Raw genomic sequence first — 57248 nt, 5'->3', positions numbered from 1 at the left:
CGCCGTCGCGCCGAGCGCGGCCTGGCCGAGGCCGCCATCGGCGTGGCGGTGGCCGACAACGCCACGGCGCTGCGCGAGGTGCGGATCGCGGCGGGCCTGGCCTGGATCGATCTCTATTATTCGGGTCGCAAGCTGGCCGCCGTGGACGAGGTCCTGGCGACGCTTCAACCGCTTTGGGACGCCGCGCCGTCCGGGGTGGCGTCGGGGGCGGATCGTCCGGCCATGGCCCTGGCGCCGATCCAGTTGAAGGCGGCGTTGGACGATCGGCGCAGCCGGCTGGTCGCCGAGAGGGAGGCCGCGCGCGCCGCATTGACCCGCTGGACCGGCGATCCGGCCCCCACAACGGACGGCGCGCCGCCGTCAGATGCGCCGGACCCGTCGGCCTTGCGCATGGGCCTCGAGGACCTGCCCATGCTGAAGGCTTACGAGGCCGAAGACCGGCGGGCTAAGGCCGAACTCGACCTGGCCCGGGCCGGACGGCGTCCGGACTGGTCGGTCGAGGCCAGCTATCAGCGCCGCGACCCCGCGTTCGGCGACATGGTCTCGGTGGGCGCCAGCGTGCGCCTGCCGCTGTTTCAGCGACAACGTCAGGAGCCTTTGATCGCAGCGCGGTCCGCCGACGCGCGGCGGGTCAGCGCCGAACGTGAGGGGACGCGCCGCCAACTGGAGGCGGACCTGCAGCGCGATCTGGCCCAACACGCCATGGACCACGATCAGTGGACCCGGGCGCGCGACATCGTCCTGCCGGCCGTCATGCAACAGTCCGACCTGGAGACCGCCGCCTATGCCGCGGGTCGGATCGGGATCTCCGAAATCGTCCAGGCCTTCACCGCCGTGGCCAACGCCCGGCTGGACGCGCTGGACAAGGAGGCGGCGGTGATGCGCCACGCCGCCGAAATCACCCTGACCTATGGGAGCGGCCGATGAGCGGGTTCAGCTATAATCGTCTCGGCGTCGCCCTGGGCGCTCTGGTGCTGGTGGGGATCGGCGTCGGGACCGGCGTGGTGATCGGTCAGCGATCCAGCGGCCCCGGCGGCGAGGGGGCTCCTGCCGCAGACGAGGCAGGAGGCCGCAAGGTCCTCTACTACTATGACCCGATGTATCCGGATCGAAAGTTCGACAAGCCGGGCCCGTCGCCCTTCATGGACATGCCCCTGGTCGCCAAGTACGCCGACGAGGGCGGGGCTGGCGCAGCGTCCAGCGGCGTGCGTATCGATCCGGCCTTGACCCAGAACCTGGGGGTTCGGTTCGCGACGGCGCGGATGGGAACCCTGGGCGGCGACCTGAACGCCACGGCCGTGATCGACTACAATCAGCGGGATGTGGCGATCGTGCAGTCGCGAGCCGACGGCTTCGTACAGCGGGTCTATGATCGCGCGCCCGGCGATGTGGTCGCTGCGGGCGCGCCCCTGGTCGATCTGCTGGTCCCCAGTTGGGGCGGGGCGCAGACGGAATATCTGGCGGTGCGGCGCACCGGCGACGCCGCCCTGATCCAGGCCGCGCGGCGCCGGCTGGTCCTGATGGGGATGTCCGACGGCCTGATCGCCTCGGTCGAACGCAGCGGGCGGCCGCGCGACACGATCACCATCGCCAGCCCCGTCGCAGGGGCGATCCGCACCCTGGCGGTCCGGCCCGGCATGAGCGTGACGCAAGGCGCCTCCCTGGCCGAGGTCAGCGGCCTGTCGACCGTCTGGCTCAACGCCGCCATCCCCGAAGCCCTCGCCGGACAGCTGCGGGTCGGACAGTCCGTGGAGGCGACCCTGTCGGCCTTCCCGTCCGAACGCTTCACCGGTCGCCTGACCGCCCTGCTGCCGGAGGTGTCGGGCGACAGCCGCACCCTTACGGGCCGTATCGAATTGGCGAACCGGGGCGGGCGTCTGCGGCCGGGCATGTTCGGCCGGGTGGTTTTCGGCGGGGCGACCACGCCTGCGCTTCTGGTGCCGACCGAGGCGGTCATTCGCACCGGTCAGCGCGACATTGTCATGCTGGCCTTGCCCGAGGGGCGCTATCAGCCGGCCCAGGTCCGGGTCGGGCGAGAGGGCGGCGGCCAGACGGAAATCCTGGCGGGTCTGAGCGTCGGAGAGCGGGTCATCGCCTCCGGCCAGTTCCTGATCGATTCCGAGGCCAGCCTGTCGGGCGTGGAGGCGCGGCCCATCGACGGCGCCGCGCTCCCGGCAAATGGGACGGCGAAGATGGAGCCGGGCCGATGATCGCGGGCGTCATCAGAGCCTCGGTCAAGGGGCGGGTCTTCGTCCTGATGGCGGCGCTGGCCCTGCTGGTCGCGGGGCTCTGGGCGGTCAGGAACACCTCGGTCGACGCCTTGCCGGACCTGTCGGACGTCCAGGTCATCATCCGCACCAGCTACCCCGGCCAGGCTCCGCAGATCGTCGAGAACCAGGTCACCTATCCCCTGGCGACCACCATGCTGTCGGTGCCGGGCGCCAGGACCGTGCGCGGCTATTCCTTCTTCGGCGACAGCTATGTCTATGTCCTGTTCGAGGACGGCACCGACCTTTACTGGGCCCGGTCGCGGGTGCTGGAATACCTCAGCCAGGTCCAGTCCAGACTTCCCGACAGCGCCCGCCCCGCGCTCGGCCCCGACGCCACGGGCGTGGGCTGGATCTATGAATACGCCCTGGTCGACCGGAGCGGGCGTCACGACCTGGCGCAGCTTCGCAGCCTGCAGGACTGGTTCCTGCGCTATGAGCTCAAGACCGTGCCGGGGGTGGCCGAGGTCGCGGCCATCGGCGGCATGGTGCGGCAGTATCAGGTCGTCCTGGACCCGATCAAACTGGCCGCTTACGGCGTCATGCACCAGCAGGCGGTCGAGGCCGTCCAGCGCGCCAATGGAGAGACGGGCGGCTCGGTGCTGGAGTTGGCCGAGGCCGAATATATGGTCCGGGCCAACGGCTATCTGACCAATCTGGACGACTTCCGCGCCATACCGATCCGCACCGCGGCCGGCGGCGCGCCCGTGACCTTGGGCGACGTGGCGACCATCCAGATCGGCCCGGAGATGCGGCGTAGCATCGCCGAACTGAACGGCGAGGGCGAGGTGGCCGGCGGGGTGGTGGTGCTGCGCTCGGGCGAGAACGCGCGGGCGACCATCAAGGCCGTGCGCGACAAGCTCCACACCCTGAAGGCCGGCCTGCCTCCGGGCGTGGAGGTCGTCACGACCTACGACCGGTCGCAACTGATCGACCGCGCCGTTTCCAACCTCAGCCACAAGCTGATCGAGGAGTTCATCATCGTCGCGCTCGTCTGCGGCCTGTTCCTGTGGCACGCGCGTTCAGCGCTCGTCGCCATCCTGACCCTGCCGCTGGGGGTGCTGGCGGCCTTTCTGCTGATGCATGCCCAGGGGGTGAACGCCAACATCATGTCGCTGGGCGGGATCGCCATCGCCATCGGGGCCATGGTCGATGGGGCGATCGTCATGATCGAGAACGCCCACAAACATATCGAACGATGGGAGCAGGATCATCCTGGCGAGAAGCTGGCCGGAGAGACGCGCTGGACCGTCATCACCGAGGCGGCGGCCGAGGTCGGCCCGGCGCTGTTCCTCAGCCTCGTGATCATCACCCTGTCCTTCGTGCCGGTCTTTACGCTGCAGGCGCAGGAGGGGCGGCTGTTCGCGCCGCTGGCCTTCACCAAGAGCTACGCCATGGCGGCGGCCGCCATTCTGTCGATCACCCTGGTTCCCGTGCTGATGGGCTATCTGATCCGGGGGCGAATACCCGCCGAGCAGAGCAATCCGATCAATCGCGGACTGACGCGCGCCTATCGTCATCCGCTGGACTGGGTTCTGAAGCGGCCGAGGACCACCCTGGCCATCGCGGCCCTGGCCTTCGCCACCACCGCCTGGCCCCTGAGCCAGCTGGGCGGGGAGTTCATGCCCCCCATGGACGAGGGCGACCTGCTGTATATGCCCTCGGCCCTGCCGGGCCTGTCGACCGCCAAGGCCGCCGAACTTTTGCAGCAGACGGACCGGATGATCCGTTCCGTGCCCGAGGTCGCGACCGTGTTCGGCAAGGCGGGGCGGGCCGAGACGGCGACTGATGCTGCGCCGCTGGAGATGTTCGAGACCACGATCCAGTTCAAGCCGCGCGATCAGTGGCGGCCGGGCATGACGCCGGAGAAACTGGTCGAGGAGCTGGACCGCGTCGTGCGGGCGCCGGGCCTGGCCAATCTCTGGGTGTCTCCGATCCGCAACCGCATCGACATGCTGGCGACCGGGATCAAGAGCCCGATCGGGGTCAAGGTCTCCGGGGCCGACCTTGCCGAGATCGACCGTATCGGCGGCGAGGTGGCGAAGGTCGCCCAGACCGTGCCGGGGGTGACTTCGGCCCTGGCCGAGCGTCTGACCGGCGGGCGCTATGTCGATGTCGACATCGATCGGCAGGCGGCGGGCCGATACGGGCTGAACATCGCCGACGTTCAGTCGATCGTGTCCGGCGCCATCGGCGGCGAGACGATCGGCCAGACGGTCGAAGGCCTGGCCCGCTATCCGATCAATGTGCGCTACCCGCGCGAACTGCGCGACGATCTCGAGCAACTGAGAGCGCTGCCGATCCTGACGCCGTCAGGCCAGCAGATCACCCTGGGCACAGTGGCGAAACTCGAGATCGCCGACGGACCGCCCATGCTGAAGTCCGAGAACGGCCGCCCCTCGACCTGGGTCTATGTCGATGTGCGGGGGCGCGACCTGGCCTCCGTCGTCGCCGATCTGAAAAGAGCTGTGGCCCGGGACGTGCGTCTGAACCCGGGTGTCACAATCGCCTATTCGGGACAGTACGAATATCTGGAGCGGGCGGCGAACCGCCTCAAGATCGTGGCCCCTGCCACGCTCGTGATCATCTTCATCCTGCTGTATCTGACCTTCGGTCGTTTCGACGAGGCGCTGCTGATCATGGCCTCCTTGCCCTTCGCCCTGACCGGCGGAATCTGGATGCTCTACCTGCTGGGCTATCACCAGTCGGTGGCGACCGGCGTCGGCTTCATCGCCCTGGCCGGCCTTTCTGCCGAGTTCGGCGTGGTCATGCTGATCTACCTCAAGCAGGCGCTGAGGGATCGGGGGCCGAGCCCCGATCGCAATCAGGTGGAGGCGGCGGTCCGGGAGGGAGCCTTGCTTCGGGTGAGACCCAAGGCCATGACGGTCGCCGTCATCATCGCCGGCCTGTTGCCGATCCTGATCGGTCACGGCGCCGGATCGGAAATCATGAGCCGCATCGCCGCGCCGGTCATCGGCGGCATGCTGACCGCGCCCCTGCTGTCCATGCTGGTGATCCCGGCCGGATACCTCCTGCTTCGCCGTCGAAAGCTTCCATCCCCCACGTTCAACCCTGGAGAACCCAAATGAAACACGCCCTCATTCTCTCGGCCGGCCTGGCCGTCAGCCTCGCAGCCTGCAACCAGAAAACGGAACCCGCGCCGGTCGAGGTGCCGGCCGCCGCTCCGGCGACCGCCGGCGACATGGCCGCCACGCCCATGGCGCCGGCCGAAACCGTCAAGTCGGGCGTCGGAACGGGCGTGATCACCAAGGTCGATGCGACGACGGGCTCGGTCACGATCGATCACGGTCCGATCCCGGGCGTCGACTGGCCCGCCATGACCATGAGCTTCAAGGCGGCCCCGGCCGTGATGGAGAAGGCCAAGGTCGGCGAGCGCGTCCAGTTCGACGTGACCGTGCGCGGTCGCGAATCCGAAGTGACCGCGATCCGGCCCGAATAGGCCGATCATCCCGACGAGGCGGGGATCGGCGCAGGCCGATGTCGAGGCCGTTCTGCGTCCCGACCAGGCATAAAGAGAGGCTCCGCCGCACAATCGGCGGGGCCTTTGCCTTGTTAGCGACGAACCGGGTTCGCGCCTTCGAAGGTCATGAAAGGGGCGGGGGCGCCGCTGCCGAAGCGCATGACGCCGTAGGTTCGGGGGCGTAGCCGGGCGCCTCCATGCCGCGCGAGGCGCCGAACAGGAGCCGAAAAGGCTGAAAACTCGCCGCGCGCCCTCTGGGGGCGCGCGGCCTTTTCGCGGAACCACATAGTTGCGAAAGGAGCTTGAGTTTCGGCGTCACGAAACGAGCCCATAGGCAGGGAGCAATGATGCTGGACCTACTCGTGACGACACGATCGCACGTCGTTTTCACCTTCCCCTACTGTATCGGACACTCGGCTTCGAAACACGCAGGTCGCTCGCGCCGAGATATTTGGCGCGGGACGGTTTCAGTTTTCGCCATCTTTGACTCGCGCTCGGCCCTTTTGAAGGCGCAGGGTCAACGGCCGCTTTCGTCACGACCCACTGCAGCCTCGAAGGTCAAAGACGCGTTGTTGGTGACGAAGCGTCCACCCCTCCCCGTCGGTGCATCCAGCGTCGCGGCGACCAACATGACAGGACCGGTTACGCCGTCCGGAATCCGTAGCCGGCCCTCTGCGTCGGTTTGAACCGCGCGCCTTTCGTCCTGTCCAAACCTGATCGTGACGGGTTGCGCCGGTATTGGATGCCCATTTCTGACCAGTTGGAAGGTCGCAGGACTATTCTGGCCAGCCACGAACTCGGGGAGAAACTCGACCTCTAGCCCCGTCGCTCCCCCCGCCGTCGGGGTGCAGGTCTGGAAGCAGACGAGCGTCTTGGCCAGCCGGCGCGATCTCACTTCAAGCGGCGCGCCTTCAGGCAGCAGTCGGCGCACTGTCGCTACATCCTCGGCCTTGAAGGGGTGCTCCTCCAGATAGGTGTCGACCTGGTCAGGCCGCCAGGTGGATTCGCCCCAGATCGTCAGAAGCGTCACGGTCGCCATCCCCTGGGCGTCACTGGACACCGCCAGGCGCAGGGACTTGGCTTGGGCCCCGACGGTTACGGCCGCCGGACGACCATCGACCACCGCCCGGACCTCGGCGACGCGGCTGCGGGGCGAACCCACGTTGAGGGCAGGGAAGTCCGACGACGAGGTTGCGTGGACAATGAGCGGGTGTCCCATCGGCCCGACGAAACGCTCCGGCGCCAGGAAGAAGTCGTGGGCGGCGGCCGCCCCGGCGAACAGGCTCAGGCCCGAGACCATAGCCACCATCAGATTCGTTCTCATGTCGTGTATTCTTCTCTTGATCTGTTGTTTCGCCGGTGTCTGCGCCGGCCGATATCGTTTGAGTGTCCTGGCGCCCCCTTAGCCTTGCAGCGGCGAGGGGGCGCCTTCAGCGGACCTAGAAGCGCGCGGTCAGTCCGAGGTAATATCGGCGACCGATCAGGTCGTAGCTCGAGGGATCGGTGTTGGCGGCGATCGCGGGTGCATAGACCGGTGGTTGTTCGTCTGTCAGATTGTTGACGCCAGCCCGCAGCGAGACGACCTCGTTCACTTTGAAACCGGCATTGAGGTCGATGTAGTGGATGGCGTCGACAACCTGGCTTCGGTTGTTGAAATTCTCGACTGATCCTTGGTAGCGCCACCGCAGGCCGACGTTCCACGGGTCCTGACTCCAGTTCAGCGTGGAAAGGACCTTCCACTCGGGTAGGGTCAGGCCGAAGCTGTTTGAGATCGTGCCTTTGCGATCCGTGAAGGCGCCGCCCGGAATGTCCTGCCGCTCCCATTTCAGGAGCTTCGTGCCGGTGACGTTCAGGGCCAGGCTTCCCCAATTCGGCGCGCCGAGATCGACCAGGTCGATTCGCCAATCGACTTGGAAGTCGATGCCCTTGGTCTCCAGCGTGCCGAGGTTGGCGTTGGTCTCGAAGGTATTGGTGATCTGTCCCGAGTTCGGATCTCGGCTGAACATGCGGCAGAAGATGTTGTTCGGATCGTAGGTCGGATTGGACGCGCCGTCCTGATTGTAGCAGCGACGCAGTTGTTCAGTCGTCGATACCGTGCCGACCACCTTCTCGATCGTGATATCGTAGTAGTCGATAGATCCGGACACCCGGCTGAGCCACGGGGCCGCAAACGGCGACTGCCAGGTGGCGCCCACGGTGAAGGAATCTGCGGTCTCCTCCTCCAGCATCGGGTTGCCCCCGGTGACCCCAGAGACCTGAGAGTTGGAGAAGGTGTAGGAATCGATCACCTGAGTCGGGACATTCTGCGCCAGGCACAGGGTTCGCACCGCATTGGCGTTTGCCGCGCCCGGCGTGCGATACGCGCCGCGAATATCGCAGGGATCCCCGGAGAACTGGCGCGCGCCGGTCGAGGAAACCGGCACCCCGATCGACGGGAAGCTCAGATTCTGCGCTGCGAACAGCTCGCCGATAGAGGGCGCGCGGACCGCGCGCTGAACGCCGCCGCGGAAGCGTAGCCCGTTGAGCGCTTCCCAGCTGAGATCGGCCTTGTAGGATCCGACCCTTCCGATCGTTTCGTAGTCCGAGACGCGGTAGCCGAGATTTGTCTCCAGACTGCGCACAAACGGCAGATTGCTAAGCAACGGGATCAGGACCTCGCCGTAGAGCTCCGACACTTGATCCGACCCCGATAGCGGCTGGCCGGAGTTGCCGGCCAGCTCAGGCCCGGTGACGCCGTTGAGGGTGAATGTGCTGAGCAGCAGGTTATCGGGCGAAAAGTTGTAGTTCTGCTCGCGGTAGGCTGCGCCGACGGCCGCGCGGACCTCGCCGGCGGGCAGGGTGAACAGGCCGCCTTGCAGGTTCAGTTCAGCGACGCTCTGGTCGTTCGTGGTCACATTTTTGGCCACCCGGCCGACATAGGCGATGCAGGCCGCGCTCATTGGGTTGACGCCGAAGGGATTGAAACCGCCGGCGCAGATCGACGCCCCGCCGTCGGGGGCGTCCAGGAGCCGCTGCAGCGCCGAGCGAGCGAGGTAGCCGGTGTAGACGGTGCCGTTGTTCACTCGGCCATAGGAAACATAGGCGTCGTAGGTCCAGTCGCGGAGGCCGACGAGGTCACCGCGTATGCCCGTGTTGATCTGATAGACGTTGTAGTCCTCGGACTGGCGTCGCGGGCCGAGTTCGTTGAAGCGCTTGTCGAGGCGGAAGCTTCCGGCCGGGTTCGGGCGGGAGTCCAGGACGCTGCGCAGCTCGGCGGGAATGAACGGGTTGGTCGATGGAATGCGGAACCCGGTGGTCGGTCCGGTGGCCGGGTTGGAGGCCAACTGATTGCCGGCTTCGTACTGGGAGAACAGGAAGTCGGCGTATAGCTCCACCGCAGAGTTGATCTCGTAGTCCGCCGCCGCATACACATTGTACCGCTTCTGCGGGATGATCATGTAATTGCGGTCGACGGTGCTGTAGGCGAAGTCCGTCTGCTGGAGCGGACCGGGCGTGCGGAAGCCTTCGTAATCGACGCCGCCTGGGCTGACGTAGTCGCGCGCGCCCCGATAGGTGAACAGGGTCCCATTGTTGTTGAAGCCGAAAGTGTCGCCCCGGGCGGCGCCGGGGACGGCGGCGTTGACAGCGGCGGCCGTCGGCAGGTTGGTGGCGTCGAACACGGTCGAGCCTAAGGGCGACGTGCCGGCAAAGCCCCCGATCAGCGAAAAGGCGCGACTGGCGTTGAGGACGGAGGCGCGGTTTGAATAGCTGGCCGACAACACCGCATGTCCGCGGCCATCGGCGATGTCGCCGCCCAGGGTCAGGCTGACCGCTTCGGTCGAGGCGTCGCCCCGGTCCGAGGATCCATACTGGGCGTCGAACTGCAGGCCTTCGAAGTTTCCATCGAGCAGGAAGTTGAGCACGCCGCCGACGGCGTCCGATCCATAGGTCGAAGAGGCGCCGCCAGTAATCGTCTCGATACTGGAGATGAGCGGCGTCGGCAGCAGATTGAGATCGACGACGGACGAAGCGTTGGACGGAACTATGCGGCGGCCATTCAGCAGCACCAAGGTGCGGGTCGAGCCCAGTCCGCGGAGCTGGACGTTCGCCTGGCCGGCCAGGTTCGGACTGTTCGACGCGGCGTTGCCCAGAGCGGTGAACTGCGGAAGATCGTTGATCAGACTTTCGATATTGACCGACCCCGTCGCCTTAAAGTCTTCCTGGGTCATGGTCACGATCGGGCTGTTGGCGCTGTAGTCTTGGCGCGCGATACGAGAGCCGGTGACGACGATTGTGTCTATTTCAACGGCAGCGTCTGACGATTGAGGAGCGGCCGGAGTTTGGATCTGGGCGGCGGCAGGCAAGGCCGGCAATGTGGCGGCGGCGATCACCAGGCCCGAAAGGACTGAAGACGTGACGAGCTGGCTTCTGAAAGAGATGTTGGCCAAAGGCTTTTTCCCGCTAATTTTTTGGCCGAAATGCGGCCCCCTATTTCGACTTACGCAGCGCGGCGAGCTCCCCCCTCGGCGCCGACACGATTTTTTTACAGGCCGCGCGAGATCTGCCCGTGCGAAAGCCGTGGTTCCCTCGAGTGCTGGAACGCAAGTGGCCGCGCCCTTTCGCGTGACGGTTTCCGGCCCGAATGCTTGCTGGAGGTGCTGGTCGAGGTGATCCGGGAGACGTTCGACGATGCGATTTCAACATGCCGCGCAGAGCCCTGGAGAAGGGTAGAATCCTCAAGGTCCTTCTTTACGGGTCATATGCGCGAAGCGACTGGGGCCACGACCTGGACGGCTGTTACTGCTCGGGCTTCGTCCTACTGGTCGTCGCCGACCACGAAGATCTACCTATGGCGCGTTCTGGCTACACGCGACCAACCGAAACGATGCCGGGCGAAGGCGAAATCCGCGAGGTCGGCGAGGGCATCCAGTTTGATGGGACTGTGCGCGGTCGCGAACCCGAAGTGACTGCGATCCGGCCTGAGTAGGCCGGACATTCCGGTTGAGCGGGCGATCAAGCGCGTCTTTCACCTGGTCGAGGTCGATGGCTCAATTGCATCTAACCCTAAAGGCTCCCCCTGGAGAGGGCGCCGCAGGCGATGGTCTGGTCCGCGATGGGAGATACGAAAAGGCCCCGCCGGCTAGCCGGCGGGGCCATCTGTCATAGCGGAGCAGGGGGGCTAGCGGACGGGCGTCGCGCCTTCGAAGGTCATGAAGCGGGCGGGCTGGCCCGCGTCGAAGCGCATGACGTCATAGCGTTCGGGGGCGTAGCCGGGGGCTTCCATGCCGGGCGAGCCGGTCGGCATGCCGCCGACGCCGATGCCGCGCGAGGCACCGGGCGATTTCAGGAAGGCGTTGACGGCGGCGGCGGGGACGTGGCCCTCGATCACCTTGCCGTCGACGACGGCCGTATGGCAGCTCCAGAGGGCTTCCGGCACGCCCAGGCGGGCTTTCACCGGCGCCAGGTCGTCAGTGGGGACGACGCGGATCGTATAGCCGGCCTTGCGCATATGCTCGACCCAGCCGCCGCAGCAGCCGCAGGAATCGCTCTTGTAGACGGTCATGTCCGAGGCATGGGCCACGGTCGGCAGGCCGTTCAGCAGGAAGCCCGCGCCGCCGAGGATGGCGACGCCGGCGGCGAGGGCGGAAAGCTTGAGCTTGTTCATGGTCAGGCGGCCTCGGCCGGATAGCCGGCGGCGTCCAGCGCGGTCAGCAGGGTTTGACGGTCGGCGGCAGTCGTCACCTCGACGCGGCGGGCCTCGATGTCGGCCTTGACGGCGGCGGAGGCGTCCACGGCGTGGATGGCCTTCTCGACGCCGGCGGCGCAGCCGCCGCAGCGCATCTTGGGAATGTGGAGCACCTGTAGATCGGAAGTCCCGGGAACATGGGCGGACATGGGCGAACCTTTCAAAAATGAACGCCTGCCGGTTCTAATCCTTACCCTTATGGGAAGGTCAACGGCTGGAACCATGATTTTTAGTATGGGTTAGCTGGGGGACCTGACGCGCTGCGTGTGCAGGGAAATCGAATCTGGACGTAGGAGACGCGACGTGAACAAGGGTCAATACCGGTCGTTCGGGATCGAGCTGGTTCTCGATTTCATCGTCATGTATCTCGTCATGTATACAATGATCGCCACGCTGGATCATTTCTACCTCAACCTCAACAACGTCTACATGACGCTCATGATGGTCACCCCCATGGCGATCCTCATGCTCTGGTTCATGCGGTCCATGTACCCCTCGCGAAAGCTGAATCTGGCGATCGTCGGCGGCGCCGCGGCGGCGTTCGTCCTCGCCTTTGTCGGCATGCGGACCCAGGCGGGGGTGGGCGACAAGGAGTTCCTCCGGTCCATGATCCCGCATCATTCCGGCGCGATTCTGATGTGCGAGCAGGCCTCGATCCGCGATCCGGAGATTATCGCCCTGTGCGATCGGATCATCCGGGCCCAGGACGATGAGATCGCTCAGATGCAGGCGATCCTGAAGCGCCTCTAGGCGGCTGCGTTCGTCGTCGAGAAGGGACAGCGACGCTCCTGACGCGGGCCGCCGCAAGGGTTTGGGGCCTGGGTGCTCCGGCGTCTCCACATATGACCCCCTTGAATTCTTCTGAAGCGAACTTCGCAAGCGCTTGTGTGGCGACCTGTCGCAAGGGATGGAGCGTGCGGGTGCGTAATACCCTGTGAAGCTCACGCCGAAGTCGTCGGTCGTGAAGTGCGTTCAAGGAAGGATGATCCATCATATGTCGAGCATGGCTCTCGATCGCAGGTCCCTGTTGCGGGGCGCAGCCGTTAGCGGCGGACTACTGGGCCTCTCCGGCCTGATGCCGGCCTGGGCCCAGACGGGTTCCCCGGGACTGCGCGCCGATCTGCCGACGCTGACGGGACCCAACATCGACCTGACCGTTGGAGACGCCAGCTTCACCGTCGGCGGGCGCACGGGCCACGCCTTCATGATCAACGGCCTGCTGCCTGCGCCCCTGCTGCGGATGCGTGAGGGCCAGAACGTGCGCCTGTCGGTGACCAATACCCTGGACGAGGACACCTCGATCCACTGGCACGGCCTGTTGCTGCCCTTCCAGATGGACGGCGTGCCGGGCGTCAGCTTCCCCGGCATCAAGCCGCGCGAGACCTTTGTCTATGAGTTCCCGCTGAAGCAGTCGGGCACATACTGGTATCACAGCCATTCGGGCCTGCAGGAGGCCATGGGCCACTACGGCCCCATCGTCATCGACCCGGCGGGCGTCGATCCGGTCGGCTATGACCGCGAGCATGTTCTGGTCCTGTCGGACTGGAGCTTCATGCATCCGCACGAAATCCTGGCCAAGCTGAAGAAGAGCCCCGGCTACTTCAACATGCAGAAGACCACCCTGGCGGGCCTGCTGGACGGATCGGACGGCATGAGTCTGGCCGAGCGCCGGATGTGGGGCGGGATGCGCATGGACCCGCGCGACATCCTCGACGTCAACGGCACGACCTATACCTATCTGGTCAACGGCCACGGACCCGAAGAGAACTGGACCGGCCTGTTCCGGCCCGGCGAGCGGGTGCGCCTGCGCGTCATCAACGCCTCGGCCATGTCGATCTTCAACGTCCGCATTCCGGGTCTGGCCATGACCGTGGTGCAGGCCGACGGCGAGCACGTCCGCCCGGTCGAGGTGGACGAATTCCAGATCTCGGTCGCCGAGACCTATGACGTCATCGTTCGCCCGACCGAGGACCGGGCCTACACCATCGTGTCCGAAGCCATCGACCGTTCGGGCATGGGCCGTGCGACCCTGGCCCCGCGTCTGGGCATGACGGCCGAGGTGCCGCCGCTGCGCAAGGTGCCGAACCTGACCATGGCCGATATGGGCATGGGGGGCATGGATCACGGCTCGATGGCCGGGATGGATCATTCGGCGCACGGAGCCGCGGGGGGCGCTGCCGCCGGGGCCGCAGCCGCCGCGCCGATGGACCACGGCGCCATGAGCATGCGCGACCCCAACAACGCTCCCGCCGACATGGCGGTCGGCGTCGGGGTGGACGCCATCGCGCCCGCGCCCGCCAACCGTCTGGGCGAGCGGCCGCAAGGCCTTCAGGACGTCGATCACCGGGTGCTGGTCTATACCGACCTGCGCTCGCTGACGCCGAATACGGACACCCGCGCGCCGTCGCGTTCGATGGAAATCCATCTGACCGGCAATATGGAACGGTTCATGTGGGGCTTTGACGGGCGCAAGTTCTCGGAGCTGGTCGAGCCGATCCGCTTCGAGCTGAACGAGCGGGTCCGCGTCACCCTGGTCAACGACACCATGATGGCCCACCCGATCCACCTGCACGGCCACTTCTTCGAGCTGGTCAACGGTCACGACGGCTATCAGCCGCTGAAGCACACGGTCAATGTGGCGCCGGGGGGCAAGGTCACCTTCGACCTGACCGCCAATGCGCCGGGCGACTGGGCCTTCCACTGTCACCTGCTGATGCACATGCATGCAGGGATGTTCAACGTCGTCACGGTTCGTCCGCTGGAAGGAGCCGCCCGATGAGCCGCGCCCTGTTCGCCGCTGTCGCGGTCCTGCCCCTGATGCTGGCCGCCGGCGCCGCCGTCGCCCAGAGCCATGGGGGACATGCGGGCCACGGCGCCCAAGCTGCACCCGCCCGTCCGCCGCAAGCTCGCCCGACTCCTGCGTCCAAGCCCAAGCCGCGTGCCGCCGCCCCCAGACGCGCCACGCCGCCGGCCTCGGCTCAGGCGCCCGCCGCCGACCCTCATGCGGGTCACGACATGAGCTCCGCCCCGGCGGCTGCAGCCGACCCGCACGCTGGCCATGATATGAGCGGGATGCAGACGGCTCCGGCCACGGCGCCCGCTGCCGATCCTCATGCGGGTCACGACATGAGCGCCATGCAGACATCTCCGGCTCAGCCCGGCGTCTCCGATCCTCATGCGGGCCACGACATGAGCGCGGTTCCGCCGGCAGCAGACCCCCACGCCGGGCACGACATGTCGGCCATGGCGGGCGGCGCGCCCAACATCCCGACCAGCGTGGACGCTGTCGGGGGGCGGATGGTCGAGACGCCGCCGCCGGCTGCGGCTCGCGCCGCGCCCGCCCATGCGGCGGACCTGTTGTTCGACCCGGTCGTCATGGCGGCGTCGCGCAAGCAACTGCTGGTCGAGAACGGCGACATCCGCTCGACCGCCGTGTTGATCGACTCCATCGAGGCCAGCTTCGGCGACGGCGAGGAAACCTACAGCTGGAACGCCCAGGGCTGGACCGGCGGCGACATCAACCGCTTCTGGTGGAAGACCGAGGGCGAGGGCGAGTTCGGCGGCCGGTTGCACGAGGCCGAGGTCCAGGCCCTCTACAGCCGCGCCGTCGCCCCCTTCTGGGACGTTCAGGCGGGCGTGCGTCAGGACTTCCGCCCCGACGGCGAGGACACCACCCACCTTACCGTCGGCGTCCAGGGCGTGGCCCCCTACTGGTTCGAGATGGGGGCCGCCGCCTTCCTGTCGACCGAGGGCGATCTGACCGCCCGCGTGGAGGCCGAATACGACCAGCGCATCACCCAGAAGTGGATCCTGCAGCCGGCGGTCGAAGTGGCCCTTTCGGCCAGCGACATCCCCGAGCTGGAGATCGGTTCGGGCCTGACGTCCGTCACGGCGGGTCTTCGCCTGCGCTACGAAATCCGCAAGGAGTTCGCGCCCTACGTCGGGGTCGAGTGGAGCCGGTCGCTGGGCGACACCGCCGATTACGCCAAGGCGCGCGGCGAGGATCCCGAAGATTTCCGCCTGGTCGTCGGGATCAAGGCCTGGTTCTGATCGCACCGAAAAGCCGACGGCGGTTCCAGGATCGTCGTCGGCGCGACGCCGCCTCCGATGAACGACCGTCAGTCGACGCCGCCCGTCCAGGGCGGCGGGTCGCTGGCCGGAAATGAGTCGACGCCCGCCCGCTCCACTTCATCAAGGGGTTCGGGTGGGCGACGGCGCCGAATGATGCCCTCCTGAGCGCCTTCAGCGGCGATCGCCGCAGCGATCAGCGGCGCAAGCCCTATGGCGTTGCTGTCGTGTGGAATGGAATCGCTTGAGACGATCCGGTCGGTGAGCCCCTTCAGTTGCTCATGGGAATCCTCAGCGAACACGCCGTGGACAACCGCGCAGACCGGTCGCGGGAAGCCCTGAAGCGGCAGTTTTCGAGCGGCTTCAATCAGGGTGTGCCCTGACGAGGCGATATCGTCGACGAGGACCGGATATCGGGCCCTCCATTGCGAGAGGTCAGGAACCTCGACATCGACGTTGCGGTCGCCGTGCCGAACCTTGCGCAGCACCGCATAAGGGGCACCGATGCGCCTGGCGATCTCAGACACCCACTGCTCGCTCTCCTCGTCTGGCCCGATGATCAAGGGCTCACCGACCTCTGCGGCGATCCAGTCTGCAAGGAGAGGCGCGGCGTGCAGCGTCTGAGCGGCGATCGTGTAGAGCGCGGACAGCGCTGGATACCTGTGCAGGTGCGGATCGACTGTCACGAGGCGATCGAAGGTCGAGGAAACAAGCCGCGCGAATGTCTTGGAGGATATGGCCTCGCCAGCCTGGAAGCGTCGGTCCTGGCGCATATAGGAAAGGTAGGGCGCGATCAGCGTCACTTCGCGCGCGCCGAGCGCGCGGGCGGCGTCCGCGGCGAAGACGAGGCGGAGGAAACCGTCATCGGGCCGCGCGAGCGTGCAGACGAGGCAGACCATCTTGTCCGCGACGTCGGAAAGGATGCGGACATAGCTCTCGCCGTCGGGAAAGCGCCGGGTCTCGATCTCGCCCATCTCCCACCCGCCGGCTTCGGCTAGCTGGCGCGCGAATACTTCGTTGCCGGGTAGCGGAATTATCAGTCGCATGCCGTGTTTCCCTGTCGTTCGAAGGTTGTTGCTCGTTTGTGGAATTCGCCCCCTGGAAGACGACCATCGCGGATGGTGCGGCCGAGCGGAGCTGCGGATCGCATGAAACGCCCTCGCTTCTGCCTCAGCAGGACGCCCGCATCGCGGCCGACTTCCGGTAGATCGCCCGGATCAGGTAAGGTGACGCTCGCGCCGACAGGCACATCTCATCATCCGTTTTTGTTGGGCGGGGTAATCACTATGTCGCTCCGGCAGATCGCAGGCAAGCCGACGCGATCATCGGCCGGGCCGTAAGCTTTCCGGGCGAGTGGCGTCATACGCGCGACCGGATCAGGACCGGAACGCTTGCGGAAGGCGAGGATTCGATGCGCTGGGCGGAAACATGGCGGGGCGGCTACGGAGCGTTTGTGCGAAGCCCGGAGACCGTCGAGCGACTGGCCGCGGCGACCGAGCGCCTCGTGCGGCGCGGCGCGTGGCCCGACGAGGAGTCGGTGTATCGCATGCTGGCCGCGGCCGACCGGCTGGCCAGCGCCGCCATGTGGGTGGTGGCCCACATGACCTATGCACGCCGGGTTGACCTGTCGGGCGCCGCCTTGCCGGCCGAGGCCTTCAAGTCGTCTCCGGAGGGGCACACCGGCGGCTCGCTGAACATGGCGCCCGCCTTCGTCGGCTATCTGCTCGCCAATTCGCTGTCTGGGGGAACGCGTTCCTGGATCATGGGCCAGGGCCACTGCGTCGCGGCCGTGGAGGCGGTCAACGCTCTGACCGGGGACGTTTCGCCGGGACAGAAGGGTCGATACGATCGGTCCGAGGCCAACCTGTCCCAACTGGCGTCCGACTTCTACAGCTACGCCATCGGCCCCGATGGCCGCCCGGGGGTTCCCCTCGGCAGTCATTCCGGCCCGGAAACGGCGGGTGCGGTCTCCGAGGGCGGCTACCTCGGCTTCGCCGAACTCGAATATGTCCACATGCCGCTACGCGGGGAGGGCCTCGTCGCCTTTCTGAGCGACGGCGCCTTCGAGGAACAGCGGGGCTCTGATTGGTCGCCGCGCTGGTGGCGAGCGGAGGACAGCGGCCTCGTCACCCCCATCATGATCCTCAATGGCCGCCGCATCGAGGAACGCACCGAGATCGCCCAGGACGGCGGCGAGTGCTGGCTTGATCGCCATCTGCGTCTGAACGGATTCGATCCGATCCCGATCGACGGCCGCGACCCGGCCGCCGTGGCATGGGCCATCCTGGAAGCGGAGGAGCGACTGAAGCGTTTCACCGCCGATCCGGAGCGCCACTATCCCGCACGCCTGCCCTATGTGATCGCCCGCACCGTCAAGGGTTTCGGGTTTCCCGGGGCCGGGACCAACCGGGCGCACAATCTGCCGCTGGAGGGGAATCCGCGCACGGACGAGGCGGCGCGCGCCGCCTTCAATGCGGCGGCGGCCGCCCTCTTCGTGCCCCCGGGGGAGCTCGAGGCCGCGCTCGGCGCTCTGGCGACCCACGACCTGCAGCGCCGTCCCCTCGAGAGCGGCCATCCGGCCGCCCGGCGAGCTCCGGCGGATCCGACCCGTCCGGTCCCGTCCTGGGCGGCCGGACCGCAGTCGCCGATGCAGGCGATCGACGAATGGTTCGTGCCGTTCATCGACGCCAATCCGGGGCTGCGGGTCCGGCTCGGCAATCCGGACGAACTGCGCAGCAACGGAATGGGACGGACCCTCGAACGGCTGCGTCACCGGGTGAACCGCCCCGAGCGGGGACTGCCGGAGGCGGTGGACGGCGCGGTCATCACGGCCCTGAACGAGGAGGCGGTGGCAGGCGCGGCCCTGGGCAACAAGGGCGGCCTCAGCCTGATCGTCAGCTATGAGGCCTTCGCCGTGAAGATGCTGGGTCTCCTGCGCCAGGAGATCATCTTCGCGCGGCGACAGCGGGAGATCGACGCGCCGCCGCAATGGTTCAGCGTGCCGCTCCTGGCCACTTCCCATACCTGGGAGAACGGCAAGAATGAGCAGTCCCACCAGGACCCCACCCTGGCCGAAGCCCTGCTAGGGGAGATGTCCGACACCGCCCGGGTTCTGTTTCCGATCGACGCCAACAGCGCCGTGGCGGCTCTCAGGGGCGTCTACGGCGGCCGAGGGGAGGTCGCCTGTCTTGTCGTTCCGAAGCGGATCGTGCCCGGCCTTGTCGACCCCGTCGCCGCCGAAGCCCTGTGGGCGCGTGGCGCCGCGGTCATCCACGGCGATCTCGCTGCGGCCGATATTCAGATCGTGGCTATCGGCGCGTATCAGACCCGTGAAGCCATCGCCGCCGCCGCTCGACTGGAGCGAACCGGGCGCCGAACCTGCGTCACGGCCCTGCTGGAGCCCGGACGGTTCCGGGCGCCGCGCGATGAAATCGAGGCGCGGCATACGGCGTCGACCGCCGAACTCGAGGAGATCTTCCCCGAGCGCCTGCCGCGCCTCATCCTCACCCATACGCGGCCCGAGCCGATGCTCGGCCTGTTGCGGCGCCTCGACGGCGGCCCCCGTCGGACCCGGGCGCTGGGCTATCTCAGTCGCGGCGGAACCCTGGACACGCCCGGCATGCTGTTCGCCAACCGGTGCACCTGGGCCCACGCCGCGGTCGCCTGCGCGGATCTGCTCGGCGACGCCGCCGGCGTGCTGACGCCAGGGGAGATGGCAGCCGTCCGCGGCGAGGCCCACCCCCGCATCCTGCAAGTCTCACCCCCGGAAGGATCTCCATTGTGATCAGTCTCACCAGTCTCGGCGGCGCCGGCGCCGTCACCGGATCAAAACACCTGCTCGAGGCCGACGGTCGGCGCATCCTGATCGACTGCGGCCTGTTCCAGGGCCTCAAGACCCTGCGCGAGCAGAACTGGGCCCCGCTCCCGGTCAAGCCCTCGAGCATTGACGCGGTGATCCTGACCCACGCCCACCTGGACCACTCCGGCTACCTGCCGAAACTGGTCAAGGATGGATTCCGCGGGCCCATCCTGGCCAGCGCCGCCACCCGGGATGTGGCGGAGATCATCCTGCGCGACAGCGGCCATATCCAGGAGAAGGACGCCGAGCAGACAAACCGTTACGGTTACGGCAAGCACAAGCCGGCCTTGCCGCTCTATGGCGTGCACGACGCCGGACGCGCGATGGAGCGCTTCGTCTCGACCCCGTTCCATAAGTCCGTAGAGCTGCCGGGCGGAGCCAGGCTGACCCTTCGCCGCGCGGGGCACATCCTCGGGGCGGCTACCGCCGAGGTGACCTGGAACGGAACGAAGATACTCTTCTCCGGTGATCTCGGCCGTTATGGCGACGCCACCATGGTCGATCCCGAGCCGGGGGAGGAGGCCGACTATGTGGTCGTGGAATCGACCTATGGTGATCGGCGCCATGATCCCCGGGACCCCACGGAAGCCCTGGGCGAGGTCATAGAACGAACCATCGCGCGCGGCGGGACCGTGGTTATCCCCGCCTTCGCCGTCGGCCGGGCCCAGTCGCTCCTTTACCACATCTGGCGACTGAAGCAGGCCGGGCGGATCGGCCTGACGCCCATCTACCTGGACAGTCCGATGGCGATCAACGCCACCGACCTTCTGCACGCGCACCTGGAAGACCACCGCATGCCGGCGGAGGTGTGCGACGCCATCTGCGCCGTCGCCACCTATGTGCGCGATGTGGAGGCGTCCAAGGAGATCAGCGCCAGCCCCATGCCCAAGGTGATCCTGTCGGCGAGCGGGATGGCCACCGGGGGGCGGGTGCTCCACCACATCAAGGCGTTCGGCCCGGACCGGCGCAACACCATCCTGTTTTCGGGTTTCCAGGCGGCCGGAACCCGCGGGCGTTCGATGGTCGAGGGGGCCCAGGAGGTGAAGATTCACGGCCAGTGGGTGCCTATAAATGCCGAGGTCGCGAACCTGCCGATGCTCTCCGCCCACGCCGACGCCGAGGAAATCCTGCGCTGGCTGTCGGGACTGAAGCGTCCGCCGCGCAAGACCTTCATCGTTCACGGCGAACCGCATGCTTCAGACGCGCTGCGCGTTCGCATCCAGGATCGCTTCGGATGGGACTGCGTCATTCCCCAAATGATGGAGCGCCACGAACTGTGACCGTGTCCGACGCTACCCACGCCGCTGTTCCATCCCTGAAGGCGCGTCGCTTCGGCCTTCACGCCCAGCACGAATCGATAGTTCTGATGCGGCGCGACTGCCCCGTCTGCCGCTCGGAGGGCCTGTCGTCCCGCTCCCAGGTGCTGCTCTCGGCCGGAGGCCGGGAAATCTACGCCACCCTGTACCAGATGGACGGGGACATCCTCGGCCTCGACGAGGCGGCGTTCTCTGAAGAGGCCTGGCGACTTCTGGAGGTGGCGCCGGGCGATCCCGTCGCGGTGCGCCACGCTCCGGCCATCGAGTCCATGTCCAGCGTTCGTCGCCGGATCTATGGATCGCGGCTGGACAAGAGCGCGATCCAGGGGATCATCCAAGATGTGGCGGCTGGACGCTACACGCCCATCCATCTCGCGGCCTTTCTGACCGCCACCTCGGTGCTTCCGCTCGACGACGCCGAGCTCGTGGCGCTCACCCGCGCCATGGTGGACGTCGGCGACCGCCTGAGCTGGCCGTCGGACGTCGTCATGGACAAGCACTGCATCGGCGGCCTGCCGGGCAACCGGACCACGCCGATCGTGGTGGCCATCCTCGCCGCCAGCGGCCTGGTCATGCCAAAGACCTCGTCGCGCGCCATCACCTCGCCGGCCGGAACCGCCGACACCATGGAGACCCTGGCCCCGGTCGACCTCGATGTGCCCGCCATGCGGCGGGTGGTCGAGGCGGAAGGCGGCTGTGTCGTCTGGGGCGGGGCGGTCAGGCTGAGTCCGGTGGATGACATCTTCATCCGCGTCGAACGGGTTCTCGACGTTGATACGGAGGGGCAGCTCATCGCATCGGTGTTGTCCAAGAAGATCGCGGCAGGAGCGACCCATGTGGTGATGGATATTCCCGTCGGGCCGACCGCCAAGGTGCGATCGCAAGAGGCGGCCGACAAGCTGGCGACGCGACTGACGACCGTTGCGAGCCATTTCGGGCTAAGCGCACGATGCCTGCAGACGGACGGCGCGCAGCCCGTGGGCGTCGGCATCGGGCCGGCGCTGGAGGCGCATGACATCCTGGCCGTGCTGCAAAATCGGCCCGGGGCCCCCGGAGACCTGCGGGTCCGTGCGTGCCTCTTGGCAGGCGCGGCGCTCGAGCTGGCCGGCCAGGCCGCTGCGGGGCAGGGGGCGCGCGCCGCCGAGGCGGTGATCGCCGATGGTCGCGCCTGGGTGAAGTTTCAGCGGATATGCGAAGCCCAGGGCGGGATGCGGATTCCTCCGACTTCCGAGCGGCGCGCCGTGATCCGGGCGACGCGATCAGGACGTGTGATCCTGGTCAACAACCGCCAGATTTCGACCCTGGCCAAGCTGGCTGGCGCGCCTCAGCAGAAGGCCGCCGGCCTGGAGATGCACGTCCGGCTCGGCGCGGAGGTGGCGGCCGGCGATGCTCTGGCCACCGTCCACGCGGAAACCCGGGGTGAACTGGATTACGCCCTCGACTATGCGGCGTCGCACGCCGACCTGATCGAGATTGAAGCCTGAAGTTCCAGAGGCCTGGCCAGAGCCGAGCGGGCGGTGGCTGCTGCTGACAGGGCGCAGGGCTCCGGGCAGCTCTGACAGTTCGCCAGCATCCGCCGCCGCAGCGCGGCGCGGCCCCGGTGCACGCGCACGCCGACGTTGTTGGTGGTCAGTCGCATCTCGGCGGCGATCATCGCCAACGGGGTCTCTTCCAGTTCCGCCTTGCGCAGCAGGCTAGCGGTCTGCGGCGGGAGATCGGCGAGGGCCCGCTCGAGACAGTGCAGCGGGCGTTGGATGTCATCGTCCGGTCCGTCCGCCTCATCGTATCGGGGCTCGGCGTCCAGGGCGTCAGTCAACCGGGCCCGGGCAGCGTTGCGGCGGTAACGATCGAACAGGGCGTTGCGAAGCGCGATCCCGAGCCAGGCGTCCACCTTGCCCGGGTCGGTGAGCCGGCCAGCCGCCAGCGTCACCTTGAGTGCGAATTCCTGCAGGACGTCCTCGGCGTCGTCGGGCGAGCGCAGTCGTTTGACGAGGTAGCGCAAATGCGCAGGGCGATCGTCGCGCAGACGGCGCTCGACGAGCCGGCGAGTTTCAGCCGCCGGCGGCGCGGCGACGACCAGCCGGAGGGCTGAGGCCGGTGTCCCCGGACACGATGCGGCGAGGAGGCGCTGTGAGCTCATGATCGTTCCCCTGCGTGAAGTCAGCGAGGATCATTCGGTAGGCAACGCCAAGATTTGCGCTGAATCAAGTATTTAAAAAGATTCCCCTCCACCCCGCTTTTGTTGAGGGATGGAGCGCCGCGATGCGTATAGACATCTGCATCGCCAGATCTCGATCAGTCGCGGTCCAGCAATTGTGCGACAGAAAAGTAAAACGTCGCGCCGTCGGAAGCCCGCTACGAACGACGCCTCGGGACCAGGAGGTTCGCACCGATCTCTCCGATTGACTTCGAAGACGCGTCGTCTTCGGCGTCATTACCGCAGCCATCGTCGCGTTGGCGTAAGGAGCGAGAGGCTTCCGCGTCAATCGAATCATCTTGCCCGCCCGCGGCGGCGGCGGCGTCGTCGTCGCTCGGCGGCCGCCCCGCTTGTCGAGATTGACACCATGAGCAAGCCCGCCCCCCTGATCCTGGGGTTCGAGAGCGTCGATCGAACCTCGGTCGCCCAGGTGGGCGGCAAGAACGCTTCCCTTGGGGAGATGGTCCGCAATCTGGGTGGCCGGGGCGTGCGCGTGCCGCCCGGCTTTGCGACCACAGCCGAGGCCTATTGGCGCTTCCTCGACGCGAGCAGCCTGCGCCCCGTGATCGCGGCCGCCATCAGCGATTGGACCATGGGAAAGACGTCGCTTCCCGACACTGGCGCGCGGCTCCGCGCGGCCCTCCTGGCGGCGCCGTGGCCGGAAGAGAGCGCCGAGGCCATTCGCGCCGCCTACCGCGATCTTTGCGCTCGCATCGGCAGGCCTGATGCGGATGTCGCGGTCCGCTCCAGCGCCACCGCCGAGGACCTTCCCGACGCCAGCTTCGCCGGCCAGCAGGAGAGCTTCCTCAACATCCGCGGCGAGGCCGCGCTGCTGGAGGCGTGCCGACGGTGCTACGCCTCGCTCTTCACGGATCGCGCCATCAGCTATCGACAGACCAAGGGCTTCGACCATCTGAGGGTCGCCCTTTCAATCGGCGTTCAGCAGATGGTCCGCTCGGACCTGGCGGGGGCGGGGGTGATGTTTTCGATCGACACGGAGACTGGCTTCGACAAGGTCGTGCTGATCAACGGCGCCTGGGGCTTGGGCGAGAACGTCGTCCAGGGCGCCGTCGACCCCGACGAACACCAGGTCTTCAAGCCATTGCTCGACCAGCCCGGGACGGTTCCGATCCTGGAGAAGCGCCTCGGCGGCAAGGCGCAGAAGATGATCTATGCGCAAGACGGGGAGCATCCCACGCGCAATATCCCCACCACGCCTGCCGAGCGGTCCGCCTTCGTCCTCGCGGACACGGAAGTGCTCGCGCTGTCGCGCTGGGCTGTCGCCATCGAGGCCCACTACGGCTGCCCGATGGACATGGAGTGGGCGAAGGACGGCGAGAGCGGCGAGATCTTCATCGTCCAGGCGCGGCCCGAAACCGTGCAGTCCCGCCTCGGCTCTGGCGCGCTGCGCAGCTTCAGGATCAACTCCAGGGGCGCCCTGCTGGTGACCGGCCTCGCCATCGGAGACGCCGTGGTGGCCGGCCAGGTCTGCCGGATCGACAGCCCCCGCGACATCGACCGGTTCGTTGACGGGGCGATCCTGGTGACCACCGCCACCGACCCCGACTGGGTGCCGATCATGAAGCGGGCGGCGGCCATCGTGACGGACCACGGCGGCCGCACGTCCCACGCCGCCATCGTCAGCCGAGAACTCGGACTGCCCGCCATCGTCGGGACGGAGACGGCCACTCATGACCTCCAGGCGGGGCAGGAGGTCACCGTCTCCTGTGCTGAGGGCGACGAGGGCTTCGTCTACGAGGGCCGCGCGCAATTCGAGACGCGGGCACTCGACGCAAGCGCGGCGCCCGAGACCACGACCCAGATCATGCTCAACCTCGCCAACCCTGCTGCGGCCTTCCGCTGGTGGCGCTTGCCGGCTGATGGGGTAGGTCTCGCGCGCATGGAGTTCGTGGTGAGCAACCATGTGAAAATCCACCCGATGGCGCTCGTCCGCTTCGAGGCGGTCGAGGATCCGGAGGCGCGGGCCGCTATCGAGGCGCTGACGGCCGGCTATGTCGATAGGACGGAATATTTCGTGGAACGGCTCTCACGGGGCCTTTCCCGCATCGCCGCGGCCTTCCACCCGAAGCCGGTCATCATCCGCATGAGCGACTTCAAGACCAACGAATACGCCAATCTGATCGGCGGCGCCCGCTTCGAGCCGAAGGAGGAGAACCCCATGCTCGGGTTCCGCGGCGCCTCTCGTTATTACTCGCCGCGCTACCGCGAAGGCTTCGCCCTGGAATGCCGGGCGATCCGCCGCCTGCGCGAGGACCTGGGCCTGCGCAACGTCATCGTGATGATCCCGTTCTGCCGGACGGTCGAAGAGGCGCGTCGGGTTCTGGAGGTGATGGCCGAGAACGGTTTGGTCCGCGGAGAGGAAGGGCTCCAGGTCTATGTGATGTGCGAGATTCCTTCGAACGTGATCCTGGCCCGTCAGTTCGCCGAACTGTTCGACGGCTTCTCGATCGGCAGCAACGATCTCACCCAGCTGACGCTGGGCGTCGACCGTGACTCGGGTGAACTCGCGGCGCTCTTCAACGAGCAGGATCCGGCCGTCGAATGGATGATCGATCAGGTCATCGTCTCCGCGCATGATGCGGGCGTGAAGGTCGGGCTCTGTGGAGAAGCGCCCAGCAACCACCCCGAGTTCGCCCAGTTCCTCGTCCAGCGGGGCATTGACTCGATCTCGGTCAATCCAGACAGCTTCGTGGCCGTGAAAGAGGCCGTAGCGGCGGCTGAGGAGACTGCACACAGGACACCCCGCCGCATACCTTGACGACCGGCTGAGACGGCGGGCGGGTACGTCCATGGCCCAGCACGTTCGCCCCGGCTGATCCTCGGCTCGTCCGTCGCGCGAGACTGAGCCAGGGATCTGTCGATTCCCGGGGTCGAGGCATGGGACGCGGAGGGGCGCATCGCGGCTCGCGCCAGCGCCTTAGCGCCGCGACGGCGAGGCCGTCATCGACCTTCTGGCCTGGTCCGAGGGGCGAGCTTCAGGCTTCCATCAAGGGGGCGTCAATGGCGCACCCCTGTTCACCGCCGACTGGTTTTTCTTGCGACGCCAGTGGCGAGGCCGCTGGAAAACGGCGCCGGTCCCCGCATAGGGAAACCGGGAACCGACACGACCGGCGTAACGTTGATCCATCGGCGCGGGCGGGTCCTGCGGTTGATAACTCAGCGACATGAGTGAGCCGGACGGTATCACAGTCGACCAGGGCCTTGTCCTCGACACGCGCGCGTTCGACGCCGCCATGTTCGATCTGGACGGCGTCGTCACCCGGACCGCCACACTTCACGCGGCCACCTGGCGCAAGCTGTTCGACGCCTTTCTCCGGCGCCGGGCCGAAACGAAGGGAGAGGCGTTCCGGCCCTTCGACGTGGAGCGCGACTACCGCACCTATGTCGACGGCAAGCCGCGCCATGAAGGGATCCGCAGCTTTCTGGCGTCGCGCGGGGTAACCTTGCCGGAGGGCAAGCCGGATGATCGCGCCGACCGTGAAACGGTCTTCGGTCTCGGCGCACGCAAGAACCAGCTCTTCCGCCAGGCCCTGGGCCGATCCGGCGTCGAGGTGTTCGAAAGCTCCCTCGAACTCATCCGCAGGCTGCGCGAGGCAGGCCTGAAGACGGCGGCGGTCACATCCAGCAAGAACGCCGCGGCCGTGATCGAGGCGGCGGGACTCGCGGACCTGTTCGACGCATGTGTCGACGGTGTCGAAGCGGAGCGCCAGGGGCTGAACGGCAAGCCTGCGCCGGACACCTTCGTGTACGCCGCCCGGCTCCTCGGCGTCGACGCCAAGCGCGCCATCGGGGTGGAGGATGCGATCGCCGGCGTGGAGGCGATCCGGGCCGCGGGCTACGGCCTCGTCGTCGGCGTCGATCGAGCCGGGCAGGCCGCCGTCCTGCGCCAGCACGGCGCCACGCTCGTCGTGCGGGATCTGGGGGAGCTGCGGATCGTCCCGGCGGCGCCGGCCGCACCCATGGGCCTGCCGGCGGCCCCCAGCGCCGCGGCCGGGTGGTTGCTCGTGGAGGAAGGCTTCACGCTCACGCGGGAGCACGAACTGGAATCCATCTTCGCGATCGGAAACGGCCATCTCGGTTCCAGGGGGTCGCTGGCGGAAGGAAGCGGGATGTCCTCGCCCGCCACTTTCGTAGCCGGAGCCTTCTATGCGCAGCCGGGACCGACGCCCGGCCTTGCCATCCTGTCGGATTGGGCGAAGCTCTCCATGACCATCGAGGGCCGGCCTCTCCGACTGGATACGGGCAGGACCCTCAGGCACCGCCGGATGCTCGACATGCGGCAGGGGATTCTCTGGCGCGAGTGGCGACACGAGGACGCCGCCGGTCGGATCACCCGAATGCGGGGGCTGCGTCTTGCCTCCCAGGCCGACCGGCGCCTCCTGATCCAGTCGGTTGCGGTGGCGCCGGAGAACTACAGCGCGACCGCAAGCCTGGAAGTTCCTCTCGATGAGATGGCGACGCGCCGACTTGGCGACGGCGGCGTCATTGCGCTCGCCGCCGCAAGCGCGATCGGCGAGATCGGCGACCGCAGCGCCGCGTCTGGGCGCGCGCCCAGGCCGCCGATGGTGTTGGAGCTCGAACTCGGGAAGATCTACCGGCTCGACAGGGTGGTCGCCGTCTGCACCTCAAGGGACCAGGATCAGCCGGAGGCCGCCGCACGCAGCCGCGCCGGCCGCGCGATCAACACAGGCTTGTCGGCCCTGATCACCGCCCACCGGGAGGCCTGGAGGGTCAGGTGGGAGGCGAGCGACATAGCCATCGACGGTGACCCGGCCGCGCAGCGCGCGCTGCGCTTCGCGGTCTATCACCTGCTCAGCGCCGTGGACCCCGACGATGACCGCGTCTCGATCGGCGCCCGGGCGCTCACCGGCGCCGCCTACGGCGGCCATGTGTTCTGGGACACCGAGATCTTCATGCTGCCGTTCTACGTGCTGACATGGCCGGAAGCGGCCAGGGCCCTTCTGACCTACCGCCATCGGACGCTTCCGGCGGCTCGGGACAAGGCCGCGCAGCATGGGGAGCGCGGCGCCTTCTATGCCTGGGAATCCGCCGACACCGGTCAGGACGTGACGCCGCCCTTCGTTGTCGCGCCGAACGGGGAGGTCATCCCGATCCTGCTCGCCGACCAGGAGCAGCACATCAGCGCCGACGTCGCTTACGGCGTCTGGACCTACTGGCGCGCGACCAGGGACGAAGGTTTTCTGCTCGACGTCGGCGCTGAAATCCTCCTCGAGACCGCCCGCTTCTGGGCCGGCCGCGCGAAGCTTGAAAGCGATGGCCTACGTCACATCCGCGGCGTGGTGGGCCCGGACGAGTATCATGAGACGGTCGACGACGACGCCTACACCAACGTCATGGCGCAGTGGAATCTGGAGACCGGGAACGCCGTGGCGCGGCTTCTGGTCGAGCGCTGGCCAGAGCGGTGGCGGGTGCTCTCGGAATCGCTGGCGATGGATGCGGCCGAGCCCCTTGCCTGGAGTGCGGCGGCGCGGGAGCTCTACACGGGGTTCGACGTGCGCACCGGCCTCTTTGAGCAGTTCCAGGGCTACTTCGGACTGGAGGAGATCGATCTGGCCGCCTTTGAGCCGCGCAACGCGCCGATCGACGTGCTGCTCGGTCGCGAGCGGATCCGCCAATCGAAGGCGATCAAGCAGCCTGATGTCGTGATGCTGCTGCATCTGCTGTGGGACCGTTTCCCGCCGGAGGTCCGGGAGGCCAACTTCCGTTATTACGAGCCGCGGTGCGCGCACGGCAGCTCCCTCAGTCCGGCGATCCATGCGGCGGTCGCGGCGCGGCTCGGGGACGTGAGGCTCGCGGAGCGCTACTTTCGACAGGCGAGCGATATCGACCTGGGGGACAACATGGGCAATGCCGCGGCCGGAGTGCATGCGGCGGCCCTCGGGGGCCTCTGGCAGGCTGCGGTGTTCGGCTTCGCCGGCCTGCGGTTCACCGAGGAAGGGCCCGAGCATCAGCCGAACCTGCCGCCGCAATGGCGAGGAGTGTCGTTGCGTTTCAAGTGGCGCGGCAAGGATCACGAGCTCAAGCTGCCGGACGACAGCGCGCGCATTGGAGCCGCGCCAGGAGTTGCGCCGTGAGCGATCAGCCCGTGATCCTCGTTCCATTGGACGGGATGGCCGACGCCCTCCCGGCGCTATCCGTGGCCAAGGTGTTCTCGGGTCTTGAGCACGCGGCCGTCCGCATCCTGCATGTCGCCGAGCAGGCGTCTGCTGCGGAGGAGCTGGCGCCTCGGCTCGGGCTTGCCGCCGAGGACCTGCGCGGCGCCAGTCTCGAGACTCGCAGCGGCGAACCCGCCGCCGCGATCCTCGCTGCGGCTGGCGATCTTCACGCCCGTCTTATCGTGCTTTGCACCCACACCGCGCCGGGCAGCCCGGCCGGGAAGGTAGGCGGGACTGCTCTTTCCGTGCTGCGCGGGGCATCCTGCCCGGTGATCCTGGTCAACCCCGCGCAACCGCTGCAGGACTGGCGGCTGAGAAAGGTTCTGCTCCCGCACGAGGGGACCTCGGCCGCCAGCGATGCGGTGAAACCCGGCGTAGAGCTCGCGCGCCGCGCGGACGCCGACCTCCTGGTGCTCCTGGTCGCCGCGCCAGGCCCCGCCAGTCCCCAGGCGCGGGGCTCGCTGACGTCGCCCTTCTACCTGGATCAGCCCCAGCACGAGTGGCCGGCGTGGGCGGGCGAATTCATGGAGCGGCTCGCCTGCATCTGCCCGCTCTCCGACCTGCGCGTCCGGCTGCTGCTCGCTCGCGGCTCTCCGGCGTCAGAAATCCTGCGAGTGGCGCGTGAAGAATCCGTCGACCTCATCATCCTGACCTGGAAGGGGATTTGGGCGCCCGAGCGCGCCGAGACCCTCAAGGCCGTCGTGCGTGAAGCGGCATGTCCCGCGATGGTCGTGCGCGTCCGAGCGGGCGGCGGGTCAAACAGCCCCCGGAACTCTGGGGCGGCCGGCGCGCCACGCGCCGCGCCGGCGGCGCAATAGGAGCAGGCAGGATGGATGTGGCGGTATTCGAAGCGGCGGAGTGGGAACACCAGGCCTGCCTGCGGCTGGAGCCGGGGCACCGGGTGCGCTGCACCGCGGGGCGCCTGACGCCGCAGACCGCGCCGGACTATGTTGAAGCCGAGGTGGTGAGCCCCTTCGTCGGCTCGGAGGTCTCGGCGGCGGTGATCGCGGCGCTGCCCCGGTTGCGGCTGGTCGCCACGCGCTCCACCGGTTTCGACCATATCGATCTTGAGGCCTGCCGCGCGCGCGGGGTGGCGGTCTGCAATGTGCCGGACTATGGCGACCCGACGGTGGCCGAGCACGCCTTCGCCCTGCTGCTCGCGGTCTCGCGGCATGTCGTCGAGGCCGCCGACAGGACGCGTCGGGGGGATTTCCATGTCGAGGGGCTGCGGGGGTTCGACCTCGAGGGCCGCACCCTGGGCGTGGTGGGGGCCGGACGCATCGGCCGGCGGGTGATCCGCATCGCCCGCGGCTTCGGCATGACGGCGCTGGCGGCCGACCCGCACCCTGATCCCGCCGCGGCCGCCGAGCTGGACTTCGACTATGTGCCCCTGGACGACCTGTTGCGCCGGGCCGACGTGGTGAGCCTGCACGCGCCGGGCGGGCCGCAGACCCGCGACCTGATCTCGGACGCCCAGTTCGCGGTGATGAAGCCGGGCTGCGTGCTGATCAACACGGCGCGCGGCGGGGTGGTGAACGCCGCGGCCCTGGTGCGCGCCCTGAGCAGCGGACGTCTGGCCGGGGCGGGGCTGGACGTCCTCTCCGAGGAGCCGCTCCTGCGCGAAGAGGCGGAGATCTTCCGCATGGACACGCCGCTGCCGGCCGAACGCCTGCGCGCCCTGGTGGCCGCCAACACGCTCCTGCGCCTGCCCAATGTCGTGGTCACGCCTCACATCGCCTATGACACGGCCGAGGCCCTGGGGCGGATCGTCGGCACGACGCTCGACAACATCGAAGCCTTCGCCCGGGGCGAGCCCCGGAACCTGGTGGTCCCGTCCGGGGCGGCGGGGGATGTCGCGGAGACCCGTCCATGACCCGCCACAGGCAGGCCTCCGTCCAGGTCGCCGCGACCCCGGATCGACTGTTCGCCCATCTCGACGACCAGACCCGCCTGGCCGCGCACATGGCCCGCCCGTCGATGATGATGGGCGGGGGGCGGATGACCTATGACTTCGACGCGGGCCGGGGGCAGGTGGTCGGCTCGCACATCCGGATGGGCGGCCGGGCGTTCGGTCTCGGGCTCTTCGTCGACGAGGTGGTGACCGAGCGCGCGCCGCCGCGGCGCAAGGTCTGGCGCACCGTGGGCCGGCCGCGGCTGATCATCATCGGCGACTACGAGATGGGCTCCGAGACCACGCCGATCCGTGGCGGGGCCGGCTTGCGGGTCTGGATCGACTACGACCCTGCGCCCCGCGGCCCCGGGCGCCTCGTCCCGGGGCTGGCGGACGCCTACGCCCGTTGGTCGTGGAACGCATGGCGGGTGACGCCCGCCGCGCCTTCGGCCCGGTGTCCGCGAGCGCCGGCTAGAGCCGGACGCCCCTGAGCCTGAGCGCATTGGTCACCACGCTGACGCTGGACAGGGCCATGGCGCCGGCGGCGATGGCGGGCGACAGCAGCCATCCGAACACCGGATAGAGCAGCCCGGCCGCGATCGGCACGCCCGCCACGTTGTAGGCGAAGGCGAAGAACAGGTTCTGGCGGATATTGCTCATCACCGCGTGCGACAGCCGCCGCGCCTTGACCAGCCCCTGCAGGTCGCCCTTCAGCAGGGTGACCCCGGCGCTTTCGATGGCGACGTCGGATCCGGCGCCCATGGCGACGCCTACCTCGGCGGCGGCCAGGGCAGGGGCGTCGTTCACCCCGTCTCCGGCCATCGCGACCTTGCGCCCCTCGGCCCGCAGCCGCTGGACGACAGCGGCCTTGTCCTGCGGCAGCACCTCGGCCTCGACCTCGGTGATCCCGAGCTGGCGGGCGACGGCCAGCGCCGTGGTGCGGTTGTCGCCGGTCATCATCACCAGCCGCACGCCTTCGGCCTGCAGGGCCTGAACGGCCCGAAGCGTGGTGGCCTTGATCGGATCGGCGATGGCGAAGACGCCGGCCAGGGCGCCGTCGACCGCCGCGAAGATAGCCGTGGCGCCGTCGGCGCGAAGGCTCTCGGCTTCCGCGTCCAGGGTGGAGGTGTCGACGCCCTGCTCGGCCATGAACTTGCCCGAGCCCAGGCTCACGCGGCGGCCGTCGATCCGGCCCAGGACCCCCTTGCCGACCGGAGAATCGAAGTCCATCGGCTCGACGAGGGCGAGCTTGCGTTCGGTCGCGGCGCGCAGGATGGCGTCGGCCAGGGGATGCTCGCTGCCGCGCTCCAGGCTGGCGGCCAGCCGTAGCAGTTCGGCCTCCTTGAAGCCGGCCGCCGGGTGTATGGCGATCACGGCCGGACGGCCCTCGGTCAGGGTGCCGGTCTTGTCGATGACGATGGTGTCGATCTTCTCGAAACGCTCCAGCGCCTCGGCGTTCTTGATCAGCACCCCGGCCTGGGCGCCGCGGCCCACGCCGACCATGATCGACAGCGGCGTGGCGAGGCCCAGCGCGCAGGGGCAGGCGATGATCAGCACCGATACCGCCGCGACCAGGGCGAAGGCGAAGCGCGGCTCCGGTCCGACGCTCGCCCAGACCGCAAACGCGATCGCCGCCACCAGGATCACCGCGGGCACGAACCAGCCGGAGACCAGGTCGGCCATGCGCTGGATGGGGGCCCGGCTCCGCTGGGCCTGGGCGACCATCTGCACGATCTGGGAGAGCAGGGTGTCGGCGCCGACCTTCTCGGCCCGCATGACGAAGGAGCCGGTCTTGTTGATGGCGCCCCCGATCACCTTGTCGCCGGGCTCCTTGGTCACCGGCATGGACTCGCCTGTGACCATGGACTCGTCGATCGCCACCCGGCCCTCGACGAGTTCGCCGTCGACCGGGACCTTCTCGCCGGGGCGGACGCGCAGGTTGTCGCCCACCAGGATCTGGTCGAGCCCGACCTCCTCGTCGGTCCGGTCGGCGCGGACCCGACGCGCGGTCTTGGGCGCAAGGTCCAGCAGGGCCCTGATGGCCCCGGACGTCTGCTCACGCGCGCGCAGTTCCAGGACCTGGCCCAGCAGCACCAGCACAGTGATGACGGCCGCGGCCTCGAAATAGATCGGCACGCTGCCGTCGGCGCGGCGGAAGGCGGGCGGGAACAGATGGGGCGCGACGGTCGCCACGACGCTGTAGATCCAGGCCACGCCGACGCCCATGGCGATCAGGGTGAACATGTTCAGATGGCGGGTGACCAGCGACCTGGCGCCGCGTTCGAAGAAGGGCCAGCCGGACCAGAGCACGACCGGGGTGGCGAGCGCGAACTGGATCCAGGCCGAGGTCTGGCCGCTCATGCTCATCATCAGCCCGGTGAGGTGGCCGCCCATCTCCAGGGCCAACACCGGAACGGACAGCGCCAGCCCGATCCAGAACCGGCGCGTGAAGTCCGTGAGCTCCGGGTTCGGGGCGCTGGCGGCGGTGACCAGTTCGGGTTCGAGCGCCATGCCGCAGATCGGGCAGGAGCCCGGCCCGACCTGGCGGATCTCCGGGTGCATGGGGCAGGTGTAGACGGTCCCGGCCGGCGCTACGGGCGCCTCGGTCTTGCCGCCGTCGAGATAGCGGGCCGGCTCGGCGACGAACTTGGTCCGGCAGCCGGCCGAGCAGAAGAAGAAGGGCTTGCCGTCGAACTCGGCGCGGTGCGCGGTCGTCTCCGGATCCACGGTCATGCCGCAGACCGGGTCGAGGACCTTGCCGGCGGGAGGGGGCTCGCCATGGCCCGCGTGAGAAGCGTGGGCGTGGTGGTGATCGGGGTGGGAAGGGGCGTTCGACATGGCCGGAGAACTCCACAGCGTGTGGTAATCTGATATACCCCTCGCGGTATATTTTCCAATACCCCGAGGGGGTATGCTCGCGCGGGCAAGGGAGGACGCTCTTGGACCATAACGACAAGCCGAAGCTGCTCAACCGCCTCAGCCGCATCGAAGGGCAGGTGCGGGGCATCGCCCGCATGGTCGACGAGGACCGCTACTGCATCGACGTCCTCACCCAGCTGCAGGCCGTACGCGCGGCGCTTCGGCGGGTGGAAACCGAAATCCTCAAGGACCACCTGGATCACTGTGTGACCGGCGCGCTGGTGGATGGGAACGAGGCGGAGCGGCGGGCCAAGGCCGCCGAACTCATGGCTGTGCTGGATCGGGCCCTGACCTAGCCGCGGAAAGACGTCGGGCCGGACCTTGCCGTGTCGTGCGTAATGTCCGCGGGCGCGCGGGTCATTGCTGGTGCGACCTTCTCCATCTGGAGATCCGGATATTCGCTCCTCTATTCTCATCGCCCTGGCCGCTGCGCCGGCTCGGAGCTTATGAGTCCCCGACCTGGTCCGGCGGACCCAACCGGTCGAGAGCGCCGATGCCGAGGCTGGAGTCGGTCCTGGCGATCGACACGGCCGGCGCGGCGATCCGGCCGGAGAGGGCCCGGATGGCGTCGATGGTCTCGGGAATGACGATGGCCTGGTTGTCGACCATGTAGGCGTAGAAGAGCTCGTCGCCCTGGACGCGGAGCATGTCGGTCCAGAGCGCCACTTCATAGAGATTGTCATGCGGGCGGCCGAGGTCGGCCATCAGTTCCTTGACGCTGTTGAGCGCCGTCAAGCCGTCATCCATCCGGATCGCCGCGATGCGCGAGGAGGCGAGGAAGGCCGCGACCACCTCCGCCTTGTCCGCCGCACGGGTCATCTGCACCGACCAGTAATGCAGATGAGCGATCGTCTCGGGGACCTTGACCGCCATGGTCACGACATCCAGGTCGGGATCGACGCTCTGCGCATCGGGGCCCTGGTGGCTCGGAATCTGGGGCTCGGGCGCCAGCGTGTTCATGATGCCGCCCCGGTCGCTCTCCCAGGGATCGGTGGCCCGCCGCAGCAGCGTCCCCCGCGCCCGGCGCAGCAATCCCGCCTGTTTGAGCGCGGTGAGAGTGCGCACGATCGACGTGGTGTTGCACGAGACAACCCTGGTCGCCGGCCGTCCGAGCGCGCCTGCGTAGCTCGACTCGGCCACGAAGGAGTGACCGGCGACTTCGTGCTTCTCGCCGCCCTGGACGATGAAGGGCTTGTCCTTGCGCCGGTAGACCTCCGCGTTGGCGGCGCCGATCCCCTTGGGCGTGCAGTCCACCATGACATCGACCGACGCGATCAGGTCGTCCAGATCGCCCGCCACAGGGAGACCGGCCCGTTGCATCGCCAGGGCGGCCCCGGGGGCGGCGCCGTAGAGGGAGAAACCCATCCGGGCCGCAAGACGCAGGCGCCAGTCGGCGCTGACGTCGGCGACGCCCACGAGGATCATGTCGTCCTGCTGTCTGACGGCGGCGGCCACGCGCTTGCCGATCACGCCGTATCCATTGACCCCGACGCGGATAATATCCGAGTGAACCATGATCGCTGTCCTCGTCCGTTGGGCATGGGCTCTGGCCAGCCCATCGGCGCAGGAGGACGGCGACCCCTCGCTGCGCGCGTGTGTTCTCCTTAAGAAGACGCAGCCCCCGCCGCGGGATTACAGGCGAGGCGGCGACCTTATCGCACGCCGCCGGACCGCTTGCGTATCCCGGAGCGGCGGAGGACCCCTCGTCTGCATAGGCGAACGACAGGCCTGCGGCGCCGGGCGGACCATGCCGCAGGGGGCGACGCTACGCCTGCGTTACGGCTGACCGCGACGGCGGCTGGACGTCCATGCCGGCGCCCAGCCGCAGACGCTTGAGCATCAGGGCGTTGACCGCCACCAGCACCGAACTGCCGGACATCGACAGGGCGGCGATCTCGGGGCTGAGGGTGAAGGGATAGAGGACTCCCGCGGCCAGGGGAAAGGCGATGAGATTGTAGCCGACCGCCCACCACAGGTTCTGATGCATCTTGCGCAGGGTGGCGCGCGACAGCTCGATGGCCTTGACCACGTCGGCGGGGTCGCTGCGCATCAGCACCACGTCGGCGCTCTCTATGGCGACGTCGGTGCCGGCGCCGATGGCGAAGCCGACGTCGGCCTGGGTCAGGGCCGGGGCGTCGTTGACCCCGTCGCCAACCATGCCGACCCTGTGGCCCGCGGCCTGGAGTTCCTTCACCTTGAGCGCCTTGTCGCCGGGCAGGACCTCCGCCAGCACGATGTCGATCCCCAGTTCACCGGCGATACGCCGTGCGGTGCCGAGGTTGTCGCCGGTCATCATGGCCACCTTGACGCCCAGGGCCTGCAGTCGCCGGATGGTCGCCGCCGCGGTGGGGCGGACGGCGTCGGCCACGGCGATCAGACCGATGACCCGCCCGTCGCGGGCGATATGGACTACGGTGCGGCCGGCGCCCTGCAGCCGTTCGGATTCCGTCGCCAGCTCCCCGAGCTCGACGCCGTTGTCGGCCATGAGCATGCGGTTGCCGGAGAGGACGGTCCGCCCGGCCACGGTCGCCCGAAGTCCCTTGCCCCCGAAGGATTCGAAGCCGGCAGCGGCCAGTTCGGGGAGGTCCTTCGTCCGCTCCAGCACGGCCTTGGCGATGTGGTGTTCGGATCCTCGCTCCAGGGCCGCGGCCGTGGTCAGCAGGTCGGTCTCGTCCACTCCGGCGGCGGGGGTGACCTGGACCACTTTCGGCGCGCCCAGGGTCAGGGTGCCGGTCTTGTCGAAGACGATGACGTCCAGCTTGACGGCATGCTCGAGAGCGGCGGCGTTCTTGATCAGCACGCCGTGGCGCGCCCCCAGCCCCGTGCCCACCATGATCGCCATGGGCGTGGCCAGGCCAAGAGCGTCGGGGCAGGCGATGACGAAGACGGTGATGGTCAGGGTCAGGGCGAACAGCAGGGTCTGGCCCAGGGCCCAGAACCAGACGCCGAAGGTGAGCAGGCCGATGACGACAGCGGCCAGCACAAGCCACTGGGAGGCGCGGTCCGCGAGCAACTGGGCCGGGGCCTTGGAGTTCTGCGCCTCCTGCACCAGCTTGACAATCTGCGCCAGGGCGGTGTCGGCGCCTACCCGCGTCGCCCGATAACGGAAGGCGCCGGTCTTGTTGATCGCGCCGCCGGTCACGGAATCCCCGGCGCCCTTGGTCACGGGCAGGGATTCTCCGGTCAGCATGGATTCGTCGACCTCGGAGCCGCCGTCCTCGATCACGCCGTCCACGGGGATGCGGCCGCCCGGCCGGACGACCACCCGGTCGCCCACCAGCACGGCGGAGGTCGCGACCTCGACCTCGACGCCGTCGCGCAGCACCCGGGCGGTGGGCGGCGCCAGGTCCATCAGCCTGCGGATGGCGTCCGAGGCGCCGGCCCGCGCCCGCATCTCCAGCCAGTGGCCCATCAGGATGAAGACCAGCAGCAGGGCCGAGGCTTCGTAGAAGTCGGGCGCGTCGTAGAAGAAGGTGGCGCCGACGCTGAACAGGTAGCCGGTGCCGACGCTGAGCAGGACCAGCACCGCCATGTTGAGCACACCGCGTCGCAGGGCCCGGACGGCGGCGATGTAGAAGGGCCAGCCCGGATAGAGGATGGCGGCGCTGGCCAGGACGAACAGCAGGGGCTTCAGCGGCAGGCCGAACGGCGGCTCCACTCGCATGAAGTCCATGCCCATCGGGGCGAGCAGGAAGATCGGGAGGGTGAAGGCGACGGCGAAGAGGAAGCGGTTGCGCATGTCCCGGGCCATGGCCTGCATGTCCATGCCGGGGCCGTGCCCCATCTCGGCCATGTCGTCGGCGCCGGCTTGGGCAGGATGAGCAGAGGGCGCGTGGCCCTCATGGGCGGCCGCCGGAGCTGCGGGATGCTGGAGGTGCGACCGGGCGTCCACGACCTCCTCATGCGGGACGCAGATGTGACGCGGCACGACCTCGCCGCGGCAGTGGAAGCCGCAATCCCGCACCGCCTGTTCCAGTTCGACCTGGCTGACCAGGGCTTCGTCATATCGGATCGTCGCGGTCGCCGAGCCGAAGTTGGCGGCGGCTTCCAGCACGCCCTTCAGGCCCCGCAGGTGCTTCTCGATCACCAGTGAATCCAGCGGCGTGCTGAAACCGGAAACATCGACGGTAGTAGTATGCATGAAGGAAATTCCAGTCGAAAGCAGTTCAGTCTTGAGGTCGGTGGGATTCCGCGCCCTACAGGGGGCGTAGGCGGGGAACGAACGCGGGCGTAGCCTGCCGGTAAGCGCTCCAGGCCGGGCCGAAGCGGGCGGCGGTCTCTCGCTCCACCGCCATGGCGAGGCGCCAGTACAGGATGACCAGCGCCGGGAACATCGCCAGGGTGAGCAGCGTCGGCCATTGAAGCAAAAAGCCGATCATGATCAGCACGAAACCGGCATACTGCGGCTGGCGGATTGACCGGTAGGGACCGGTCGTCGCCAGCCGGCCTTCTCGTTGCGCGCTATAGAGCACCGGCCATGCCGCGGAGAGGAGCCAGAACCCGCCGCCAACGAGAACCAAGCTGAGAATATGGAAGGGCCCGAAGTGCGGGTGCGCTCGCCAGCCGAACATCATCTCAAGCAGGTGTCCGGCGTCATGGGACCACCAGTCCACGCCGGGAAAGCGGCTCTGTAACCAACCGGCCAACAGAAAGATCGTCAGCGGGAAACCGTACATCTCGGTGAAGAAGGCGATCAGGAAGGCGCTGAAGGCGCCGAAGGCGCGCCAGTCCCTCGCCGTCTTCGGCTTGAAGAAGGTGAAGGCGAAAAAGATGAACAGGATGGAGTTGAGGGCCACCAGCGACCAGAGCCCGTACGTTTGCGGTTCCGCCATGATCAGGCCTCCGGAGCTGGGGGACGGGCGCGGTCGCCCGGGTGGTCGGGGCCGTGCCCCCCGCCATGGCCGCCATGCATGGTCATGTGCAGCAGGGGACAGAGCAGCAACAGCAGGAACGGCGCCCAGCCGAGCAGGTGAACCCGGTGCTCGCCGATCAGCAGATAGGCCAGCCCCGCCGCGAAGGCGCCCAGGGTCAGAAGCCTGAAGACCCGGCCGGCGGCCGGGGATTTGGAGGTCATGCGAGGCGCCTTCCGTGCTGAACACCATCCCGTCGTCTGACGCCCCACCCGGCCAAACATTACGGACGCGTGGCGTCGACGATCGTAAGAGCCGCCCGTCGTCAGCGTCAGACGTGGACAGCTGGGTCGCGGTCAGGTGGGGAGTGCAGTCGGGCATGCCGTTCATTCTTGCTCTCAACAGCGGGTCCTCGACCTGCAAGTTCGGCGTTTTCGATCAGGGGCCGGGCGGACTGGCGCCCTGTCTGCGCGGCCGGATCGAAATGCACGGCGAGGCGCCCCGACTGCTGAGTTATGACCCGGCCGGGGCGGTTCTTTCAGACGAGCCCTGGCCTCGGACTTCGGCGCCGGACCTCCTCGGGTGGCTTGAGATGCGCCTGCCCGGACCGATCGCCGCCGTGGGCCATCGGGTGGTTCATGGCGGGCCGCGTTTCTGCGCGGCGACGCTTGTCACGGAGGCGGTCCTCGCGGCCGTGGCGGCGCTCGCGCCGCTCGCCCCCCTGCACCAGTCCCAGTCGCTGGCGGGGGCGTCCGCCCTTCGCGCCGCGCGGCCGGGGCTGCCGCAGGTCCTGTGCTTCGACACCGCCTTCCACGCGGGCCATGATCCCGTGGTTGACCGTTTCGCTCTGCCGAGGGTCTGGGAGGCGCGGGGTCTTCGCCGCTACGGGTTTCACGGCCTGTCCTATGAGTATCTCGCCGGACGTCTGGCGGCGCTCGACCCTCCCACGGCCGCCGGCCGTGTGGTCGCGGCCCACCTCGGCGGGGGAGCCAGTCTGTGCGCCCTCCGCGACGGGCGCAGCATTGACACCACCATGGGCGCCACGCCGCTCGACGGTCTGGTCATGGCCACGCGCTGCGGCAGTCTGGACGCGGGCGCGGTGCTCTATCTGTTGCGCGAGGGGGGACTGGACGCCGACGGCCTGACCGATCTGCTCTATCGCCAGTCGGGACTGCTCGGCGTCTCTGGCCTCAGCGGCGACATGCGCGACCTGCTCGAGAGCCGCGAACCGGCGGCGCGCGAGGCTCTGGATCTTTACGTCCATCGCGCCGCGCGCGAGATGGCGGCGCTGGCGGCCAGCCTCGGAGGGCTGGACGGCCTGGTCTTCACGGCGGGTGTCGGCGAGAACGCGCCGCGGATCCGAGCCGAGATCTGCGCGCGCCTCGGCTGGCTCGGGGTCAGGCTCGACGCCGCCGCGAACGAGCGCGGCGCCGGCCGTCTGAATGCGGCCGACAGCGCCGTGGCGGTCTGGATGATACCGACAGACGAGGAGGTTGTGATCGCGCGCCAGACGGCGGCGCTGCTTGATCTGGCGGAATGAAGCGCCGGGGGCAGGGGGCGCGGACGGCGTTCACCGGCCGCTGCGACGGGGACCGGTGGGCTCTTGTAAGGAGGCCGGCGATGACCCGACCAGGGCCGCGGGAGGCGGCCGGCGGCGCCTGCGTCGCCGGGGACTGCGACCCGGAAGCGCTGCGTCCACCGAAACCCCGGGAGAATCCCGTGACGTCGCTAGGTGATCCATCGCAGGCGCCGGAAGACGGTGCAGCGCGGGTCTGGAACGAGCTTCCGTAGCGACCGGGATCGGCGTCTTGCTCAGCCTCGGTTTGCGCCGGATCCCTGACCAGCGCCGCTGCACCGGTCAGGGCGTACTTCGCCTGGTGAACTGAACCAAGGATGCCGACGTTCGTTCAGATCAGGGTCAAGCACGGCCGCAGCCGTCATGTCGCGGACATCCCGTTGGCAGATGGCTTGATCCAGAGGATTCACGTCCATGACCAACTTCGCCCAACGGCCCGTCAGGCGGACGGCCATCGCCCTGTCAACACTTTCCCTGCTCGCCGCCGCCGGGTGCGCCAGCGCGCCTGCCTCAGGTACGGCGCCCCCGGATCGACCTATGGGCGGCATGCAGGCGCCGCATGCGGCCCAGGGCTCCGGCATGATGGGCGGCATGCAGATGCCGCCGGGAATGAACATGGCTCGGACACCCTTTTCTGAGGCCGAGATGAGCATGCACCGCGCCATGATGATGGCGACCGATGTGAACACCCAGCGGACCTGGGCGAGGAAGATGATCGCCCACCATAGAGGGGCTGTCGCTATGGCGCAGGCTCTGCTTGGAAGTGATGCGACAGACGTTGAGGTCCGTCGCATGGCTCAGGCGGTCATCGACGCGCAGACGAGAGAAATCGCAGAGCTCGAATCCTGGCTTGAGCGTCATCCCGGCTGATTGTAACGAGGGCGGCACGGCGGGGCCTGATCATGCTCTGTCCGTCGCCGTCCGTGCTCCCTGCCAGGCTGGAGGATTTGGGTTGGAACTTGAGCAGAGGCAGCTGATCCTCTCCATTCTCGGCCGCGCCGACACCCTGACCGTGGCGACGGTGCGTGAAGACGGTTGGCCGCATGCAACGGTTGTGAGTTTCGTCAACGATGAGCTCGACATCTATTTCGGGACGGCGCCCCACTCGCAGAAGATTGGAAACATCGCCCGTGACTCCCGGGTGTCCGCGACCGTCACGCCCGATCACGAGACTTCTAAAGACATCCAGGCGATCTCGCTCGCGGCAAGGGCGGAGCGTGTTACGGACCCCGGGGAGCTGTTGAGAGTGGCTGATCTGGTCTTAAGGAAATTTCCGAGACCAGGGCGTCCTGCGCCGGCGGCGGTGCTGGAGGGGGTGGTGGTGGTTCGCCTGCGCCCGACCATCGTCTCGGTCCTGGACTACAGCAGAACCTTCGGTCAGACGGAACTGATCGACCTGCGTGACGATCAGGCGCCACGCAGTCGCCAGGACAACCCGCCTTCATCCTCATAGGCATGGGATCATACTGTCGTCCGTCGCCCAGAGATGGGATCTGCCGTGGCCCGGATCGAGTGGCCCGGGCTGGCGCGGTGGCTCCGTCGCGTCTTCAGGGCGATTGGGCCCCTATGAGCACGACTGGCCTGATGCCGATCCATGGCGCGATCAGAACGCTTCGGGCCACACGGCCGGGAGCGTTCTGATCGGCGCCGTCACGGGGCTGGTGTCGTTCGGCGTGACGGCCGCCACACCAACCTCCGTGAGGCCTATTGACCGGGATTTCTGATCCCGCGCCCGCCGGGCCTAGACGACAAAAACCGGTGCAAAGCCCCCGCCCGGAGTTCGGAAGTTTGTCGTCTGGCCCTGATAGACTCGGGCGGCCGCCAGTAGCGGGTCGCCGTCGTAGACATAGAGACGGACATCGAGCTTCAGCGAACGGATCTCGCCGTCGACCCTGATCCGACGTTCGCTGGGCTTCGCGAATTCCTGGGCGATATAGCCGCCGAGCTGAATTTCCGCCCATACGCGCCGGGTGATCTTGTCGCCGCGGTAGACGGCCTTGCCACCATGGCCGCCGGCCGGCTTGAAGAAATATCGGTTGCGCGTCGTCCACAGCCTCTCTGCGTTCTCGGCAGTCACCAGGGTGGTTTTCGGGATCGCCGAAAGACCTCTCTGATGATCCGGAGCAAGTCCCCAACCGGCGACCATGTCCGGGTCTGACAGCAGGCTCAGGTTCCGCTTGTCGGCGAACAGAGCGTGGTTGCGCGGACTGGGCGTCAGAACGACGGCTCCGTTCTGATAGGCGTCACGCAGGGCTTCGTGCCCGTCAGCACCGAGGGAGAAGTCGACGAGGCGATTGTAGACGAGATCCACAATCTCGCCTTCATGCTCCAGTCGCCCCTGGGAGAAATGGAGTTCGGAGGGATCGGCGACCCACGCCGTAACGCCGCGCTGTTCGAAAAACCGCTGCGCCAACAGGAACTCCGGGAACAGATACTGATCCTTCGGGCGGTCATCGACGATGGCGATTGTCCGCGGTTGACCCGAGCGACCCTGCAACGCCCATTCGTTCAGGAACATCCGCCAGACGAGGGCTTCGAAGTCTCCCATCACCCGCGCGCGCATGGCGTCCTGGGCCTCGCGACAGCATTCGCCCTGGGCGTGAGCAAGAAACGCATTCAGGAATGCTCCTCCGGCGTTGGTATTCACCTCGATGAGTTTTGGACCGCCGTCGCCCAGATGAAAATCATAGCCCATGAAGACCCCGCGCGGGCCGAAGTCCCGGCGAGCGATGGCCGGGCCCCAACCCAGTACCGCCTCCTGATAGGCCGGGGTCCTGGCCGCAGCCTCGATGGCGGCCACGACGACCAGCATGGCCTCGATGTCCTGGGCGGACAGGAACACAGGCCCGCCGGAGAACAGGTTCGGTCGATCCGCAAGCAGCGCCGAGACAAGGTCCGGCTCCCCGGCCTGCTGACGGATCGCCGAGCTCAGACGGGTCCGGTCCAGCGTGATGCAGAAACAATCCCTGTTAAGCACCGCGTCGAAGGAGCCGTCACGGGTATCGTCGGTTGTCGCCATGGTGTTCCTTTGATCGGGCCGGGATCGAGGGTGTCAGGTCCCAGCGGCCGCGTACCGGATTGTGCGACGGCTTCGTCTTGCGAAGCAATCCGCGTGCGTTCGACTTCTGGAGCGCCGGTGCGCGACGGCGGGATCGTTTCGGCCCCGCGCCGTCCCGGGTTCGATACGTCGCTGCGGGCGAAGGCCCGCCGGACGACCGAAGATTCCGGCGATAAATCCCGCCTTCTCGGCGCCCGGCCGTGGAGAAGGGCGCCGGCGCGGCGTCCGTTGAGCCTGCATGAGGCGATAGCCCGGTCATGGATGATGACCAGGCCCTTTCGGCTCCGGACTGCGCCGCAGTGGAGCCGGCGGCAGGCGATGAGGCGGATCACGCTGTCGGGGTCGGCGCGGCCGGTGGAACGGTCCAGTTCGGCGGGGTCGGAATCAGAATGGCGCTCCTCGATCCAGGCGGCCGGGTGGGCGGTGAGGCCACGCACAGGCTGTCGCGTCGTCGACTTGGAGCACCTTCTCCGCGAAGGCTTTCCCGGTGACTTCTGCTGTCGTCAATGTCAGCGCCCGCAAAGCGGCTTGCGCCGGTCAAATGTCTCCCAGACCAGGGTCGTGCCGCTCGTGATCATGGCGCAATTGATCTCTTCGCCCGACGGCGACCAGCAGATGGCGGTGATGCGGTCGTAGCTTCGGCCGGTCTGCTCGCAGCGAAGGGTCTTGCCCGCGACAAGCCGGTTCAGTTCCGCTGTAGCGGAAGCGGCGCTGGCGGTCGGGCAAGGATGGCCCGGCGAACAGGTTTCGTCGGCCTCCCGCGCCGCCACGGCGTGGAGTCTGATCTTTGTACCGTCCTTGCAGCGCAGGGTGTCGCCGTCGTTCACATAGGCCACATTGCATCGGAAACCCGTCTCCGACGGCGACGATGGAAGCGCGTCTGCATCGGCCGTGGCGGGCGGCGACGCGTGACCAACGGCGTCCGCCGCAGGCCAGTTCAGGGCGGCGATGAAGGCGACAGCCATGAGGGTCGCCGTCATGGAGAGGAAGCGACTGTTGCGCCGGTATGGCTTGCGAGAGCCGGTTGAACGGGATGGTTTCGAGCTCATCGAGACAGGCTAGGGCCAATGGGTGAACGGGCCGTGAGCCGGGTATCCCGGTGAAGGAAAAGGAAGGGCGGCTGGGAGCGCTCCGATCGGGAGCGCCAAACAGGAGGACGCCATGTCGTCCCGACCCGCGTCGAACATCCGTGAATTCGCCCCTGCGCCAGCCTCGACCGTGGAGGACGGCGACCTTGACCTTCTGGCGGCGATCCTTTCGCGAACCCAGTCTCCAGCCGCCAGCCGGGCCGCCGCCGCCGATCTGATCGCGGACTTCGGAGGGCTGGCCGACGTCGCCGCGGCTGATGAAGCCGCCCTGCTTCGTGCCGGCCTCGCGACGGCCGCGGTCGCCGATCTCCTACGGATCCGGGCGCTGGCGGTGGCCATGGCGAGGGCGGAGGCCTGCCATCGACCGGTCCTGTCGTCATGGACCGCCCTGACGACCTATCTCCGCGCAGATATGGCCCATGCGCCTCGCGAGCAGTTTCGCGTCCTCTACCTCGACCGCCGCAACATCCTGATGAAGGACGAAGGGCGCGCTGACGGGACGGTAGACCATGCCCCCGTCTATGCGGCTGCGGGCGGCCGGACCGAGACCGACCTGTTCGGGGAGCGGCCGCCGGTCCTGCTCGATCCCGACCGGCTGACGCAGGCCTGGATGAAACGGACGGGAGAGGTCGCAGCCCTTCTGGAGAGCGAAGGCCTGACGGTCCATCTCAGCGCGGGTCCGTCCCCGGACCTGGCCGAAGATCTGGAGCGACTTGGCTACGCCTACGGCGGCGCGCTTTCGGAGGCTTCGGCAACCCTCTACCGCGAGGCCCGTGAGCGCGCCCAGGCGGCCGCCGACGTCCTGGAGGCGGAAGGGGTCGGGGACGATGTCGTCGCTAGGCTGGAGCCCCTGATCCGCGCACGCATCGCCCAGGACCAGGCGGGATCGGGCGAGCGTGTCGCGACCGTCGTGGTGCTGCGGCCGTCGCTTCGGATCGGGGTGGAGGTCGAATGCTACGGACCAGCCGAGGCGGAGCCCGACGACGACGCCGGCTTCGAGGCCGACGATGAGGCGGCGCCGGAGATCTGGAGGCGGTCGCAGCCCGCCTATGCGCCGCCACGCGCCGAAGCGCCGGAGCCGGAGACCGAAGGGGTGACCCACGCTCTCCATGCGGTGCGCACCGACGTCGCGACGCGGGGGCTGATCCGCGCCCTGGCCGACGCGCCCGATGTCGCCCTGACCGCCCTGACGGCGCGTCTCTTTAGCGTCCTGGCGGTCCGCCCCTCGATAGGCCGTTCTGAAACCGCCCTGACCGTGACCGCCTCTGTCTTCAGCCCGACCGGCGGCCGGGTGATCGAGGCCCTGGATGGGGCGGTGCGCGAGCGTCTGGACGATCGACGTCGCGCCTGGGAGGCGTCCGGCCAGGCCCTGGTCGCATGGGTGCACGGCCTGGCGGCCGATGACCGGCTCGGCCTGCTCGCCGAACTGACGGCCCTCAGTCTGGATCTGCGTGAAGAGAGGACGACCCTGGTCCGGGGATCGGCCCGGGCCGAGGCCGCCGAACTGGCCGCCCTGTGCGAGGCGGATGTCACGCGCGTGTGGACGCCGGACGCGCCCTTCCTTCAGTCGCACTCCAAAGACCAGTTGCTGGGCATGCTCGCGGCCATGGGCGCGTCGTCGGAGGAGGTCGGGCGGCTGAAGAAGACCGAACTGGTCGCCTGGACGGCCGATCAGGCGGCCGAACGGAACTGGGCTCCGGCCTGCCTGTCCTGGACGGCGCCGCCGGAAGACGACGCCGCGACCGAGGGCGCCGAACCGTCGGGTGAGGCGGACGGGCCGAAGGCCGAGCCTGGGTCGGAAGGGGGCGAGGCGACGGCCTGCGACGAGGCCTGCGACGGGGCCGACGTCGAGATCGGGGACGATACCGGGAACGAGACCGGGGGCGAGACGGGGAACGAACCCGGGCGCGATGACGATCCGGACCTCGGCGGCCTCGATGGAGTTGGAGTCTTCGTGGTGACGCCGGCCGGCGAAGCCGTCCTGCGGAACCAGGCCGTCTGACGGTCGAGGGCCGGTTCCGTCGCGCGGCGCGCGGCGGGATCGGTCCGGGGGAGGGCGAAGGAAGGGAGGATCAGGGGCGAGGCGGAACAGGGAGAACGGCTCCCTGGACGCTTCGGATCAACAGGAGACTGAAGATGCAGACCATGGTGTTCACCGGCCGGCTGGCGGCCGACCCCCAGATCAGTCCGGACTTCGCCAAGGCGGTGTTCCGGCTGCTCGAGAAGCGCGGCGTGGACCTTGCGGGCAAGGACCGTATCGTCGGCGTCAACTGCGTCAGCTGGTCGAAGGGGCTGAACGAGAAGGTCATCGCCCGGGGGCTCGCCCAGGGCTGCGAAGCCCTCGTCGTCGGCGCCTTCATCGACACCGCCTATACGGCCCGCGACGGCACGGAACGCGCCGCCAAGGAACTGGTGGTGAACCGGCTGACGGTCCTCGACTGGGCCGAGGATCGCCAGGCCGCCGTTCCCGAACAGGCGGCCGCCTGATCCCTCATCATTCATTTCAAGGAGACTGACCATGCAGACCCTGACGCTTGAAGGCTATCTCACCGCCGCTCCTTCCATCCTCGCGGCGAAGGATTCCGGCAGGAAGCGCGCGAGCTTTCGCGTGCTGGAGACGACGCGGTTTCGTCGTTCGGACGGCACGCCGGGCGAGCGCACGACCGGCTTCAACTGCATCTGCTTCAACGAGGCGACGACCGAGAACTATATTGCGCCCTTCGCCCGGAAAGGCAGCCGGGTGGTGATCCAGGGCCATGTCGAAAATGACAGCTGGACCGGCAAGGACGGCGTCGAACACTACGACCTCCGCCTGGTCGTGGACGACATCCGGTTGAAGAACCGTCGCGAAAGCGCCACCGACGGAGACCAGTCCGCCGACGGCGGCATTCAGAAGGCCGGGGCCGCTCACGATCTGAATGACGACATCCCGTTCTGATCCAGATCCGGCCCTTTCAGGCTGACGTCCTGGCCCGGCGCCTCTGCGCCGGGCCATTGTCGTGTCGGCCAGGGAGGACGAAGGAAGGGAGGACGGAGGAAGGGCGGTCTGGGGCGAGCCGATCGGGCTCGCTGACCACGGGTTTCGTCATGACCGCCTCCATCTGGACCGAAGACAGGATTGCTCGCCTGACCGACCTCTGGCGCCAGGGGTGGAGCGCCGCCCAGATCGCCCGCGACCTGGGGCGCGAGGTCTCCCGCTGCGCCGTTCTCGGCAAGCTCCACCGACTGGGCCTGGGGCGCGGGCCTCAGGTCGCGGCCTTGTCCATCGTCCGGTCGCGAGCGGGCGCCCATCGACCGAAGACGTCCTTGCGTTCGCCTCGCGTTGATGCGCGGCCTGACATGCCCGCGACCGCCACCGCCACCGTCCTCACTGTCGGACGGGGGGAGTGTCGATGGCCCTACGGCCATCCGGGCGAAGCCGGGTTCGGCCTGTGCGGCCGGACGGTCGCGCGCGGCGCCTTCTGCGCCGCGCACGCCGCCGTCGGCTATCAGCGTCGATCCTGTTCGGTCGACAGTCTGCTGAGGTCGGTCGCCATCGACTGATGGGTATCCCGAACGCGAGTGCAGGCGACGACGGCCGGCCGTCGTCGCGGTCGGGGGCGTGCGTTGTCCATCGTCCCCATCGGCGCGACGGCGCCGAAAGGCGTCCTCGTCCCAAGAGGGACGAGGACATGCCCCACACAACGCCCTCCGATCCTGTCACGTCACCCCGGCCGTCAACGGCTTCGCCGTTTCCCTCCACGGCCCGCGAGAGGCGGTCCGCTCCGGTGACCGCCGGGGGCCCCGACGTGGCCAGGAGCGGGGTCGTTGCGCATGGGGCGCTGCGACATTTCAGAACAGGAAATGATCCGATGCACAGCTCGAACCCCGCCTTCACCTCGCCCTTCGCCCAGAAGTCCGACTCCGCCTTCGACGACCTGACCGCCACGCTCGGCGATATGCGCCCGCATCCGACCGAGGAGGCCCTGGTTCAGCTCGGGCGCGCCCTCATGACTGAACTTCTGGACCTGATCTCCGACACGGCGCTGGAGGACTTCCAGACCCTCCTTGGAGAAGCCCTGATCGGCGCCTTCCATTCGGCGGCCGGACGGATCGAGCGCGATGCGGACCGGGCGCGCGATGCGATGCGCCGGCTGGATCGCGACTTCGACGGATCGGAGGCGGCCGACGTCGAACTTCAGGAAGCGACGGCCAGGGGCCGGGCCGGCGACGCGGCGACCAGGGCGGCCGAAATGATCCGGGACGCCGCGGCCGAGACCTGGACGGTCGCCACCGGCGAGGTCTGGACCGCCTGGCGCGGAAGCCGGCGCGGCACGCATCTGACCGCCGCCCAGCTGGAGGCGAAACAGGCGATCCGGGCGATCCGCAACCGGCGAGCGGAAGAGACCCATCCGGGCGGACCGGTGGTGGCCTTCAGGGGCGCGCCGACGGCTGACAGCCGCGACGATGCGGCGAGGATCTTCGACGCCCTGAACTGGGCCCTGGCGGAGTGGCCGGACATGGCGCTCGCGACCACGGGGGCGAAGGGCGCCGAGAAGCTGGCGATCCAGTGGTCGAAGCAAAAGGGGGTGAAGCTGATCCTCGCCCGGGCGGACTTCGACGCCCACGGCAAGGCGGCTCCCTTCAGGGCGAACGACGACCTGATCGCGCTCGAGCCGACCTGCTGCCTCACTCTGGCCCGCTCCCTGGACGAGGCGAGGGCGGCGGACGGGCGTCCGTTCGGGCCGGCGCTCAACCTCGGGCAGAAGGCGATGGAACAGGGCGTTCGGCATCTGGCGGTACGATCGCGACCACACTGAGAGACATCGACGTCATGGCGTTCGACCTGACCCGCTCGGCTTCGGCCGGGCGGGTTTCGTCATGCCGTCCGGAGGGCTGTGGCGGGCGGCGGCGGCCTCGTAGCGAAATGTGGCGGCGAGTTTGACGGGGTTTGATCGGATGTGGTCGGTGTTGAATGCAATGTCCGGAAATCTGGGAAATGGGGCTTAGGGCAAGATAAAAGGAGGAGATCGGCAGGTCCTGTTTCAGCTATATTCTCCATGACTTAGGCGGCGGATGGAGAGGCTCTGACGACTTGCGGCAAGTCGCGGAATCTCGTCGTCGCCGGAGGCAGTGGATGGAGGTGTCCGACTGGGGCGAGACCCAGAGGATCACGGCCATCGGCGGACGCTACGAGCCGAACGACGCCCAGGTCGGCCACGCCCTGGCCGGATGGATCCGCGACGTGCGCTCCAAGAGCATTGATCCCATCGTGCTTCGCCAGAACTGGCTGCGGGCCTACGACCTGCTGACGCCTAAGGCGGCGTCCTTCCTCAACGCCTGGGCCCAGACTCGCGACCCCTTCGCCGAGGTCGGGCGCGAGGCCGTCAACGTCGAGGTCCTCAACGTCGTGCGGCGATCGGGCCGGACTTTCGACCTGCAGTGGCGCGAGACCCGGTTCATCAACGGCCAGTCGGCCGGGAGCGAACGATGGCGGGCCCTGATCACCACCGGCGTCCAGGCCCCGCGCAATGAGGCGGAGCTGATGAAGAACCCTCTCGGATTGAAAATTGAGGACGTGTCATGGACCCCCGACGCTTCATGATCCCGCTCGGCGCGGGACTGCTCGCCGCCTGGTCGCCCCTGCCGGACCCGGTCGAACCTGTGGCGGAGACAGCGCGGCCCTATGTCGAGGCGGCGCCCGGGCCGACCGTGCGAAGAGGCCGACGCGCCATAGCCGACGCCAATGTCGAGGCGCGCGCGGCCTCGCGTTCCGACCGGTTCGAGGGCGGGATCCAGGTCTTCGCCTGGTCGCCCGGACGGGTCTACGAGGTCTGGACCTCGCCGCTGCGGGTCACCACCCTCACCCTGGCGGAAGGCGAGACCCTGGTCGCCAAGGCGGCCGGAGACACGGTCCGCTGGCAGGTGGGAGAGGCGAGTTCCGGCGATGGGGTTGGCCGGCGAACCCATGTCCTGCTGAAGCCGCTGCAGCGCGGGCTGGAGACCAATTTGATCCTGACGACCGACCGGCGCGTCTATCTGATCGCGCTGAAGAGCGGGGCGCCCGAGGCCTTCAATCCGGCGATCGCCTGGGACACGCCGCCGGCGGTCGTTGCGTCTGATCCGATCGAGCCTGCGCCCATGCCGGAAGTTGGACCGGTGAGACCCGAGGGGCCGCTGAACGCTCGCTACGCGATCGAGGGGCGAAGAATCGCCTGGACGCCGACGGCCGTGTTCGACGACGGACGCCGCACCTTCATCGCCTTCGGGCCGGGCCTGGAGGCCGGGGAGGCGCCGGCCCTGTTCGTCATCGCCCCGGACGGACAGGCCCAGTACGTGAATTACAGGCAGTCTGGCGGCCTCTTCATCGCGGACCGGCTGTTCGATCGCGCCGAACTGCGGATCGGGGAGCGCCGACCGCAGATCGTGCGAATTCGGCGTCTCGGGGAGGCGCGGCCATGAACGATGTCCAGCCTCCCGGAGTCGGCCAGTCCGCAGCCGCTCCCAAGAGCCCGGCGCTGGAACTCGACGGCCGCGCGCCGCGTCCGGCCGTGGTCCGGCTGCGGTCGTCGATGGTGAAGCTGGTCATCGGGAGCGCCGGCCTGGTGCTCGCCGGGGCCCTGACCTGGGCCTTCGTGGTGCAGCCGGAGCTGCGCGAGGCGTCCCGCGCCCGCGTGGCGGGAGGCCGCGACGACGATGTCCGGCGCGCTGTGCGACCGGCCGAGCAGGTGACGGACCAGCCGGCCACATATGACCGTCTGCCGCCTCCGAGAGGTGAAGCAGCCGCCGAGCCGGTGGCGACCCATGTCCGTGGGCGCGATCGGAGGGAACCCGTAGCGGGCGGCTACAACGCGCCGACGCAGGGCCGGGGCGCTGGGCCCGATGCGCGGGACCTGGCCGTCCGCTCGGGCCTGATGTTCGAAACGGCCGGTGCGGATCGTCCTGCGCCCGTCGCCGCGGCATTGCAGCCGGTCTCGACGCGCACCGGAGATTTAGGGCGGGCGCCCGGGAGCGACGTCTACAACCGGCACGGCCTGACGGCCCCTATCTCGCCCTTCGAACTGAAGGCCGGGACCCTCATGCCGGCGGTCTTGCTGACGGGGGTGGATACCTCGCGGCCGGGGCCGGTGATCGCCGCCATGACCCAGAACCTTTACGACACAGTGGCCGGCCGGCACCTGCTGGCGCCCCAGGGCTCCCGGCTCATCGGGCGGCATGAAGGCGATAGCGCCTATGGCGACCGGCGCGCCTTCATCGTGTGGGAGCGGCTGATCCTGCCCAATGGCAAGAGCCTGGTGCTGGAGGCCGAGCCGGGCGTGGACGCGCGCGGCGCCGTCGGGGTGCAGGGGCGGGTCGACCGGCGTCTCGGCGCCCTGGTGATCGGGACCCTGTTCGCCGGGGCCGTCACCACCCTGGGACAGATGGCGCGCGACGAGGGCGTTCGTGGCGGGGGCTCCTTCCTCGGGGATGCCGGCGACGCCGCGGCGATCGAAGGGGCGCGGGTCGGCGGCCGCCTGATCGACCGGGAACTGGAGGTGCGGCCCGTGGTGCGCGTGCAGGCGGGCGAGCGCGTCCAGGTGATGATCACCCGCGACCTGATCCTGGAGCCTTACAGATGATCCGGACCTTCACGCCCCGCGGCTGGGCGGCTGTCCTGGTTGCGGTGACGGCCGTCCCGGGCCTCCCGGCGGCCGCCAGAGCGCTGCCGACACTCGTCCTTATCAATGAGACCCGGAGCCTTCCGCGAGGGCTCTACGTCCGGCGTCCCGGCGAAAACGTCCAGCGAGGCGCGACGGCGGCCTCCGTTCAGCCTGACAGCGCACGGGCCTACCTGGCGAGCTTGGGCGCTCCGCCCGACATGCTCCTGCTCAAACGGGTGGCGGCCGTGGACGGCGACGTGGTCTGCCGGGAGGGCGAGCGGGTGTTCACCCCGGCAGGCGAGGCGAGGGTGCTTGGGCAGGACAGGCGCGGGGCTGTCCTGTCGGCATGGGCAGGGTGCCGTCGGCTTGAGGCGGATGAGGTCTTCCTGCTGGGGGAGGCTGCAGAGAGTTTCGACAGCCGCTATTTCGGCCCGGTGAATCGCCGCGAACTCAGGGGCGTCTTCACGGCGGTGGCGACATGGTGAGGCTGGGCGCACTGACCCTTTCATTCGCGCTGGCCGGGACCGCTGGCGTCGTACAGGCGCAAAGCGTGGACTGGCGTGCGGCGGGGGGCGACATGTTCGGCGCGCCGACCGTCGTGATCCTTGAGACGGTCGATGAGGAGATCGTCCGCATTCCCGATCTGGATCCGCCCTATCGCGAGGCGATCGCGGCGGCGGCGGCCCGCCATGGACTGGACGCCAAGCTGCTCCACGCTCTCGTTTTGACAGAAAGCGCCTATCGGCCGAACGCTGTCTCCCCGGCCGGAGCGGCGGGCCTGACGCAACTCATGCCGGGGACAGCGCGGGACCTCGGCGTCGAGGATCGCTTCGACCCGGTTGAGAACCTGCGCGGCGGCGCGGACTACCTGGCGCGCCAGCTCAGGCGTTTTCAGGACGTCAGGCTGGCTCTGGCTGCGTTTAACGCCGGGCCGGCCAGAGTAGCCTCCCTCGGGCGCGTCCCTCGCATAAGGGAGACCGAACAGTACGTTGAATCTGTTATTGAATGCTATCTCGCCTTGAGCGCCGGCCGGGTCGTCACGAACTCACGCCAGTGCCGGCGGGAGGGCGCGCCATGATCCCTGACGTTTCCGGCGATGACGCCATGGTTCCGCAGGGCGACGATGATCTGTTGACCCGTGCGGAGGCCTCGGCCTTCCTCGCGCTCCTGGGCGTCCGGCTCAAGCCCGCCACCCTCGCGCGCCTCTGGTCGACGGCGTCCAACGGTCCGCCCTGCCGCCATATCCGCTCCAGGCCCTACTACCCGCGCGGACTGTTGCGGGACTGGGCGAAGGCGCAGATCACCGAGGTGCGGACCGGCGCGCCCCCGGCGGCCAGGAGCCGGGGCCGTGCGTGAGATCGGCGCCATTGATCACACGACGTTGGACGGACTGCTCGCGGATCCGGCGACGAGCTTCGCCCTCAAGGCTGTGATCGAGGCATGGGCTGAAAGGGATGGTCTGGATGCGGAGCATGACGCCCGTCTTCTCCATGCCGCCCTCGCCAGGGACGTCGACCATCGCCTGGGCCTGGCGCCGTGAACTTCCGGGTGGATGGAGAATTCATCGATTCAGGCGGACCGGAGGACCGGTTGCTGCCCTGGAGGCGTGTCCAGGACATCGCGGGCATCAGTCGGTCCACGGCCTGGCGGATGCAGCGGAACGGAGAATTTCCGACGCCCGTGACGGTTTCGCCGGGTAGGGTGGGGTGGTGGGAGAGCGAGCTGACGGCCTGGAAGGGCGCGCGGGGGACGACGAGGGCGCTGGTCCCGCCTTCGAGACCTCGGCTGCCCGGCATGCCGCGCCGGGCGCCCGGTCGTTCAGCGCCGGCGGCGTCGAATGGAGTCTGTGATCGACAAGAGAAGTCGGAGGTCTCGAAGGAGGCTACGAGACCGCCTGAACGAAAACGGCGCGCCCGCCCGATCCACGTCGATCAGATCGACTTCGGCTTTTAGGCGATCAGGCTTTGCCTTAAGAAGATGACGTGGGGGCGACCGACCTCGCCTTCACGGACAGTTCGGACCGTCTCTCGCCGAGCGGGCCGAACTGTCATTCCGTGATGCGCGACACTGTCAGGCTTCGGGCGATCCCTCGCAACATCATCATCGAACGACGCCGTGAAGAACGGCTCCGGCGGCCCCTATCACAGGGAGCGGGCGACATCGGCCAAGACAGTCTGGCTGGCCTTCAATGGGAAACTGACAGCAGAGTTGGACGAGTGTGTCTTCCTGAACCTAGGCCGCCGATAAGTTCAGCGCGGTTTAACCATCGGTCGCCACGCTAGTGGAGTTCGCTGCCGTCCTCAGGATTCACATTTCGCAAGCGTCCTGACCTCTCCTGAACCAGAAGTTCGACCGTTTCACCCTTGGCCAGGCGCGTTCTGGCCGTTCTGATGGCGGCATCAAGGGCGTCGACGCTGAAATCGAAACGGCCGGCTTCAAGTCCGGGGCATAGGACCTGCCATATCCCGCCGCGTTGCACGACAATGATGCGAGTGAGGTCAGGTGCGGCCGACATAGGGGCTCCCAGGAGACGCGCTGAACCATAGGAGGACGGTGCGCCCTCGAGCAAGACGGTTCTGATTTCGGCTTCCAGACTTCGGTCCGACAGTAGCCGGCTCCCTCAGCAGAAGTGCGGGGTTTGGTTGCAGCGAGTCTGCTCCGCCCTGCGGAACTTCGACGAATGGTCCGCGTTCCGTGGATTCCTCCCCCAGGTCGGGAGGGCCACGGTCCGACCATCACGCTTTTGGCCCCCCCTGTTGGCGCGCTGGTCGGACCGTTTCTATTCACTGCACATGTCGTTAAATCCGTGGGCGATATTGGCCTTGCGGTAGCGTGGGGTCTCGGGGTTTCCGGGCGGCGGAGGTGATGGCGATGGCGAAGTATGCACCCCTGGTGCGGTATCTGCGACGGCAGCGGACACCGGAAGTGACGCTGACCTTTCGTGATATCGAGAGGATTGTCGGAGGCTTTCTGCCAAAAGCGTCCTCTGACCTGGATTGGTGGCGGGCGGAGGCTGCTGCGTCAGCGCCGCCGCAGAAGCGCGCCTTTGCCGAGGCGGGTTTCACCGCCCAGCCAGAAATCAGGTCCGAGCGGGTTCTATTCGTTCGCGCTGCTTCGACGTCCCTGCATGGATCCCAGGCCGCCGGATGATATTGCGCCGTAGAGAAGCGTTTCGCAGCGCCTGAGCTTCGAGCCGTGACTTCAGGGGGCGTCAGGACGCGCCTGCATCGCCCATTGTTCACTTGAACCGGTCCAGACGTTCGCCGATCAGCTTGATGTTGGTCCTGGTCACGCCGTGGGCCTCGGCCAGGTCGGGCCAGTCGCGCACTGCTGCGCGCGTCTGGTCGATGATTTCGTTCACCCGCGTCTTCTTGAGCGCGGCCGTTTCGCCGAGCCGCCGCAAGTGATCGACGGTGGGATTCCGGCCTTCGCCCATCACCATCGTCGTCTGCTCGGCTCCGGGACCGGAGGAGAAGGTCAGGTCATAGGCAGGCGATAGTCGCCATTCGCCTTGCGCGTTCATGAGGAAGGTGAAGTTCTTGGCGTGATCGTCACGATTGTGGGCGATGACGTTGAAGGCGGCGAGGCGAAACATCTTCTCGACTTCGCGCACGTCGCGGGTCAGTCGCGCGGTCAACGCCACGAGGCCTTCGTAATCCAGCGAAGGAATCCGGTGGTCGGCGTGAAGCAGGCCCGAGGCCGTGTGGGCGTGCAGGCGCTTGTCGCCATCGCGATCAAAGCGACGGGTGGCGAAGTAGGCGGCGCCCCTGCCGGTCGTGAGGAGACGCGTTTCCATCATCTCGATGCCTGCGGCGAACGCCATGCGAGCGTAGGCGAATTCGATCGCTCCGGCGTCCTTGCCGTCATGGCTGTTGGGAAACTTGACCAGCCAGTGATCATAGCCGTCTGGGAGCGATCGTGCGCCGTGCAACGCCTCCCCGGAGACCGTATTGAAACCGATCATCGCTTTCGGACGCGCGCCCGCCGATGAGCCGTTGAGGGCGATGAGTTCGGTCAGAACGTCATCCGCCTGACCCTCGAGCACCTCCTGGGCCTGATCGGCAATCCGGTCGAGTTCTAGCGTCTGGGGGGGCGCCGCCTCTTCAGGCGTGAGGTCAGGCTCGTAAGTCAGGGCGCCCATGCCATGGGCGCCCACGTGCGCCAGCCTGTCGAGCGGGCTGAACTGTTCCGGAAGAAGGCCCTGGACGCGCAAGGCGCGATCGAACAGGAGGCGGCCCCAGCCATCGGGCAGACTGTCATTGAAAACGCCCGGCAGGCCTTCGAACAGGGCGGGATCAGCCGTCTGAAGGCCTGGTCGCAACGGCAGGCTGAGCGGTGAAATTTCGACGGCGTTCGCGATGAAGTCGGCGTCGTACTCGAAATAGATTCTGCGATCGCGCGCGGCCAATCGGCCCACGCGGATTGGGCCTTCGCCGAAGTCCAGACCAACGGCCACTGCGGGTACGGGTGAAAGGTTCATGTGCGCCATCCGTTCTTCCGGCTGGAGCGAGGATCACCCTTCAGGACCTCGTCAATCGAGGCAAACGTCAACGCTTCTGGTTTGGCCGCCTCGATGGTCGCCTCAAGGCCGCCGACAATGGACAGCAGCTTCACAAGAGCTTCGGTGGAGCCCAAGCCAGTACGCTCGAATTTACGCAGCGTCCCCAGAGGCACGCCGGATCGTGCAGAAAGACCAGCCTGGGTGAAGCCCATCGCAACGCGGCGCTCACGGATATTTCCGCCGAGTTTCTCAAGGGCGCGAGCAGGGGTGATAAGTGATATCATCAGAGCGATAATAGGGCAAAGTGCCAAATAATGATACCATTCTATCACTAATAGTTCTGGTGACGGCGCTCGCTAGGCGCGCGCCTTATCCTGCAGTTTGATGACCCGTTGCGGAGATCGATGATGAGGTCCCCGGACCGACGCCGCCGGGCGGGCTTGTCGTTTGCTTCTCCGCGTAGGCTAGGCCGCAACCTTCTTCGCCGCCCGCCGGTTTACAGGTTTGGTGATCAGTTTCGCTCCATTTCCAGGTCCGATCTGATCCAGCGTCGAGCCCATAGGCTCCGCAGGGAGGCCCGTCCCCCTTCGAGGTGGCGGGTCCTCTTCGTTTTTGGGCTGCGGCGGTCCTTGTCGG

At 67.9% G+C, this 57248-nt stretch carries 48 protein-coding genes (1 of these 48 running past the window's edge); 32 read left to right on the top strand and 16 right to left on the bottom strand.

Translation table 11 applies throughout. From position 1 onward, the window contains the following. The 4 genes in view from ACI2KI_RS06025 to ACI2KI_RS06010 are tightly spaced (each overlapping or abutting the next) and all read left to right on the top strand, a layout consistent with a single transcriptional unit that may run on beyond the window. A protein-coding gene (locus ACI2KI_RS06025; RefSeq protein ID WP_178828394.1) for a TolC family protein crosses the window boundary here: on the top strand, positions 1-927 show its 3' portion. Its footprint begins 330 nt before the window's first position; 927 of the gene's 1257 nt are visible here — the last part of the coding sequence; its start codon lies beyond the left edge, outside the window; it ends in the stop codon at positions 925-927. After that, the gene (locus ACI2KI_RS06020; RefSeq protein WP_178828392.1) at positions 924-2210 is read left to right on the top strand and encodes an efflux RND transporter periplasmic adaptor subunit; all 1287 of its coding nucleotides are present in this window, start codon (positions 924-926) and stop codon (positions 2208-2210) included. Before ACI2KI_RS06025 ends, ACI2KI_RS06020 begins: the two co-directional genes overlap by 4 nt. After that, positions 2207-5356, top strand: a complete 3150-nt coding sequence (locus tag ACI2KI_RS06015) for an efflux RND transporter permease subunit (RefSeq protein ID WP_207826219.1) — start codon at positions 2207-2209, stop codon at positions 5354-5356. The genes ACI2KI_RS06020 and ACI2KI_RS06015 overlap by 4 nt, the downstream gene beginning before the upstream one ends. Then, positions 5353-5727 carry a copper-binding protein gene (locus ACI2KI_RS06010; protein ID WP_207826221.1) on the top strand — a complete coding sequence of 125 codons (375 nt, stop codon included), beginning with the start codon at positions 5353-5355 and terminating at the stop codon, positions 5725-5727. Before ACI2KI_RS06015 ends, ACI2KI_RS06010 begins: the two co-directional genes overlap by 4 nt. Before the next feature lie 538 nt (positions 5728-6265). Here the strand turns inward: ACI2KI_RS06010 and ACI2KI_RS06005 are convergent. The 4 genes from ACI2KI_RS06005 to ACI2KI_RS05990 form a co-directional block, all read right to left on the bottom strand. Then, positions 6266-7072 (bottom strand): DUF4198 domain-containing protein, encoded by an 807-nt coding sequence (locus ACI2KI_RS06005; RefSeq protein ID WP_404618469.1) that lies wholly within the window; start codon positions 7070-7072, stop codon positions 6266-6268. 115 nt (positions 7073-7187) lie between these two features. Further along, positions 7188-10175: a TonB-dependent receptor domain-containing protein gene (locus ACI2KI_RS06000; protein ID WP_404618467.1), complete on the bottom strand. Its 2988-nt coding sequence runs from the start codon at positions 10173-10175 to the stop codon at positions 7188-7190. Between the two features lie 731 nt (positions 10176-10906). Further along, positions 10907-11392 (bottom strand): DUF411 domain-containing protein, encoded by a 486-nt coding sequence (locus tag ACI2KI_RS05995; RefSeq protein ID WP_178828382.1) that lies wholly within the window; start codon positions 11390-11392, stop codon positions 10907-10909. A gap of 2 nt (positions 11393-11394) precedes the next feature. Continuing rightward, the gene (locus tag ACI2KI_RS05990; protein ID WP_207826223.1) at positions 11395-11622 is read right to left on the bottom strand and encodes a heavy-metal-associated domain-containing protein; all 228 of its coding nucleotides are present in this window, start codon (positions 11620-11622) and stop codon (positions 11395-11397) included. Positions 11623-11776: 154 nt separating this feature from the next. On the opposite strand from ACI2KI_RS05990, the gene ACI2KI_RS05985 reads away from it, so the two are divergent. The 3 genes from ACI2KI_RS05985 to ACI2KI_RS05975 all read left to right on the top strand — a co-directional run bounded on the left by ACI2KI_RS05985 (position 11777) and on the right by ACI2KI_RS05975 (position 15523). Continuing rightward, entirely contained in the window at positions 11777-12223 is a 447-nt protein-coding gene (locus tag ACI2KI_RS05985) for a DUF305 domain-containing protein (protein ID WP_207826225.1), read from the top strand. Positions 12224-12476: 253 nt separating this feature from the next. Continuing rightward, the gene (locus ACI2KI_RS05980) at positions 12477-14252 is read left to right on the top strand and encodes a copper resistance system multicopper oxidase (RefSeq protein WP_207827422.1); all 1776 of its coding nucleotides are present in this window, start codon (positions 12477-12479) and stop codon (positions 14250-14252) included. Beyond that, positions 14249-15523 (top strand): copper resistance protein B, encoded by a 1275-nt coding sequence (locus ACI2KI_RS05975; RefSeq protein WP_178828378.1) that lies wholly within the window; start codon positions 14249-14251, stop codon positions 15521-15523. The genes ACI2KI_RS05980 and ACI2KI_RS05975 overlap by 4 nt, the downstream gene beginning before the upstream one ends. 68 nt (positions 15524-15591) lie before the next feature. On the opposite strand, the gene ACI2KI_RS05970 is transcribed toward ACI2KI_RS05975, so the two are convergent. Then, entirely contained in the window at positions 15592-16587 is a 996-nt protein-coding gene (locus ACI2KI_RS05970; protein ID WP_178828376.1) for a ribose-phosphate pyrophosphokinase, read from the bottom strand. Positions 16588-16952: 365 nt separating this feature from the next. Here ACI2KI_RS05970 and ACI2KI_RS05965 point away from each other — a divergent pair, with 365 nt between their 5' ends. From ACI2KI_RS05965 to ACI2KI_RS05955, 3 genes are read left to right on the top strand one after another with little or no spacing between them, the layout of a single operon-like run. Next, the gene (locus ACI2KI_RS05965) at positions 16953-19325 is read left to right on the top strand and encodes a xylulose 5-phosphate 3-epimerase (protein WP_404618462.1); all 2373 of its coding nucleotides are present in this window, start codon (positions 16953-16955) and stop codon (positions 19323-19325) included. After that, positions 19322-20680 carry an MBL fold metallo-hydrolase RNA specificity domain-containing protein gene (locus ACI2KI_RS05960; protein ID WP_404618460.1) on the top strand — a complete coding sequence of 453 codons (1359 nt, stop codon included), beginning with the start codon at positions 19322-19324 and terminating at the stop codon, positions 20678-20680. Before ACI2KI_RS05965 ends, ACI2KI_RS05960 begins: the two co-directional genes overlap by 4 nt. Before the next feature lie 2 nt (positions 20681-20682). After that, positions 20683-22200 (top strand): thymidine phosphorylase family protein, encoded by a 1518-nt coding sequence (locus ACI2KI_RS05955; RefSeq protein WP_313102813.1) that lies wholly within the window; start codon positions 20683-20685, stop codon positions 22198-22200. Here ACI2KI_RS05955 and ACI2KI_RS05950 read toward each other — a convergent pair. Next, the gene (locus tag ACI2KI_RS05950) at positions 22158-22856 is read right to left on the bottom strand and encodes an RNA polymerase sigma factor (protein ID WP_313102811.1); all 699 of its coding nucleotides are present in this window, start codon (positions 22854-22856) and stop codon (positions 22158-22160) included. The two genes, ACI2KI_RS05955 and ACI2KI_RS05950, sit on opposite strands and share 43 nt — an antisense overlap. Before the next feature lie 424 nt (positions 22857-23280). On the opposite strand from ACI2KI_RS05950, the gene ppsA reads away from it, so the two are divergent. The 5 genes from ppsA (at position 23281) to ACI2KI_RS05925 (ending at position 31492) form a co-directional block, all read left to right on the top strand. Beyond that, positions 23281-25692 carry a phosphoenolpyruvate synthase gene (gene ppsA, locus ACI2KI_RS05945; protein ID WP_313102810.1) on the top strand — a complete coding sequence of 804 codons (2412 nt, stop codon included), beginning with the start codon at positions 23281-23283 and terminating at the stop codon, positions 25690-25692. Between the two features lie 406 nt (positions 25693-26098). Further along, entirely contained in the window at positions 26099-29029 is a 2931-nt protein-coding gene (locus ACI2KI_RS05940; RefSeq protein ID WP_313102808.1) for a beta-phosphoglucomutase family hydrolase, read from the top strand. After that, complete coding sequence (locus tag ACI2KI_RS05935) at positions 29026-29928, top strand: universal stress protein (RefSeq protein ID WP_313102806.1); 903 nt, start codon at positions 29026-29028, stop codon at positions 29926-29928. The genes ACI2KI_RS05940 and ACI2KI_RS05935 overlap by 4 nt, the downstream gene beginning before the upstream one ends. Positions 29929-29939: 11 nt before the next feature. Further along, complete coding sequence (locus ACI2KI_RS05930; RefSeq protein ID WP_313102805.1) at positions 29940-30983, top strand: hydroxyacid dehydrogenase; 1044 nt, start codon at positions 29940-29942, stop codon at positions 30981-30983. Further along, on the top strand, positions 30980-31492 hold the full coding sequence (locus tag ACI2KI_RS05925) for an SRPBCC family protein (RefSeq protein ID WP_225910419.1): 513 nt from the start codon (positions 30980-30982) through the stop codon (positions 31490-31492). Before ACI2KI_RS05930 ends, ACI2KI_RS05925 begins: the two co-directional genes overlap by 4 nt. Here the strand turns inward: ACI2KI_RS05925 and ACI2KI_RS05920 are convergent. Beyond that, positions 31473-33839: a heavy metal translocating P-type ATPase gene (locus ACI2KI_RS05920; RefSeq protein ID WP_040345397.1), complete on the bottom strand. Its 2367-nt coding sequence runs from the start codon at positions 33837-33839 to the stop codon at positions 31473-31475. The genes ACI2KI_RS05925 and ACI2KI_RS05920 overlap by 20 nt on opposite strands. A gap of 101 nt (positions 33840-33940) precedes the next feature. On the opposite strand from ACI2KI_RS05920, the gene ACI2KI_RS05915 reads away from it, so the two are divergent. Then, on the top strand, positions 33941-34216 hold the full coding sequence (locus ACI2KI_RS05915) for a metal-sensitive transcriptional regulator (protein WP_003164950.1): 276 nt from the start codon (positions 33941-33943) through the stop codon (positions 34214-34216). Between the two features lie 148 nt (positions 34217-34364). Here ACI2KI_RS05915 and ACI2KI_RS05910 read toward each other — a convergent pair whose 3' ends face one another. The 4 genes from ACI2KI_RS05910 to ACI2KI_RS05895 form a co-directional block, all read right to left on the bottom strand. Next, entirely contained in the window at positions 34365-35435 is a 1071-nt protein-coding gene (locus tag ACI2KI_RS05910; RefSeq protein ID WP_003164948.1) for a type II glyceraldehyde-3-phosphate dehydrogenase, read from the bottom strand. A gap of 250 nt (positions 35436-35685) precedes the next feature. Next, positions 35686-38061, bottom strand: a complete 2376-nt coding sequence (locus ACI2KI_RS05905) for a cation-translocating P-type ATPase (protein ID WP_003164947.1) — start codon at positions 38059-38061, stop codon at positions 35686-35688. A gap of 55 nt (positions 38062-38116) precedes the next feature. Further along, on the bottom strand, positions 38117-38752 hold the full coding sequence (locus ACI2KI_RS05900) for an isoprenylcysteine carboxylmethyltransferase family protein (RefSeq protein ID WP_207826242.1): 636 nt from the start codon (positions 38750-38752) through the stop codon (positions 38117-38119). A 2-nt stretch (positions 38753-38754) separates the two neighbouring features. Continuing rightward, positions 38755-38994, bottom strand: coding sequence for a DUF2933 domain-containing protein (locus tag ACI2KI_RS05895; RefSeq protein ID WP_050796666.1), 240 nt, complete (start codon positions 38992-38994; stop codon positions 38755-38757). A 155-nt stretch (positions 38995-39149) separates the two neighbouring features. Here ACI2KI_RS05895 and ACI2KI_RS05890 point away from each other — a divergent pair, with 155 nt between their 5' ends. From ACI2KI_RS05890 to ACI2KI_RS05880, 3 genes are all read left to right on the top strand, one after another. Beyond that, positions 39150-40310 (top strand): acetate/propionate family kinase, encoded by a 1161-nt coding sequence (locus ACI2KI_RS05890; RefSeq protein WP_088491595.1) that lies wholly within the window; start codon positions 39150-39152, stop codon positions 40308-40310. Positions 40311-40760: 450 nt separating this feature from the next. Next, the gene (locus tag ACI2KI_RS05885; RefSeq protein WP_198935240.1) at positions 40761-41216 is read left to right on the top strand and encodes a DUF305 domain-containing protein; all 456 of its coding nucleotides are present in this window, start codon (positions 40761-40763) and stop codon (positions 41214-41216) included. A gap of 82 nt (positions 41217-41298) precedes the next feature. Beyond that, positions 41299-41799: a pyridoxamine 5'-phosphate oxidase family protein gene (locus tag ACI2KI_RS05880; RefSeq protein WP_003164943.1), complete on the top strand. Its 501-nt coding sequence runs from the start codon at positions 41299-41301 to the stop codon at positions 41797-41799. Positions 41800-42087: 288 nt separating this feature from the next. Here ACI2KI_RS05880 and ACI2KI_RS05875 read toward each other — a convergent pair whose 3' ends face one another. Then, positions 42088-43365, bottom strand: coding sequence for a hypothetical protein (locus ACI2KI_RS05875; RefSeq protein WP_040345387.1), 1278 nt, complete (start codon positions 43363-43365; stop codon positions 42088-42090). Positions 43366-43913: 548 nt separating this feature from the next. After that, the gene (locus tag ACI2KI_RS05870; RefSeq protein ID WP_225910420.1) at positions 43914-44369 is read right to left on the bottom strand and encodes a thermonuclease family protein; all 456 of its coding nucleotides are present in this window, start codon (positions 44367-44369) and stop codon (positions 43914-43916) included. Positions 44370-44565: 196 nt separating this feature from the next. Between ACI2KI_RS05870 and ACI2KI_RS05865 the strand changes: the two genes are divergently transcribed. The 13 genes from ACI2KI_RS05865 (at position 44566) to ACI2KI_RS05805 (ending at position 54064) form a co-directional block, all read left to right on the top strand. Continuing rightward, a complete protein-coding gene (locus ACI2KI_RS05865; RefSeq protein WP_404618450.1) occupies positions 44566-46494 on the top strand; it encodes a JAB domain-containing protein in 1929 nt (642 codons plus the stop codon). Between the two features lie 134 nt (positions 46495-46628). Continuing rightward, the gene (locus tag ACI2KI_RS05860) at positions 46629-46979 is read left to right on the top strand and encodes a hypothetical protein (RefSeq protein ID WP_003164936.1); all 351 of its coding nucleotides are present in this window, start codon (positions 46629-46631) and stop codon (positions 46977-46979) included. Between the two features lie 31 nt (positions 46980-47010). Then, positions 47011-47430, top strand: coding sequence for a single-stranded DNA-binding protein (locus ACI2KI_RS05855; protein WP_003164935.1), 420 nt, complete (start codon positions 47011-47013; stop codon positions 47428-47430). A 149-nt stretch (positions 47431-47579) separates the two neighbouring features. Then, positions 47580-48035 carry a GcrA family cell cycle regulator gene (locus ACI2KI_RS05850; RefSeq protein ID WP_003164934.1) on the top strand — a complete coding sequence of 152 codons (456 nt, stop codon included), beginning with the start codon at positions 47580-47582 and terminating at the stop codon, positions 48033-48035. 308 nt (positions 48036-48343) lie between these two features. Beyond that, positions 48344-49291, top strand: a complete 948-nt coding sequence (locus ACI2KI_RS05845) for a DUF2493 domain-containing protein (protein WP_178827212.1) — start codon at positions 48344-48346, stop codon at positions 49289-49291. Positions 49292-49608: 317 nt separating this feature from the next. Beyond that, entirely contained in the window at positions 49609-50076 is a 468-nt protein-coding gene (gene trbF / locus ACI2KI_RS05840; RefSeq protein ID WP_404618446.1) for a conjugal transfer protein TrbF, read from the top strand. Then, positions 50055-50933: a P-type conjugative transfer protein TrbG gene (trbG, locus tag ACI2KI_RS05835; protein WP_115616102.1), complete on the top strand. Its 879-nt coding sequence runs from the start codon at positions 50055-50057 to the stop codon at positions 50931-50933. Before trbF ends, trbG begins: the two co-directional genes overlap by 22 nt. Further along, positions 50930-52090 (top strand): TrbI/VirB10 family protein, encoded by a 1161-nt coding sequence (locus ACI2KI_RS05830; protein WP_050796647.1) that lies wholly within the window; start codon positions 50930-50932, stop codon positions 52088-52090. The genes trbG and ACI2KI_RS05830 overlap by 4 nt, the downstream gene beginning before the upstream one ends. Then, entirely contained in the window at positions 52087-52596 is a 510-nt protein-coding gene (locus tag ACI2KI_RS05825) for a S26 family signal peptidase (protein ID WP_081461856.1), read from the top strand. Before ACI2KI_RS05830 ends, ACI2KI_RS05825 begins: the two co-directional genes overlap by 4 nt. Beyond that, positions 52590-53189: a lytic transglycosylase domain-containing protein gene (locus ACI2KI_RS05820; protein WP_040345370.1), complete on the top strand. Its 600-nt coding sequence runs from the start codon at positions 52590-52592 to the stop codon at positions 53187-53189. The genes ACI2KI_RS05825 and ACI2KI_RS05820 overlap by 7 nt, the downstream gene beginning before the upstream one ends. Next, positions 53186-53467, top strand: a complete 282-nt coding sequence (locus ACI2KI_RS05815) for a hypothetical protein (protein WP_115616103.1) — start codon at positions 53186-53188, stop codon at positions 53465-53467. The genes ACI2KI_RS05820 and ACI2KI_RS05815 overlap by 4 nt, the downstream gene beginning before the upstream one ends. After that, positions 53460-53651, top strand: coding sequence for a hypothetical protein (locus ACI2KI_RS05810; RefSeq protein WP_003164900.1), 192 nt, complete (start codon positions 53460-53462; stop codon positions 53649-53651). Before ACI2KI_RS05815 ends, ACI2KI_RS05810 begins: the two co-directional genes overlap by 8 nt. Beyond that, on the top strand, positions 53648-54064 hold the full coding sequence (locus ACI2KI_RS05805) for an AlpA family transcriptional regulator (protein ID WP_081461855.1): 417 nt from the start codon (positions 53648-53650) through the stop codon (positions 54062-54064). Before ACI2KI_RS05810 ends, ACI2KI_RS05805 begins: the two co-directional genes overlap by 4 nt. 325 nt (positions 54065-54389) lie before the next feature. Here the strand turns inward: ACI2KI_RS05805 and ACI2KI_RS05800 are convergent, their stop codons facing one another. The 3 genes from ACI2KI_RS05800 to ACI2KI_RS05790 all read right to left on the bottom strand — a co-directional run bounded on the left by ACI2KI_RS05800 (position 54390) and on the right by ACI2KI_RS05790 (position 56896). Further along, entirely contained in the window at positions 54390-54626 is a 237-nt protein-coding gene (locus tag ACI2KI_RS05800; RefSeq protein WP_040345367.1) for a hypothetical protein, read from the bottom strand. 723 nt (positions 54627-55349) lie between these two features. Then, on the bottom strand, positions 55350-56591 hold the full coding sequence (locus ACI2KI_RS05795; RefSeq protein ID WP_040346661.1) for a type II toxin-antitoxin system HipA family toxin: 1242 nt from the start codon (positions 56589-56591) through the stop codon (positions 55350-55352). Beyond that, positions 56588-56896, bottom strand: coding sequence for a helix-turn-helix domain-containing protein (locus tag ACI2KI_RS05790; protein ID WP_172575514.1), 309 nt, complete (start codon positions 56894-56896; stop codon positions 56588-56590). The genes ACI2KI_RS05795 and ACI2KI_RS05790 overlap by 4 nt, the downstream gene beginning before the upstream one ends. Positions 56897-57248: the final 352 nt, after the last annotated feature.

It is taken from the genome of Brevundimonas sp. NPDC046655, from assembly GCF_044901625.1.
Lineage (GTDB): Bacteria > Pseudomonadota > Alphaproteobacteria > Caulobacterales > Caulobacteraceae > Brevundimonas.
This window is presented reverse-complemented; position numbering and strand designations above follow the sequence as displayed.

Bases quoted from the DNA above. Each gene is read 5' to 3' on its own strand.
- ACI2KI_RS06020 (WP_178828392.1), top strand. From the start codon at position 924: ATGAGCGGGTTCAGCTATAATCGTCTCGGCGTCGCCCTGGGCGCTCTG.
- ACI2KI_RS06015 (WP_207826219.1), top strand. From the start codon at position 2,207: ATGATCGCGGGCGTCATCAGAGCCTCGGTCAAGGGGCGGGTCTTCGTC.
- ACI2KI_RS06010 (WP_207826221.1), top strand. From the start codon at position 5,353: ATGAAACACGCCCTCATTCTCTCGGCCGGCCTGGCCGTCAGCCTCGCA.
- ACI2KI_RS06005 (WP_404618469.1), bottom strand. From the start codon at position 7,072: ATGAGAACGAATCTGATGGTGGCTATGGTCTCGGGCCTGAGCCTGTTC.
- ACI2KI_RS05995 (WP_178828382.1), bottom strand. From the start codon at position 11,392: ATGAACAAGCTCAAGCTTTCCGCCCTCGCCGCCGGCGTCGCCATCCTC.
- ACI2KI_RS05990 (WP_207826223.1), bottom strand. From the start codon at position 11,622: ATGTCCGCCCATGTTCCCGGGACTTCCGATCTACAGGTGCTCCACATT.
- ACI2KI_RS05980 (WP_207827422.1), top strand. From the start codon at position 12,477: ATGGCTCTCGATCGCAGGTCCCTGTTGCGGGGCGCAGCCGTTAGCGGC.
- ACI2KI_RS05975 (WP_178828378.1), top strand. From the start codon at position 14,249: ATGAGCCGCGCCCTGTTCGCCGCTGTCGCGGTCCTGCCCCTGATGCTG.
- ACI2KI_RS05970 (WP_178828376.1), bottom strand. From the start codon at position 16,587: ATGCGACTGATAATTCCGCTACCCGGCAACGAAGTATTCGCGCGCCAG.
- ACI2KI_RS05965 (WP_404618462.1), top strand. From the start codon at position 16,953: ATGCGCTGGGCGGAAACATGGCGGGGCGGCTACGGAGCGTTTGTGCGA.
- ACI2KI_RS05950 (WP_313102811.1), bottom strand. From the start codon at position 22,856: ATGAGCTCACAGCGCCTCCTCGCCGCATCGTGTCCGGGGACACCGGCC.
- ppsA (WP_313102810.1), top strand. From the start codon at position 23,281: ATGAGCAAGCCCGCCCCCCTGATCCTGGGGTTCGAGAGCGTCGATCGA.
- ACI2KI_RS05940 (WP_313102808.1), top strand. From the start codon at position 26,099: ATGAGTGAGCCGGACGGTATCACAGTCGACCAGGGCCTTGTCCTCGAC.
- ACI2KI_RS05930 (WP_313102805.1), top strand. From the start codon at position 29,940: ATGGATGTGGCGGTATTCGAAGCGGCGGAGTGGGAACACCAGGCCTGC.
- ACI2KI_RS05925 (WP_225910419.1), top strand. From the start codon at position 30,980: ATGACCCGCCACAGGCAGGCCTCCGTCCAGGTCGCCGCGACCCCGGAT.
- ACI2KI_RS05920 (WP_040345397.1), bottom strand. From the start codon at position 33,839: ATGTCGAACGCCCCTTCCCACCCCGATCACCACCACGCCCACGCTTCT.
- ACI2KI_RS05910 (WP_003164948.1), bottom strand. From the start codon at position 35,435: ATGGTTCACTCGGATATTATCCGCGTCGGGGTCAATGGATACGGCGTG.
- ACI2KI_RS05905 (WP_003164947.1), bottom strand. From the start codon at position 38,061: ATGCATACTACTACCGTCGATGTTTCCGGTTTCAGCACGCCGCTGGAT.
- ACI2KI_RS05900 (WP_207826242.1), bottom strand. From the start codon at position 38,752: ATGGCGGAACCGCAAACGTACGGGCTCTGGTCGCTGGTGGCCCTCAAC.
- ACI2KI_RS05895 (WP_050796666.1), bottom strand. From the start codon at position 38,994: ATGACCTCCAAATCCCCGGCCGCCGGCCGGGTCTTCAGGCTTCTGACC.
- ACI2KI_RS05890 (WP_088491595.1), top strand. From the start codon at position 39,150: ATGCCGTTCATTCTTGCTCTCAACAGCGGGTCCTCGACCTGCAAGTTC.
- ACI2KI_RS05885 (WP_198935240.1), top strand. From the start codon at position 40,761: ATGACCAACTTCGCCCAACGGCCCGTCAGGCGGACGGCCATCGCCCTG.
- ACI2KI_RS05875 (WP_040345387.1), bottom strand. From the start codon at position 43,365: ATGGCGACAACCGACGATACCCGTGACGGCTCCTTCGACGCGGTGCTT.
- ACI2KI_RS05870 (WP_225910420.1), bottom strand. From the start codon at position 44,369: ATGGCTGTCGCCTTCATCGCCGCCCTGAACTGGCCTGCGGCGGACGCC.
- ACI2KI_RS05865 (WP_404618450.1), top strand. From the start codon at position 44,566: ATGTCGTCCCGACCCGCGTCGAACATCCGTGAATTCGCCCCTGCGCCA.
- ACI2KI_RS05860 (WP_003164936.1), top strand. From the start codon at position 46,629: ATGCAGACCATGGTGTTCACCGGCCGGCTGGCGGCCGACCCCCAGATC.
- ACI2KI_RS05855 (WP_003164935.1), top strand. From the start codon at position 47,011: ATGCAGACCCTGACGCTTGAAGGCTATCTCACCGCCGCTCCTTCCATC.
- ACI2KI_RS05850 (WP_003164934.1), top strand. From the start codon at position 47,580: ATGACCGCCTCCATCTGGACCGAAGACAGGATTGCTCGCCTGACCGAC.
- ACI2KI_RS05845 (WP_178827212.1), top strand. From the start codon at position 48,344: ATGCACAGCTCGAACCCCGCCTTCACCTCGCCCTTCGCCCAGAAGTCC.
- trbF (WP_404618446.1), top strand. From the start codon at position 49,609: ATGGAGGTGTCCGACTGGGGCGAGACCCAGAGGATCACGGCCATCGGC.
- trbG (WP_115616102.1), top strand. From the start codon at position 50,055: ATGGACCCCCGACGCTTCATGATCCCGCTCGGCGCGGGACTGCTCGCC.
- ACI2KI_RS05830 (WP_050796647.1), top strand. From the start codon at position 50,930: ATGAACGATGTCCAGCCTCCCGGAGTCGGCCAGTCCGCAGCCGCTCCC.
- ACI2KI_RS05825 (WP_081461856.1), top strand. From the start codon at position 52,087: ATGATCCGGACCTTCACGCCCCGCGGCTGGGCGGCTGTCCTGGTTGCG.
- ACI2KI_RS05820 (WP_040345370.1), top strand. From the start codon at position 52,590: ATGGTGAGGCTGGGCGCACTGACCCTTTCATTCGCGCTGGCCGGGACC.
- ACI2KI_RS05815 (WP_115616103.1), top strand. From the start codon at position 53,186: ATGATCCCTGACGTTTCCGGCGATGACGCCATGGTTCCGCAGGGCGAC.
- ACI2KI_RS05800 (WP_040345367.1), bottom strand. From the start codon at position 54,626: ATGTCGGCCGCACCTGACCTCACTCGCATCATTGTCGTGCAACGCGGC.
- ACI2KI_RS05795 (WP_040346661.1), bottom strand. From the start codon at position 56,591: ATGAACCTTTCACCCGTACCCGCAGTGGCCGTTGGTCTGGACTTCGGC.
- ACI2KI_RS05790 (WP_172575514.1), bottom strand. From the start codon at position 56,896: ATGATATCACTTATCACCCCTGCTCGCGCCCTTGAGAAACTCGGCGGA.